Below are 56,852 nucleotides of genomic sequence, written 5' to 3'. Positions count from 1 at the left end.
CTGACCGGGCTCGGTCTGGCGGAAACCACGCCGGGACCGCTGATCCTCGTGCTGGTTTTTGTCGGCTTTGTGGGGGCTGCGAACCTGTCGGGCCTGCCGCCACTTCTGGGTGGCCTTTTCGGCGGACTGATCGCGCTCTGGTTTACCTTCGTGCCCTGCTTTCTATGGATATTGGCGGGCGCGCCATTCGTGGAGCGGCTGCGTCAGGTGCGCTGGCTGTCGGCCATGCTGGGCGGGATTACGGCTGCAGTCGTCGGCGTGATTGCCAATCTGGCGCTGTGGTTCTCGCTGCATGTCCTGTTTTCGCAGGTTGTCGAGAAGGCTATAGGTCCCTTCACATTGCCGCTGCCGGTCTGGAGCACAATAGACAATGCCGCCGTCCTGATTGCAGGCGCGGCGGCATTCTTGCTTGTTGTTCTGAGGCTCAACATGCCGCTCGTGCTGTTGCTGGCGGCATGTCTCGGAATTGTAATCCGGCTGGTGTTTTAGTCGAACAGGCTCGAAACGGACTCTTCCGCTGCCGTGCGGGCGATGGCTTCGCCAATCAGGTCCGAGATCGAGAGGACGCGGATATTTGGCGCATCGTTGATGGCGGTGGTCGGCTGGATGGAATCGGTAATGACCAGTTCCTTCAGCTTGGACGAGGCGATACGGGCAACCGCGCCGCCGGACAGAACGCCGTGCGTGATGTAAGCGGTGACGCTCTTGGCGCCCTTGTTCAACAGGGCCTCAGCTGCGTTGCAGAGCGTGCCGCCGGAATCGACGATGTCATCGAACAGCAGGCAGTCCTTGCCGGAAACGTCGCCGATGACGTTCATGACTTCCGATTCACCTGGACGTTCGCGGCGCTTGTCAACGATGGCGAGCTGCGCATCGATGCGCTTTGCGAGCGAACGGGCGCGAACCACGCCGCCAACGTCAGGCGAAACGACCATGCAATTGCCGGTCGCGTAATTGGCCTTCACATCGCGGGCGATGACCGGAACGGCGTAGAGGTTGTCGGTCGGGATATCGAAGAAGCCCTGAATCTGACCGGCATGAAGGTCAAGCGTCAGGACGCGGTTCGCACCGGCTTCGGTGATGAGATTGGCGACCAGCTTGGCAGAGATCGGCGTGCGCGGGCCGGGCTTGCGGTCCTGACGGGCATAGCCGAAATAGGGCAGGACGGCGGTGATGCGACGTGCCGACGAGCGGCGGAAGGCGTCGATCATGATGAGCAGTTCCATCAGGTGATCGTTTGCCGGGTAGGAAGTCGATTGCAGTACGAATACGTCTTCGCCGCGCACGTTTTCCTGAATCTCTACGAAGATTTCCTGATCGGCGAAGCGACGGACGCTGGCCTTACCGAGTGGAATGTTGAGATACTGAGCAACGGATTCGGCAAGAACCCGGTTGGAGTTGCCTGCGAAAAGTTTCATTCTTTTGCCTCTGACGCCGATGCGGTCGCGGTTTGCAGTTTGGTTCTGTCGCAACAGTCCGCCGGAACGGACTTAATCTCTTAAAAACTTTAAAGCTGCGTACGGTCTGACCGGCCAAGTACTGCAGCTAGAAAGGTTTTCTTTCGGATGTGGGGCCTATTGCAAAGAGTCATCGCCATTGCAAGGCCCTCGGGAACACAATTGCTGTAAAAAGCCCGGTTTTCCGGCTTTCCCACAGTAGGCAAAACAGATTCAGCAAAAGATTTCAGTCTTTTGCTGCCAAAGCAAGTTTCTATGCGCGATTTGCCGCAAGCCAGGTCGAATATTCCTGCATGGTTCGGTCGGCGATTGTCTGCATTGCGGAAGCCGGAACGACACTCCATGAGTCTGCGGCAGCACCTGGAACTTTCTCCTGCCCCTGTATCCGGTGAAGGCGGTTGCCGGAAGCATCCAGCACGTCCCAGACGTAGAGCACGGTGGTCTGATTATCTTCCGAAAGAACGGAGAAATATCCCTTCATGACGTAGGCAGCACTCGGGTCGTTATTGCCTGCAAGCTCAATGCCCTTCGTCTTGGCATCGTCATTCATGCGATGGGTCAGTGGCGTCACCACATTGACCGGTGCGCCGACAATCGGGGCGATATGCAACTTGCCCGGCTTGAGCGCTGCACTGCGCTGCGGTGCCACTGGCGTGGTTGTCGCAGGTGCTGTGCCGGTCGTGGCCGGAGTTGTTCCCGTGGGCTGCACGGGAGCGGTGCCCGTCGCCGGGGTGCCCGGTGTCGCGGCTGGCGTAGTAGTTTGCCCGGAATTTTGCCCGGAATTTTGATTGCTACCCTGTACGTTCAGAGCGGACTCAGTGCTGTTGCAGGCGGCCAGGACGCTTGTAAGCACTCCGGCCAGCAACAACATCGTTGAAAGACGTGCCTTGTTCATGTTCGGCTTCATGCTCCTGAAGGCGCAGGTTCTCTGCGGTCGGGCATTTTCAGTTCAAAATAATCTATCGATTTTATCGACGTGCATCTTGCCCGAAAGCCGCTTTGCAGTTTCCGGGTTGCGCTTGTGGCAGTTTTATCGCCGATTGCGCCTCATTTTACAATCATATCAAGAGAATGGCGGGATAATGGCTGAGCTGCGCCATTTGTTGTGAGATATGTCTGCCCCAGCGTCGTGGCGGTTTGGGTGTCGGAATCCATGATGATCATATGTGCGAAAAGCGTCATGTCCGGCTGGATGCTTTCCGGGTTTCCGGCATAGAATATCTGCGGGTCCATCCATGATGGCGTGAAACGTGCTCCCACTGAATAGCCACAAGTATTGAGGCGATGGCGGGTAAGGCCGTGTGCCTCCATGGTCCGCGCATGGGCGTCAAAGACGTCGCCGAATGTCGAGGCGGGTGTCATGGCTGCTTCCACGGCTTCCAGCGCCTCGCGTGCAGCCGCATAGAGCTCTTGATGATGTGTGATCGGCTTGCCGACGACGATCGTGCGCATCATCGGCGCGTGGTAGTGCCGGAAGACGCCCGACCATTCGAGCGTGAGCTGATCGTTCTTGTTCAGCTTGCGCCGACCGGATTTGTAGCGGCAGAGCAGGGCATCGTCGCCCGAGCCGATGATATATTCGTTGGCGGGAAAATCGCCGTCGCCGGCAAAATTGGTGCTCATCATCGCAGCCAGAATATCGGCTTCGCTCGCCCCGCCTTTGGTGAGCTTTATCGCAGCGTCGAGTATGTCGTCACTGAGTTCGGCGGCGCGTTTCGCATAGGCAATTTCCGCAGGGCTTTTGAGCAGCCGCAGGCGATCCACCATGCCGGAAGCATCGTAAAGCTTGGCAAAGCTCTGCAGCTGTTCGTCCAGCTTGCGCGCATTGGCGCCGGTAAGGCCATGTGTCTGGTACTCGATCCCGATCCGGGTGCCGAGAAGGTCGAGTTCCGTCAGGATATTGCGCAGGTCGGAAGCCGGATTGGCATTGTCGCGATCGGTCCAGACGACGACGTTCTCGATGTTCGACGTATGACGCGCCTGCCGCAAATCGGCGGAGCGTGTCATCAGCACCATCGACCCGTCGGCCTTCACGACAAGGCATTGGAAGAAGCAGAAGCCGAACGTGTCATAGCCCGTCAGCCAGTACATGCTCTCCTGCGCGAACAGCAGAAGCGCATCCAGCTTTTCCTCCTCCATCTTCAAGATCAGACGGTCGCGACGTGCTGCGAATTCTTCCGGCTCGAAGTGAAGGGCCATGCGGTTCTCCTAATCTTCTATGATGGCGATCGCTGCAATCTGACGCCCGTAGTCGGGTTCGTTGCGATGGGTGGTGCGCCGGTAGGAATAGAATTGTTCCTCATCGGCATAGGTGCACTGGCGAAGGGATTCTGCCCGCACACCAGCCTTCGTCAGCCGGTCGGTGATGAATGTCCACAGATCGAACAGTTTGTGTTCCGGCTTGTCGGAAGGCCGGAAATAGGTGGTGTAGGCAGCATCTCTGCCGATGAATTCTGCATAGAATTCCGGCCCGACTTCGTAATTTTCCGGCCCGATGGTCGGCCCGAGAACAGCAACGATGTTCTCGCGTTTCGCACCGAGGCCGATCATGGCTTCAATCGTGTTTTCAAGGACACCGCCGAAAGCGCCACGCCATCCGGCATGGGCGGAGCCGATGATTCCCGCTTCGTGATCTGCAAAAAGCACAGGCCCGCAATCGGCAGACAAAGCACCAATGGCGATGCCCGGCACATTTGTGACCATTGCGTCGGCCTTCGGGCGTGGAGCGCCGAACGGCTCGGTGACGTGGAGGACATCGGGCGAATGAACCTGATGCACGGTCATGAGATGATCGGGTGCAACGCCAAGGTTCTCGGCGACGCGGCGGCGATTCTCGGCAACTTTTTCCGGCACATCGTTTGACCCGCTTCCAACGTTCAGGCCCGTATAGATGCCATCGGAAACACCGCCCTTGCGGGTGAAAAAGCCATGCGCGATCCGCTTCCCGTTCTGTCCGACGGGCTTTTCAAGGAGAGGCGAGCGGAGTGGTTGCGGCATATCGGTCATCTTGCTGGCTTTCGTAAACGGCGGGATGGTGGGGGAGGTCCGCTGGCTTGTCAATTGAAGCTTTTTGAAGGGAAGGGCATCACCTCGTTTCGAAAGGATAGAGGCGTGTCAGCCCGTCACTCAATGCGAGAACCTTGAACAAGGTTCCCATTTGATCGGGTGCGGCCAGTCTTTCGACGTCCTGTCGGATTTTTTCCTGAAACGCTGCGTCCTTGCCCGTACCGAGCCGTCCGGCGCGATCAAGCAGGCCCATTGCGAGCAGAAATTCGCCCTGCGTCATTGTTCCGGTCTTGCAGCCGCTGGCCCGCGCGGTCTTGTCCAGAATGTCGAAATCGACATGGCTGGTGAGGTCCGCAAGGCCCGGATTGGCAAATACATCGTCAAAGCCGTGTTTCAACATGGCTTGCAGCGTGTCGCCGAAACCGGCTTTCAGATGGCCATAGTCGACGTTGAGCGCTGCGCCGCGTGTGGTCGCGATACGGCTGGCAATTTCCTGCATTAAGGCCGTGCGTGCAGGGGCTGCTTCAAAGATCGCGCCTTCGGGTGCTTCCGCATGGCCTACAGGTAACAGCGCCGGATCTATACCACCCAGACCGCTGACGAAATGGAACTCATCCTTGTCATCGAGCGCAATCATCCGTTCGACAAAGCGGCCATCGACCTTGACGAACTGCCGGAACGGGATCGCATCGAACAGCTCATTGGTGACGAGGATCAGCGGCCCGTTGGCAGTATCGGCGGGAATATCGGAAAAGCGTTCGAACCAGTCGATCTTCGCGCCTGCGTCGGACAGTTTTTCCTTTTGCTTTTCGGCAAGGCGCGGGCTTGTTTCGACCATGGCGACACGCACATGGTCCAGCATTTGCGGGGCGAGCCTGCCAATAGTGCGCAGCATATCGCTCATCAGCGTGCCGCGACCGGGGCCGATTTCACAAAGCACGATATTGTCCGGTCGTCCCAGCGCGTCCCATTCGCTGACACACCAGATGCCGATCAGTTCACCGAACATTTGACTTACTTCCGGCGCGGTGATGAAGTCACCGTCGCGTCCGAAAGGTTCACGCGTCGTATAATAGCCCGCCTCGCGGTCGCCGAGGCAGGCTGCCATGTAATCGGCAACGCTGATCGGCCCGGAGGTGGCGATCAGGCGTTTCAGCCGGTCTTTCAGCGAAAGATCAGGCATCCTTGGCTGCGGTCCGGTTTGCGCGCCACATGGCCCAAAGCCCGATCAGTACCATCGGCACCGAGAGGACCATACCCATGGTGAGCCATCCGCCGAAGAGATAGCCGAGCTGCGCATCCGGCTCGCGGAAGAATTCGACCACGATGCGGCTGAGGCCGTAGCCCGTGACGAAAGCGCCTGCAATGAAGCCGGGCTTCTTCAGTTTGCGTCCGACCCAGACGAGCAGGAACAGCACGAGGAAGAGGACTACACCCTCAAGGAACGCTTCGTAAAGCTGGCTTGGATGACGCGGCAGCGGGCCTCCATTGGGGAAGTAGACTGCCCACGGCACATCACTGACACGACCCCAGAGTTCCGAATTGATGAAATTGGCGACGCGCACGACACCAAGTCCGACCGGAACACCAGCGGCAATCGTGTCGAACATGCTCCAGACCTTGATGCCGCGCGAGCGGGCAAACAGGATCATGGCGAGCGTTGTGCCCAAAATGCCGCCGTGAAACGACATGCCGCCATCCCATACCGCCGGAATGGCAAGCGGGTTGGAGATATAATAGGAGAAATTATAGAAGAGCACGTAGCCGATGCGACCGCCGAGCACGACGCCAAGCGCTGCCCAGATGACGAAATCATCGAGGGCTTCCGGCGCCATGGGCGGCTGGTTGTTGGCCCACAGGCGGTGGCTTCGCAAGAGCTTCTTGCCGTACCACCAGGCGAACATGATGCCGACGACATAGCCGAGGCCGTACCAGTGCACTGCCAGCGGTCCGACCCGGAAAATCACCGGATCGATATTTGGGAAGGCGAGCGCCGATGCGGGCAGCAACGTCTCAATCATGAAATCACTCCGTTTTGTGACGGAACATGCTGGACCGACCCGTTATGGTCAAGCTGTTCCCGTCGGCTGCAAATCGCGTTTGCAAATCGCGTTTTCTGGGCTTCCGGTGCTGATCTACCCTTAAGGTAGCCTTAAGTACATTCGCTAGTGGCGCTTCCGGTTTCCGGTCGCCGTCATTTTCGCGTGGCCCGTGGTTTTGATTCAAGTGCGCCGAACCTGATCACTTTCTATAGCTGCGCTTGCATCGGAACTGAGACGGCCCTATTTCAAATTTATGTTTTCAACAGGTCTCACTTGGAAATAAGGAATGATTGCCATGACCAGCGGACAGAACCGGGTTCTTGATGAACTCGCCAAGCTTGTGACGGATGCGGCAGGCGCTGCCCAGGGCGTGCGCCGTGAAGTGGAAACGGCGTTGCGTTCGCAAGGAGAACGCGTGCTGAACACACTCGATGTCGTGCAGCGCGAAGACTTCGAAGCCGTTCGTGAAATGGCAATCAAGGCGCGTGCGGAAAACAGCGCGTTGCTGGCAAGAATCGAAGCTCTCGAAGCACGTCTTGCGAAATTCGAAGTTGATTCTGAAGCCAAATCGGCAAAATCAGCTTCATCTTCGGCAAAATCCAAAAATAATCCCTGAATATTTATTAACAGGCCGCAAGTGGCAAAAACCCTTGTCTTAGAGTCGGTTAAGGCAAGGGTCGCGGTCGGTCCCTCGTATATTTCCACATGCTTTCACGGCTCTTTGTTCAAAAGGGGCTGGCGTTCAGATTCAGCATCAATAGACTGAAAACACTACATGATTCGTAACGCGGTCATGTAGGCGGCGGCGAGGGGCTGAGTGTCAGGTTTCGCGTCTTTCAGGCTGCTTTCCAGTATCAGTTGCGTATGTGCGTGTGCCATTGAGGCGCTTGCATGCCGTCGTGCATGCCGGTTCCTCAACCGATCAATTCGTGCCTGTTTTCCTGCGCTTGTTCTTGCGCGGTGGCCGGCACGGGCGAGCAATGACTTGCGCGCCGGGAATTAGGAAGCATCTGGGGGCAGATGGTTCCCAGAACAGGAAACGGACATGAGCCTTCTTGAGCTTGAATTCGCACGTGAGGCACATCCGGTGGATGTGATCGAACAGGTCGCGCATTCAAACGACTGGACGTTCGAGCGGACTGGCGACGACGAAATCGCAATTTCGGTTGCGGGCAACTGGACTGACTATCACATCTCGTTTTCCTGGATGGAGGATTTCGAGGCACTGCATCTGGCCTGCGCATTCGACATCAAGGTGGCCGAGCCACGTGTGAACGAAGTGATGCGCCTGCTGTCGCTCATCAATGAAAAGCTTCTGATGGGCCATTTCGATCTCTGGCAGCAGGAAGGCGCGATCATGTATCGCCAGTCGCTGCTGCTGGCAGGTGGTGCGGAACCGACGAGTCGTCAGGTTGAAGTGCTGCTTTCGGCGGCGCTGGAAGCTTGCGAAGCCTATTTCCAGGCCTTCCAGTTTGTGGTCTGGTCGGGTGTTACGGCGCGTGAAGCGCTTGAATGCGTGGTGTTCGAGACCGTCGGTCGCGCCTGACTATAAATCAGTTGAATTTTGGCCCGGCGCTCGCGCCGGGTTTTCTGCGAGGCCGGGAGCGCGGGCCGGGGAGTGAAAAATGAGCGAAGCAACCACCATCACCTGGGCAGATTTCGAACAGGTCGATATCCGCAGTGGAACCATCGTGGAAGCTGTGCCATTTCCCGAAGCCCGCAAGCCTGCCTTCAAGCTGAAGATCGATTTTGGTGAAAAGATTGGCATCAAGAAGTCATCAGCCCAGATCACCAGGCACTACACGCCGGAAGAGCTGGTCGGCAAACAGATTATGGCAGTCGTGAACTTCCCGCCACGACAGATCGGGCCCTTCATGTCGGAAGTGCTGACACTCGGCATGCCGGACGAAGATGGCGAAGTGGTTCTCGCTGCCATCGACAAGCCCGTGCCGAATGGTGGCAAGCTTTATTAAGAGCGGATGATTTCGCGTTAAGCAAGCGCTTTTCTCCCTCATCCTGAGGAGGCTCCCGAGCTTGCGAAAGAGCCATCTCGAAGGACGAGGGCAAGCACCGTGCGTTTTCCCTCGCCCTTCGAGATGCCGTTTTCAACGGCTCCTCAGGATGAGGGAAAAGAATAGCGTTGGAAGTATGGAACTCCGTTGTCGGATCGCTCTGCCGACGTGCAGCCGCGCATTTGATGGGGCCAGAACGCTTTAAGCCGGAATATGGATGGTCGCGCGCAGGCCGCCGGTCGGGGCGTCTTCCAGCGTAATGTCGCCACCGTGGCTGCGTGCAATATCGCGTGCAATAGCAAGACCCAGCCCGCCCGTGCCGCCGGAATCCTGCGTTCGCGCTTCATCCAGCCGGACGAAAGGCTTGAAAACGTCTTCGCGGCGGTCTTCCGGAATGCCCGGCCCGTCATCGTCCACAACGACTTTCAGCCAGCCTTCAACATGCGAAATCGACAGCTCGACATTCTGCGCATGACGGAAGGCGTTTGATACGAGATTGCTGACCAGCCGCGAGAAGGCGTTCGGACGCACATGGACCTCGCTGTCGCCTTCAATATGATACTTGAAGCCGCGCTCGCGCAGGCGTGCTTCATGCTCCAGTTTTTCGCAAAGCCTCGTGACATCGTAGCTTGCGGTTTCCTCCGAACCTTCGCCACGCGCAAAGGCGAGATAGCCTTCGAGCATCGTCTGCATGTCGGCAATATCCTGATTGAGCGGCTCGGTGTCGATCGAGTGGCCAGCCAGCGCAAGCTGCAGCTTGAAGCGGGTCAGAATGGTGCGCAGATCGTGGCTGACGCCGGAAAGCATGGCAGTGCGCTGCTCAATCTGGCGTTCGATGCGCGAGCGCATCTGAATAAAGGCGATGCCTGCACGGCGCACTTCCTCGGCTCCGCGCGGATGGAACCCTTCCGGCATGGGTCGCCCCTTGCCGAAACTCTCTGCGGCTTCCGCAAGTTGCTGGATCGGCTTGATCTGGTTGCGCAGGAAGGCGATGGCGATAATCAGCAGAACAAGTGCGGTGCCCACCATCCACGTCAGGAAGATGCCTGTATTGGATGCATAGGCCTGACTGCGCCGCGCAAAGACGCGCAACACCTTGTCCTCAAGCTTGATCCTGATCTCGATGAGATCGGAATCGCCCACCGTATCGACCCAGAAGGGCCGATTGATCTGGCGGGTGATCTCTTCACTCAGGAAGTAATCGAGAATGGCGAAAAAGGGCTTTGGCCCGGGAGGCGGCAGCGGATCGGGCGGCAGGATCGAAATGTTCAGCGCCAGCCGCTGCTGCGCGATGCGGATGAGATTGTCGTAGCCCGGTTCCTGCGGATAGGTTTCGAGAATGTCGATGATGCCTGCAATATCGCGCACAACGGCGGTCGATAGTCGTTCGGTCACCATCTGCCAGTGACGCTCCATGAACACATAGGCGATCACGGACTGGAGCAGAACCATCGGGGCAATGATGATGATGAGCGACCGCGCATAAAGCCCCTTCGGCATGATGCGCGCCAACCAGCGGGAGAATTTTCTCAAGGGCGATTTCATCGTGTTAAAACGTCCCTCAGTACCCTGTGGTTGCGCTCAAAAGACTTATTTTGTCGCAAAGCCGCTTCACACTTTTTGGCTCGAAAAACGCTTCCGGAAATATTGCTGTCTGCAAATGGCGTTTTCCATGAACAACATTGCGGCTGCACCTTTGGTACATGCCGCCCTGCGTTTTGAGAAAACACCATTTTCTGATCGCGATATTCCTGATTGCCGATGGTTGCTATTCGATGCTGAGCTTGTAGCCGATACCGCGCACGGTCTGGAGCCAGACCGGATTGGCCGGGTCCTGCTCGATCTTGCGGCGAAGGCGATTGATCTGGACGTCGATCGTGCGTTCGCCGACATCGCCATCCTGACCGGTCAGTTCATGGCGGGGGATCGTCTCGCCGGCACGTTCGGCGAAAATCGCCATGATATCCTGCTCACGATCCGTCAGCTTGATTGTTTCCGTACCCTTTTTCAGCTCGCGGCGCGGGATGAAGAAAGTATAGGGGCCGAACACGATCTGCTCGATTTTCGGCTGTGCGGGTGGCGCGCCGCGGCGCAGGATATTGTTGATGCGAAGCGTCAGCTCGCGGGGATCGAACGGCTTGGGCAGATAATCGTCCGCTCCGGCAGCCAGACCGTCGATGCGGCTGTCGGTTTCCGACAATGCCGTCAGCATCAGGATGGGGACGTTCTTCTGCTCGCGCAGCGATCGCGTCAGCGAAACGCCGGTTTCTCCCGGCATCATGACGTCGAGGATCAGCAGATCAAAATCGATGCCTTCCAGTTTGCGGCGCGCTTCGGCAGCGCTTCCAGCCATGGTGACACGGAATCCGCTATTGGTCAGATATTGTGAGAGAAGGCTGCGGATACGCGTATCGTCGTCAACGACGAGGAGATGTGGCGCGTCGTCCGAGAGCGTCTTTTCTTCTTCTGCAGCCATGGCGTCTTTCGATCCCATTCCGATAATTTTACTTCAGCATTCCAGCTTATGCCCGATGCTTTGGTGCACATATTATCGACTGGAATGCGGCACGTCCATTCACTGCCTGCGTGGACCTGTTTTTATACAAGCACTTATTGTCTGATCCAAAAGTCGCCATGCCTTGGCTCGCAAACAGCGTTTTTCTGCGCTTCCGGTGCTCATGTACTTGCTCAGACGCATAATCTTATCCGAAAAGTCTACAACTTTTCGGGATTGTGTTTAGCAGTACACTGCGCTCCGGTTCTCGAAACCCACCATTTTCGCCACGGCCTGGCGGTTTTTATTCAGACACTTTGTGCAACTAGACGTAACACTCAAACCCAGTGTCGCTCGGTTCAGAGGTGTATGGTCGAACTATCTTCGGCAGAAAACTCGTCGATCTGGGCGCGCCGCTCGGGGTTGACCATATTATAGAGGAAGCGCTCGATGACTTCCCGGTCCTGCGGCGCACAGTCCTCCAGTGCACGTGCGATGCGTCGTGACTGTGGAAGGGCGAGGGCAAGCGTGAGCTGGCGGCCGCTCTTGGTCGGATAAAGCTTGCGGTGGCGGCGGTCGTGAAGGCCGGTGGCCTGAACCACATGCCCCGTATCGATCAATTGTTTAAGCACGCGTGACAGGCTCTGCTTGGTGATCCGCAGGACCTCCAGCAGCTCGGCGACTGTCATGCCGGGCTTGCGGTTGATGAAGTAGAGAACACGGTGATGCGCCCGTCCGAATCCGATCTTTTCCAGAATAAGATCAGGGTCGGCGGTAAAGTCGCGATAGGAAAAAAACAGTAGTTCGATCACGTTGAGGTCGGCCGCCTCCTCAGCCGTCAACGGATTGCTTATATAATTCATATCGTTCGTCGAATTCACATCTGTGCTCCGTTCTGTTGCGTTAAATATGTCAGCATTATTGACATAATTCAATCGCCCAGATAATTTTCGATAAGTGTGAGCTGGCTTTTTTGGAATAATGTTTGCGCTGATACGTGCAAGGAGGAGGAATAATTGCGCTAACGGGCTTCCCGCCACCGTCTCAATGGGTTGGTGATGGAATGGTTGTCGCAATATTCGAACCCTGTGGAGGATTTATTTTCTTTCCATGCATGCTCCGCCTGGGATTCGCGCAATATGTTTGCGTGACCTCAAAGCATTTTGAACAAAAAGGCCAGCAATTACGCAGGAAAAGGTGGCCGTCTCACCAGTTATATCGATTTAGCTGGGGAAGACGGGATGCGGAGAAGTTTATCTGGTCTGAAGTCGACCTGAAACCAGATCGAGACAGCGCCGCTGAGGCGCATCCCGAAAAGTATGAGGCGATTTTCGGGATGCGCGTCAAAATGCATAGACAGGGCATTTCCAAGGTTTCATCCTGAAAAAAGAAATGCTCGATGAAATATTTAGGAGCAAGAAAATGGCTGCGATTCCATTCGATCAACGGGACGGATTTATCTGGCTGGACGGAGAATTCGTCGACTGGAAAGATGCAAAAATCCACGTGCTGACCCATGGTCTGCATTATGCGAGCGCCGTGTTTGAAGGCGAACGCGCCTATGGCGGCGAGATCTTCAAGCTCAATGAGCATACCGAACGCCTGCATGAATCTGCACGCATTCTCGGCTTCGAGATTCCTTTCAGCGTTGCAGAAATCAACGATGCCTGCCGCGAGCTTCTGAAGAAGCAGGGTTTTGAAGACGCCTATGTTCGCCCGATTGCCTGGCGCGGTTCGGAGTCACTGGGGGTCTCGGCGCAGAACAACCGCATTCATCTTGCCATCGCCATCTGGCAATGGCCGAGCTATTTCTCTCCCGAAGAAAAGATGAAGGGCATCCGGCTCGATATCGCTGAATATTGCCGCCCGGACCCGCGCACTGCGCCCTCGCGCTCGAAGGCTGCCGGTCTCTATATGATCTGCACGATCTCCAAGCACGCCGCCGAAGCCAAGGGCTATGCCGATGCATTGATGCTCGACTGGCGCGGACAGGTTGCGGAAGCAACCGGTGCAAACGTCTTCTTCGTGAAGGACGGCGCACTGCATACGCCGAAGCCTGACTGCTTCCTTGACGGTATTACGCGTCGCACGGTCATTGATCTTGCCAAGCGTCGCGGCATTGAAGTCATCGAGCGGGCAATCATGCCGGAAGAACTTGCCGGTTTCTCCGAATGCTTCCTGTGCGGAACAGCAGCGGAAGTGACGCCGGTATCCGAGATCGGTCAATACCGTTTCAAACCTTCCGAAATTACAAATGTTCTAATGAATGACTATTCTGCGGAAGTTCAGCCAAAGCGGGCGGCAGCCGAATAGTAGGTGCCGAACCAAGTTTTAAACAGAAAAAGAGCGGTCTTAGGGCCGCTTTTTTGTTATTCCGTCGCTTATTGTTTGACATTGGAAAGTTTCGGCACAAGATTTTTTTACCGGAGTCGCGCTATTCCGGTTTAAAACTCAGATGGGGTGACGATTATGGAATCTCTACTACCTATCATTCTACAGCTTGTGGCTGGCGCGGTTGGTGGCAACATCGCCGGAGCAGTGAAGAATATCAGTCTGGGCACCACGGGTAACACGGTGGCAGGCGGCATCGGTGGTGTCATCCTCGGGCAGCTGCTTCCGATGTTGTCTGGCGGTGGCCTCGATTCCGTTCTCAACGGTGTTGTCGGCCAGCTGGCAGGCGGCGGCATTGGCGGTATCGTGCTCACGGCCGTTGTCGGCCTGATCAAGAACGCGATGGCCGCCAAGGCCTGACGCACTAAGACATCCCGAAAAGTGTGAAGCGCCTACGCAGGGAAATCAGTCCACTGGACTGATTTCTGATCCCGCTTCGATCGGGTAACATGTGCGTGAAAGCAAACAGTTGGAGCGCCGGTCTGATTCAATCAGATCGAAACGCGCTCTGGAGACTGCATGGTTGTGGGGACAACCGGTAAGACGAACTGTCGGGGCCTATCCCGGAAACCGTGAAACGGTTTTCGGAGAAAGCGCCTCGGACAATCCTGGAGAGGGAAAACGGGCGGCTATCAGCCGCCCGTATCTATTTAAAGCTTCACCTGGCGGGCACAGGACACTATCTCTGTGTCAGAAGCACCTTCCGGACCGCTATTTATTCAAGTGGAGTAAGACTATGGGGCAATTGCAGGCCATCATCGTTCCCGTCACGCCTTTCCAGCAGAATTGCACCATTCTGTTCGATGGCGAGACCAAGAAGGGTGTCGTGATCGATCCGGGCGGTGACCTGGATCGCATCCGCGAGGCGATTGATTCCCAAGGGATCGATGTCGAGGCCATCTGGATCACGCATGGCCATATCGATCATGCTGCGGCAGCCCTTGATCTCAAGGAAGCCCTGAATGTGGACATTATCGGCCCGCACAGGGATGATAAGTTCCTGCTCGATAATCTGGAAGCGACCGGCCTAAAATATGGCATCACTGAAGGCGTGCGCAATGTTACGCCGGACCGCTGGCTGGACGAAGGTGACAAGGTTTCCGTCGCCGGGCATGAATTCGACGTCTTCCACACGCCGGGCCATGCGCCGGGGCACGTCGTGTTCTTCAACCCCGAAGCGCGGTTTGCGATAGTCGGTGATGTGCTTTTCAACGGCTCGGTCGGGCGCACTGATCTGCCAGGCGGTGATCACGCGGCGCTGATTCGCTCCATCAAGGAAAAGCTGCTGCCGCTCGGGGACGATATCGGTTTCATTTGCGGGCATGGTCCCGGTGGTCGGTTCGGTGATGAACGGCGCTCCAATCCATTTTTGAACGACATCGGATATGCATAAAAAAAGCCGCCTTTAAAGGCGGCTTTTCCTCGGGATGGTTTGCTTTGGAGCACCGATCTGGTTGAAGCAGATCGGTGCTCTAATTACTTGTTTTGACGCGCATCTTATCCGAAAACCGTTTCACACTTTTCGGGATGTGCTTTAATTTGCGGAGCAGAAGTGATCACGTCCGTCATAACCGCGATAGGTGCCGGTATTCGGATTGAATGACCGGTAACGGTCGGCGCAATACTGGTACCAGCCACGGCTCCATGGCTCATAGCTTGAGCGATAATAAGTCGCCTGACGAGCCGGGGCTGCCGGGTAATAAGCTGGCGGCGGCGGAGGCGGTGCATAGACCGGGGCAGGCTGCACGTAGGTCGGTTGCGGCTGGCTCAGCGCGCTGCCGATGAGGGCACCTGCTGCAAGACCGATCACACCTGCGGCAACGGCGTCGCCATGGTTGCGATGCCGGTCGCGGTAGTAGGGACGATCCCAGCCGCCACGATCCCAGCCATGGCGGCCCCAGGAATCTGCCGATGCTGTTGCAAGCGGTGCGGCAACAGCCGCAAGGGATGCCGCTGCCAGAATGGCTGTTTTCGCAAATCGGTTCATTGTTCGCTCCTTCAGAAGCTCGACTGTAATTTCTCCGATACGCTCGCCGAACGGGCACACACGTATCGTTTATGAATAACTAATTAACTGTTTCGACATGAATGGAGGCTGAACAATGGTGAAGGGCGATGGAAAGCTGTCAGTTTCCGGTCAATTACTTGCAGCATCTGTAATATTTCGCGCCTGAATGATGATCCGTTCAGGGTTGCATACCGGCAATAAAAAACCCCGGCAAAAGCCGGGGCAAGTGGTAGGTTCTTTTATGAACGATCAGCCGGTAACGGTGATGTTCACGGCCTTCGGGCCTTTGCCGCGACGATCCGGTTCCGTCTCGTAGGAAACCTTCTGATTGTCTGCGAGGCCAGTGAGGCCAGAAGCCTGTACAGCAGAAATGTGTACGAAGATGTCAGCGCCACCGTCGTCCGGCTTGATGAAACCGAAACCTTTTTCGGTATTGAAGAATTTGACCAGTCCGGTCTGTGCCATGGGATCCGTTCCTTTTCCTTGGCGCCACTGCTCTTGTGGAGACAGTGGTATTACAAATTCTGCCAAGCGCACCACACACCCGGCAGAGGGTTATGCAGGCAGTTCTCGACATTGGGAAGGAACCGATCATTGCCGAAGGGGAGCCTTCGACCCGGAACTTATAGCGGCCCCGGCGCGCCGTTCTTCCAGTCTTCCATTTGTTCGCTAAATGCCCGAACAGGTGGAGACTGATCTATGAAGCGGTATTTGGCAAGCAAATTCTTTGGGGGGAACATGATTGGTTATCTTTGAACCGGTATCGTCAGAATTTTTTACGATTGTTTCAAGAAAATCATCGACTCAATCCCAAAATAGAACAGGCTAACCCTAATATATCGCGAATTTAAACGGATATGTCCTGGTATTTTCATCGATTGCGCGAAACTATGCATGCGCCACCGGCGGCGCGCAGCTTCGCACAGATGCTGTCGGCTTCTCCGCGGCTGTTAGCGCCGATGCGTACTGCATAGATGCCACGGCGTCCCATCGGCGTCCGTATCCGGCTGATGACGGGATCGTGGCCTGCCAGCACGGCGCTGAACTGCTTGCGCAGGCGCACCCATTGATTGGCAGCGGCGCTGCGGCGGAAATTACCCGCGACCTGAATGCCCCATGGCTTGGGTTTCACGCGCGACATCGGAATTGTGGCGCTGCGGATGATCGGCAGGCGCTTGCAGGCATCGACGAAGGCGAGCTTGGGATCGAGCGGGCGGTTCACGACCTCCTTGCCTGCCGCGAAGTCATCGGCAGGCGCGCCGGTAATGTCCAGCACGTAATTTTCAGTTTCGAGCGGCAGAAATCCGCCGGACCGCATCCAGCTGGAAACACGCCCGGCCCCTGCATTATAGGCGGCGGCTGCAAGGCCCCAATTGCCGAAAGCGCCTTTAAGGTCGCGCAGGAAACTCGCCGATGCGGGGATGGCCTGTTCTATGTCGAAAGGGTCGGCAAGCCCACGCTCCTTAGCAGTATAAGGCATGAACTGCGCAATGCCTTCAGCGCCGACAGGGCTGACCGCGTTGTGATCGAACCGGCTTTCTTTCCAGATCAGCCGGGCGAAGAAGTCGCGCGGGATGCCGTGGATGTCGGCATTGGCACCGATGAGCTGGCAGATGCGGCCGACGGTCGGGACTTTCTTCTCCGGCGGTAAAGGCGGCGCATAAACCGGCGGGTTCGGCTCGCTCGCTGCATAGGATGCAGCCACGCCGGAAGGCAGGCTGAAAAGCTGCGAAGCCAGGATAAATGCTATGCCGTGCCGATAACGATTCATGCTGCCTGTTCCGCCCCTCAACTTCGGCCAAAGTAACCTATATGGGCGGGTTGTCGATATGGTCTGCAAGGTTTTGCACTTTTGCGAAAAGACTTGCTCTTATCGTAGGTTGCGCCATTTTAGTGTCCGGGACAGATCGGATTTATCCGGACAAGGGAGAGGAAAATGCAGTTTCATCGATTCAGACAATTGGCTGTGCTTGCGGGCGCTCTGCTTCTCGCCGGTTGTGTTGCCGAAGGCGGCCCGGATTATCGTCCGCCGATTCGCCCCGGACCGTCGCAGCCGCAGATGTGCCCGATGATCTACGCTCCCGTCTGCGCCACGCGCGGTTCTTCGCGCAAGACCTTCGGCAATTCCTGTCAGGCAAGAGCTGAGGGCTATCGCGTCATCGCAAATGGCCAGTGCTCATCAAGACCGGGTCCGGGATGGGGCGGCGAAGGCGGCATGCGTCCGCCGCATCAGGGCAACAGACCGGGCAGGCCGGGCGCGGGTGCTTGTACGCGGGAATATATGCCTGTTTGCGCACGACGTGGTAATGACAGGCGCACTTTCCCCAATCGTTGCGAAGCCGACCGTGCAGGCTATCGCATTATGAATGGCGGGCAGTGCCGCTGAATATAGAAAATCGAATGGCCGTTCGTGATGTGTTGGAAGACCGGTAAGTCTTCCAACACATAATCAACGATCTCGGTCACCGTCCCGGTCGGCCTGTCTTGCCGGGGCGGCGTTTCTTGCGCGCTGTTTCGGCAGGGTCCTCGTAAGACCCGATGCCTGCGCGCTCACGGCGGATCGCCGCATCGTCGCCGCCACTTGGCACTTCGGTCCGCTTGACCGTCATCTCATCAAGCGTGTTCTTGCGGAAGAGCGGTTTTGCCATGTCGGTGCCCGGTCCCATATCGTCAAGCGATGGCTTCTGGAACAAAGACGACTTGCCGAGCGGGCGCGTGGTATCAGCGCCCATTTCATCCAGCGCCGGCTTGCGGAAACGTGAATTGCCGGTGGGCTTGCCCTTGTTGCGGCTTGCACCTGCATCGCCCGCCTCAAACTCGCGCGCCAGCGGGTCGTCGGCAATAGCCAGTTCCGTCTCACGCAGTCGCTTGATTTCGTCGCGCAGGCGCGCGGCCTTTTCGAAGTCGAGATCGGCAGCGGCGTCGCGCATCTGCTTTTCCAGATGCTCCAGATGGGCGGCAAGATTGTTGCCCATCATCGCGCCTTCTTCCGCAAAGCCCGAAATATCCGCGCGGACATGATCGCGCTCGTAAACTGAGCCGAGGATGTCCGAGATATTCTTCTTCACCGAGGCAGGCGTGATGCCGTGTTCTTCATTATAGGCAACCTGCTTCTCACGGCGGCGGCTGGTTTCATCCATGGCGCGCTGCATCGAGCCGGTAATATTGTCGGCGTAGAGAATGACCTTGCCGTCAACGTTACGCGCTGCACGGCCAATGGTCTGAACCAGTGAGGTTTCCGAGCGCAGGAAGCCTTCCTTGTCGGCATCGAGAATGGCGACGAAGCCGCATTCCGGAATGTCGAGACCTTCGCGCAGGAGGTTGATGCCAACCAGCACATCGAAGGCGCCGAGACGCAGATCGCGAATGATCTCGATACGCTCCAGCGTGTCGATGTCGGAGTGCATGTAGCGAACGCGCACGCCCTGTTCGTGCAGATATTCCGTCAGGTCCTCGGCCATGCGCTTGGTCAGCACCGTGACCAGTGTACGGTAACCCTTCTGTGCCGTTTCACGAATTTCGCCAAGCACGTCATCAACCTGCGACTTGGCAGGGCGGATTTCGACCGGCGGATCGATCAGCCCGGTCGGGCGAATGACCTGTTCTGCGAACACGCCGCCAGCTTCTTCCATTTCCCAGCCGCCCGGTGTTGCCGAAACAGCAATGGTCTGCGGGCGCATGGCGTCCCATTCCTCGAAACGGAGCGGGCGATTGTCCATGCAGGATGGCAGGCGGAAACCATATTCGGCAAGCGTTGCCTTACGGCGGAAGTCGCCGCGATACATGCCGCCGATCTGCGGAACCGTGACGTGGCTTTCGTCGATGAAAACCAGCGCATTGTCCGGAATATATTCGAACAGTGTCGGAGGCGGCTCGCCGGGGTTGCGGCCTGTCAGATAGCGTGAATAGTTTTCGATACCCGCACAGGAACCGGTTGCTTCCAGCATTTCGAGATCGAATGTCGTGCGCTGGTCGAGGCGCTGGGCTTCCAGCAGACGCCCGGCATTGTTCAGTTCGACAAGGCGATGCTTCAGCTCTTCCTTGATCGACTTTATCGCCTGATTGAGGGTCGGACGCGGCGTCACATAGTGCGAATTTGCATAAATCTTCACCGATTTCAGATCGCCCGTCTTCTGGCCCGTCAGCGGATCAAATTCGGTTATGGTCTCGATCTCATCGCCGAAAAGCGAAATGCGCCAGGCGCGATCTTCCAAGTGAGCCGGGAACAATTCGATCGTGTCGCCGCGCACGCGAAACGAGCCGCGCACGAAATTGATGTCTTGCCGCTTGTATTGCTGGGCCACGAGATCGGCGAGCAGCTGGCGCTGGTCGAGCCGGTCCCCGATCTTCATTTCGAAGGTCATGGCCGTATAGGTTTCGACCGATCCGATACCGTAGATGCACGATACGGAAGCGACGATAATCACATCGTCGCGTTCGAGCAGCGCGCGGGTGGCCGAGTGGCGCATCCGGTCGATCTGTTCGTTGATGGACGATTCCTTCTCGATATAAGTGTCCGAGCGCGGCACATAGGCTTCCGGCTGGTAATAATCGTAGTAGGAAACGAAATATTCGACGGCGTTGTTCGGAAAGAAGCTCTTGAACTCGCCATAAAGCTGCGCGGCCAAAGTCTTGTTCGGCGCCAGGATCAGGGCAGGGCGCTGCGTCCGCTGGATGACCTGCGCCATGGTGAAGGTCTTGCCCGAACCGGTGACACCGAGCAGGACCTGCGTGCGGTCGTCGTTGTCCAGCCCTTCCAGCAAATCGCGAATAGCCGTCGGCTGGTCACCGGACGGTTCGAAACTGGTTTCCATCTCGATGGCGATGCCGCCTTCGGATTTATCCGGACGTGCCGGGCGGTGAGGCGTCCAGAGTTCGCCGTTCTTGAACAGCGGATTGCCGGAGGCAATCAGGTCCGACAGGGCCTGAACTGTCGCGGTCGCACCGGTCGGGTTCAGTCCGGCAGCGTCTTCCAGACTGATGTCGAGACCGGCAACCGGATTGAGGCCAGCCGCTGCACGCTCCTTGGCGGATGCAGCGCCACCCATGGATGTGCCGCGCCCGCTGCGCGACGCTTCCTTGCTGCGCTCAGGAATTTTCTTGGGTTGTTTTGGGTTTTTCGCGCGTGGTTTCGCAGCCTCGTCGCCGATCTCCTTCGCCCAATCGGCGATGGGGCCGGCGATGGGGCCGGAAAGGGGCGCACCGGAAAGTTCGGCCTGAGGCATTTCGCCGAAACCACCTGAATGTGGTGCTTCACCGAAGCCGCCAGCCTTGTCGTGCGAATCCTGGGAGTGTTTGTCTTTTGAGGAAGCCATGTCCCCAATATGGATTTTCAGCGTCCAAATGAAAAGAGTGCGAAGGTGAAATCCTCCGCACCCTTACCCTATCCGGCGATGCTCCTGACAGAAGGTTGTCAGGAGGTGTGGTTCCAGAGGCGGCTTTACAGCCTGCCGCCGAGACGCATGCGAGGGCCGGGGCCAAAACCATGCCCGAAGCCGGGGCCAAAACCGGGATGATCGTTCCAGCCGGGACGGTCCGTCCAGTGTGGGCGTGCTGGTCCCCTGTTCGACTGACAATTACGCCCGATGCAGCCATTATAGACATTGCCGCCACCGTTCCAACCGCGATAAGGGCCTGGACCCCAGCCGGGTCCCCAATAGGGACCCCTGTTGGCCGCCAGTGCCGAACCGATGGCGATGCCTGCGATGAGCGGTATGCCAACCGCTGCGGCGGTCGATCCGAAATTGTCGTTCGTCGTGTAGCCGTTGCCTGTCTGAATGGCGATGTAGCTCGATGCAGCCCAGCCGGTCATGCCGCCATAGGTCACCTGACACCAGCCATAACCGCTGGTGCAGCCAGCCACTGTAATGCCAACGCCATTCGGGATCGCCCCGATGGTTCCGTACTGGGTGCCCGGGCCGACGCGAAGATTAATTGTCGATGTTACAATTGCCGATGATGCATAAGCATTCGTTGAAACAAGAAGTGCTAATGTAACTATGGAGGACTTAACCGATAGTTTCATATATCATTCCTCTAATATACTTTCTTTAATTACTTATAACATGAAGATTATTATTTACGTGCATCACGATTTTTCGATTTCAATTCATGATTAATGAATATCGACCTCTTGAAATCGGCTTTCACACTAACGGTTTAAGCGCTTCATGCGGTACTTTTCTTCGTGGCGGGCTTGTCTCATATTAAAGGGCGACTCTCTCAAGCACTTAAGGACTGACTTCGATGAATACTGACAATGCGCCGAAGGGCATGCTGACATTGCGCGTTCCGGCCATGCCCAAGGATGCGAATGCGGCGTTCGATATTTTCGGCGGCTGGGTGATGGCGCAGATGGACTCCGCATCCGGCATTCGTGCTGCAGAACGCGCCAAGGGCCGCGTGGTGACAGCAGCGGTTCGTGAAATGTCCTTTGCCAAGCCGGTGAAGATCGGTGACGCGCTCTGCGTCTATACCGAGATTACGCGGGTTGGACGCAGCTCGATCACGCTGCGGGTGGAAGCCTGGGCACAACGTTACCTGACCCAGCAGATGGATCTCGTGACCCATGGCGAATTCGTCATGGTTTCTCTGGATGAAAACGGCAAGCCGACGCCGGTGCCGCCGGAGGAATAAAGCATCGTCAAGCCCGGCATTGTGCCGGGCTTATTTAGAGCGGTTCCGGTTAAAACCGGTGGTTGGAACCGCTCTATCTATTTGTTTTCACGCATTATCCTACACAAAACCGCTTCGCACTTTTACTGGAAATGCTCTATTTGCAAGCGCGATAGCCGCTGCGGCGCTGCATCAGGTCGAAATGGAAGTGATCGGCATGTTCCGGGTTATAGCCGGGGCCGAGAACTGTCGAGAAATAGCCGCATGCATCGGAGCGAACGCTGTTGAGCAGGCCCTTTTCGCGGAAGGCGAAGAAGCCCGGCTTGCGCACCATGATGTTCTTGCCGTTGTTCAGCACGATCTTGGTGACATCGATGGCGTTGCCGCGCGAATGTTCCGACATTTTCGCGCCGCGACGGCTGTTCATGGTGCGGCAGGAATAGCCCCCGGCATTATAGATCGTGCTCACGCCGGACAGATAGCGCATCCGCGAGGCAGGTTGCAGGTCGCCCTTGATCCAGCGGGCAAAGGCCTCGGTCACCTGACAGTTCAGCGTTGCCGCCGGTTTGAACGCGATGGAGCCGCTGTTGAAGCCGGACACCTCGATGGGATTTGCGATCTGGCAGGCACTGCTGCGATAGATCGGCGGCTTTTCCTTGAAGACGACGCCGAGCCGTTTCAGGCGCGTGCGGCAGGCGGTTTCCGCATTGGACATCGTATAGATGTTTTCGGCAGCTGTTACCGGATTTTGAATCGGGGCTGAGAAGCCATAGTCGCCGGAATATTGCGGCTGGCTCTGCTGCGTGGATTGCGTGACGTGGTTCTCTTCCTCCTCGGCAAGCCCGACGATGCGTTCTTGCTGTGGCTCCTGCATGACGGGTGCGTCTACAACCGGGGCAGCATTTGCAATCGGTGCATCGGGAACCATCACGTCGGAATTGCCGACACTGGCCTGCGGGCGCGGGGCGCTTTCACCGGAACAACCGGCGATGATAGCCAGCAAGGCGAGGGATATTGTTGGGGCCAGACTTCGCAACCGGGAGCGCTGGCGGCTGACTGGAGCGGTGGCGGACAACGCAGAACTCATGTCCATACCTTTTCTTCAGGAGACCAGACCGATGGCGTTCCACGAATATTAGCTTGGAAGCGTAAAGGAAGAGTCAGCGCTCGCGTTAAGTGCTGTGGCGTAATCAGGGCAGCGGCCAGAGCATAAACCGGCTGGAGTGAAACGCGCTCCAGCGCGCAGGATTGGCAAAATGCCGCCTTTGTTCTATCACCATGCAGCGGTTTCGGGCCATGCCGCCGACAACATCCTCCCGGTCCCTGAAGTCATTTCCATGTCAGCACTGATTTCGCCAAGCGTCCTGCCGATCCTGCTTCTCATCGGCTCGAACGTTTTCATGACATTCGCCTGGTACGGGCATCTGAAATTCACCAGCACGCCACTCGTCACCGTCATTTTCATCAGCTGGGGCATCGCTCTGATCGAATACTGCCTCGCGGTTCCGGCCAACCGCATCGGGCACGAGGTCTATTCGGCGGCGCAGCTGAAGACCATTCAGGAAGTGATCACGCTGGTGATCTTCAGCCTGTTCTCGGTGTTCTATCTCAAGGAAGCCTTTACCTGGCACCATCTACTGGGCTTTGCGTTCATAGCAGGTGGGGCAGCTCTTATCTTCAAGGGGTAGAGCCTGTTCCAAAAGTCGACCTGTGTGGCTGCAAATGGCAATTATCTGCGTGCCGGTGCTCATGTACCCAAAAGTACACTCCGCTCCGGTACTCGAAAATCACCATTTTGGTTCAGGCTCTGACGCACTTTACTCGGCAGGTTCAGGAACAAGAGCCGACTTGCGTTTCCAGAACATGGGAATGAGTTCCACCGCCATCATGGCGGCGAAGATCAGTCCGCAGCCGATAAAGCCGATGAAGGTCACCCGCTCGCCGAGGAAGAGCGCACCGAAAAGGGCCGCAAAAAGCGCTTCCGACGACAGGAAGATCGCGGCCTGTGCGGAAGTCGTATAGCGCTGTCCTATGGCCTGCAAGGTGAAGGCAATGCCGGACGAGAAGACGCCGGTGAAAAGAATTTCCTTCCAGGTGAGTGCGATGGCCGTCCAGTTGAAGTCTTCGATCATGGAGGCGATAGCAAGGCCTGCGAAGGCGCTGGTTGCGAACTGGATGCAGCTCAGTGTTATCGGCCGTCCTGCACGGTTTGCCCTGCTGATCAAGACCACCTGCAAGGCCCAGAAGACCGCGCCGCAAATGACCAGCCAGTCACCTTGCTTGAGCGCAGTCAACGTTCCGCCGGAAAGCAGGAATATGCCTGCCAGACATGCCGCCGCACTCGGCCAGACGACGGGATGCGGCCAAGTGCGAAACAGGACGACGCCAAGCACTGGCACCATGACGACATAGAGCCCGGTCAGAAAACCGGCATTGGTGACGGATGTGGTGATGAGCCCGATCTGCTGGAGAACAAGCCCGGTAAACAGGCTCAGTCCGATGAACATGAAGAAGAGATAGTTCGAGCGGCTCAGGCTGGTCTTCGCCCGACGGCCCTCGGCTACGGCCCATGGCAGGACAGTAAGGGCGGCGATTGCCGAGCGGATACCGATGAACAGAAACGGGCCGATACTGGCCATTGCCGTCGATTGGGCGACGAAACCCATGCCCCAGATGACGCCTGCCAGAAGCAGCAGCATATTGGCCTGTACGCGCGTCATCATTACCTCGGTTCGGGATATGTCATTGCAGAAAGAGAAACCGGACGCTTTTCAGCCTTTCCCGGTCGTCATGCTATAGGCAATATTATGGGCAGGCGGCAAGGGAACTTCCGATTCTGCGACATTCATGCATAGTCTGATTATAATTAGAGCGATTTCTTACTGACGGAGTGTTTTATGCTCTCTTTGAAACGTCAACCCGCTGTTGTGGCATTGATTGCCACAACGCTGCTGTTTCTGGCGGGTGGGGAATCGCAGGCTGCTTTCAAGAAGGTTCGCGACACGCTGGTTCTGTGCGATTTCGCGCAAAACTGCACTTTGACTCTTACGCCGGTCGCAAGCGATGGCGCGCCGGGGCTTGGCATCTTTCGCAGCAGCCAGTCAGGCTCGAAGCCGCTACTCCGGCTTTCCTATGTCGATCCATCGCAGAAAACTGGCAAGTTGGAGATTTCCATCGACGGTCAAACACTGCTCGATGTCGATGTCTCGGCTTTGAAGGCGCAGGACGATCAGCTGGATTATACGGGCGATGTGGTCAAGGCGCTCGACGGGATGAAGAACGGTCAGAAACTGCAGCTGAAATTTGCCGGAAAGACCTCGACCTATTCGCTTTCGGGCCTTGTCGGCGGGCTGATCTATGTGGACGAACAGCAATCGCGCGACGGAACTGTCGAGGCATTGCAGGTCAAGGGCAGCAAACCGGCGCCTGTTCCGCCACAGCTCAAGCTGATCGAAACGGTCGAGCAGATACCGGCTGACATCCGCAAGGATTTTTCCGACGAGGCGGCGGTCTGTGGCGGGGCAAGCCCCGGCACGTTCCGCAATGCAGGCGGTTTCGAGACGAAGATTGCCGATGGCCTCGATCTTATTGGCCTGCCATGCGGATCGCCGGGCGCCTACAATCAGCCTTATGCCTTCTACAGCCGCTACGAAAACAAGACTGTGCCGATCTCGCTACCGACCATTTCCGACGATGGCCCGACTGTGACCGACACGGCATGGAACATCGACTGGGCCCAGAAAACCTTGACGCTGACGGCCTTCTTCAAGGGGAGAGGGCTTGGAGATTGCGGCATTTACGATGTCTGGAAAGCTACTGACAGCGGCGAGGGCCGGTTGCGTTTCGTTCTGGTGCAGGAACGTTCAAAAGGCGATTGCGATGGCAATTATGCCGGAGGCCCAGAGAAGTGGCCCGCGAGCTGGCCGGTTAACGCGCAATAGGTGCCGCTTAAGGGCACAGTTGACAGAGACATATTTTTCCGCGTGAAATGGTTGATGGAAATGCTATAGTTCTGTGAACGGTTATTCGAACGGTTCCGAGGCAGATGTTTCGGTGACCGTTTTCTTTTTGTGTGTCGGAGGCTGGTTGGCCTTCGAAAAGCGCCTCGCACTATCCAAGCATTGCGCGAGGTGAGGCGGGCAAATCAAGATGCCGGTGCGTGCAGGACCTCGGGGAGAGGTGAGTACCGGACGAAGGAAAGGACTGGGTATGGAAAAGTTCCCTATGACCCCTGGCGGTTTCGAAAAGCTCAAGGAAGAGCTGCGCTGGCGTCAGCAATCGGAGCGCCCTCGGATTATTGAGGCGATCGCCGAAGCACGTGCGCATGGCGATCTGTCGGAAAATGCCGAATATCATGCTGCGAAAGAAGCCCAGAGCCTGAATGAAGGTCGTATCAACGAACTGGAAGATCTGGTCGCGCGCGCCGAGATTATCGATGTCTCGAAGCTGTCGGGTGATCGCATCAAGTTCGGTGCCACCGTCACCATGATCGACGAGGATACGGAAGAAGAGAAGGTCTACCAGATCGTCGGCGATCAGGAAGCCGATGTGAAGGAAGGCCGCATCTCCATTTCATCGCCGATTGCGCGTGCGCTGATCGGCAAGGGCGAAGGCGATACGATTGAAGTCAACGCACCGGGCGGTTCGCGTTCCTACGAAATCGTCGGTTTGAAGTTCGTCTGATTTCCGTGTCCGTGCATAAGCCAGATTCCGGACCGGTTCGGGTTCAGGACGTTGAGGTGGTGGCGCCGAATTTCAAGCGCCGCCTCTCCGGTGTCACATCGACAATCGTTCAGCTGATCCCCTTGCAGCGCGCAAAGGGGTTGAACATTGCGACGATGGGGCCGGGCCTGCCGGATACGCTTCCGCATCTGGGATGGAGCGCTCTTTGGTCCTTCTGGTCAAAGCCTGCTACGAAACCGTTCCGTATCTGGCACGCGCGGCGCAATATTGAAATGCTCGCCGGTATTTTCATGCGTGATGTGCTGCGCATGAAACTGAGGCTGATCTTTACCTCAGCTGCACAGCGAGACCACAAGCCGTTTACCAAATGGCTCATCCGCCGCATGAATGCGGTGATTGCAACGAGTGGTCGCTCGGGAAGCTTTCTCGAAGTCCCGCATCAGGTCATCATGCATGGGGTGGATCTGCAGCGTTTCCATCCGCCTGTCGGCGATGAGGACAGTTTCGCGGCGTCGGGCCTGCCCGGAAAATATGCTGTCGGTTGCTTCGGTCGCGTGCGTTCCTCCAAGGGAACGGACCTTTTCGTCGATGCGATGATTGCGCTGTTGCCGCAATATCCGGGCTGGACGGCCATTATCACCGGACGCACGACTGCAGAACACCAGTCTTTCGAGGATGCGCTGAAGGCGAAGATCGCCGCTGCCGGTTTGCAGGACCGTATCCTCATTCTGGGGGAAGTGCCGGATATCCGCGTCTGGTATCGCCGCCTGACGCTTTATGTTGCGCCTTCGCGCAATGAAGGTTTCGGGCTGACACCGCTTGAAGCCATGGCGTCGCAAACGGCAGTCGTTGCCAGCGATGCGGGTGCCTATGCGGAAATGATCGTGGAAGGCACCGGAACATCGGTTGCGGCCGGTGACGGAGATGCCCTGCGCAAGGCTATCGAACCTTATCTGGCAGATCCGGCTCTGGCGGAACGCGATGGCGAGAATGCTCTCAGGCATGTTCGCGCGACTTTTCCGCTCGAAAAGGAAGCAGCTGCCATCAGCGCTGTCTACGAACGCGTATTCGCCGGGAAGTAACAAGTAATGACAGGGCGCTGCAATGCTGACGCATCACGCCCTGAAAATGCTCAATCACCGCACGGGCTTAACCAGGTCTTGATGAGGCAAGCTCATCCAGACCTGGTATAATTCCCGGCGCAAACCGTCGAAATATCAGAGAATCATCAGCGGTTCGTCCTTGACCGGACGAATGGTCAGCGCGGTGCGCACGGAATCCACATTGGGAGCGGCGGTCAGTTCCTCGATCACGAAGGTCTGGAACGTGTTGAGATCGCGCGCGACGCAATGGAGCAGGAAATCGGACTCGCCCGAAACCATCCAGGCGCGGCGTACCAGAGGCCACTGCTTGGATTTCTCGGCAAAAGCCTTGAGGTCGGCATCTGCCTGGCGATGGAGGCCAACCGAACAGAAAGCGACCAAATCCTGTCCAAGGGAATTGCCATTCAGAATGGCCCGATAGCCCCGGATAACGCCGCTTTCTTCCAGCTTGCGCACACGGCGCAGGCAGGGCGGAGCCGAAATACCGACGCGTTCGGCCAGCTCGACATTGGTGATGCGCCCGTTATTCTGGAGCTCCCGAAGGATTTTCCAATCGATTTCATCCAGATCGGCCTTGATCGGCATGCGTAACTCCGCGCGCAAGGAAATTTCATTCCGGGGTAATTATAGAACATTCGTCGCCATCGTGGCGCAATCTAATCCTGCTCATATCAAATGAAACGGGCGGATGTAAACTGCCTAACGTTCTGTCAACGCACCCAAAAAGTGCGAGTGAACAGGATATACACGGTAACGAGCTCCAGACGCCCTGCCAGCATCAGGAAGGAAAGGACCCACAATGCCGGGTCGTGAATGGTGGAAAAGTTGCCGACGGGGCCAATGGTGTCGCCAAAGCCGGGGCCGATATTGGAGAGGGCAGTCAGCGCGCCAGTGAAGGCCGACACGAAGTCGAGGCCCAGTGAAGCAAGCAGCACCGCGCCTATAATCAGCGAGGCGCAGTAGAGGAACAGGTAGAGAAGCACGTTCTGTGCGATTTCGCCGGAAACTTCCGAGCTGCCGTAGCGGATCTTGATGACAGCATGTGGCATGATGAGCCGGGCAAGATTGGCGCGCGTCAAGCTCCAAAGGATGATGAGGCGGTTCATCTTGATGCCGCCTGATGTAGACCCGGCGCAGCCACCCAGAAATGAAGCGAGAAAGAAAATTCCAATCGCCGGTGGTCCCCACAGGAAATAGTCTTCCGTGGCATAGCCTGTTGTCGTCATGACCGAGACAAAATGAAACGAAGCCGAGATCAGCGCGTCGCCGAAAGGCACATCGGACCCAAGTCGCAGAACCACCGCGAGTGCAAAGCTGAAGCTGATTGCGATCGTGAAGAACAGTTTCACCTGCGGGTCGACAAGCGATTCCATGCGGCGTGGCATGAAGGCCTTGATATAGAGCACGAAGGGCAGGGCCGAGAGGGCCATGAAGATCGTGGACACGACCAGGAGCGGGCGGTTTCCCTGATAAAAGCCGATGGAGCTGTCGTGAGTGGAAAAGCCTGCTGTCGCAATCGTCGTAAAGCCGTGGTTGATGGCGTCGAACATGCTCATGCCGACGGCAAAATAAGCAATGATGCAGGCGGCGGTCAGGCTGAGATAGGCCAGCACGATGCCGAGCGCGATCTGGTTCATGCGCGGGAGAATTTTTTCCGACTTGTCGGAATTCTCCATATGGAAGAGCGCCAACCCGCCCGCCCGCAGGGACGGCAGCATCAACAGAGCCAAACCGATGAAGCCGATACCCCCGATCCAGCAGAGAAGCGAGCGCCACAGGAGAATGCCGCGCTGCATGTTGTCGAGCCCGGTCAGCGCGGTCGCGCCGGTTGACGTGACGCCCGACATGGCCTCGAAGAAGGCCGTCGCATAGCTGATCGGCAAATGCGAGAAATAAAGCGGTATCGAACCCAGAAAACTCGCTGTCAGCCAGAGGCACGCCGTCAGCAGAAAGCCAAGGCGCGGGGTGAAGCGCATCGTCTGGTTCTGGGTGGCCAGCAGAATCAGGGCGGAGAGCGCGCCGGTTGCCGCAGCTGAACGCACGAAGATCAGCCAGTCGTCACTTCCGTCGCGCAGGTCGATTGCTGCAGGCAGAAGCATGGCTACCGCCATGAGGAGGCCGAAACGCGCACAGATATTGGCGACTGTCTTATAAATGGCGGACGGCTCCGAGGTTAGGCAAATTTTCCATTGTTTAGCGTGAGATCGATCCACCCGCAATGCGCTGGCTGTCAAAGGCTTTGCTTAAAGGTCACAAGCTGTGGCTAAAGCACAGCAAATCCCTGTGGAACCTTGCAAACATTGAGGGGCAGACCTACCTTGGCCATAATGTCGGGGCATTGGCCAAACAGGCGCGAAAGCGATTCTGGTGAGCCGGAACCCGCCGCTTTAAATCGATTTTAGAGTACCCCCAAAGTGTGGAACATTTTGGACAAGGTACATGTGAAAACAAACATGTGGAGCGCTGATCTGGATCAATCAGATCAAGACGTTCCGGGACCGGAGAGAACTTCATGTCACAGCGTCACGCGCCAGTCATAGTCATCGGCTCAGGTCCTGCTGGTTATACCGCTGCGATTTATGCTGCTCGCGCCATGCTGAAACCACTCATCATTGCCGGTCTCCAGCAGGGTGGTCAGCTGATGATCACCACCGATGTGGAAAATTATCCGGGCTACGCCGATCCGGTGCAGGGGCCATGGATGATGGAACAGATGGCAAAGCAAGCGGAAAATGTCGGCTCCGAAATCGTCCATGACATTATTACCGAGGTTGAAACCACGGTGCGTCCTTTCCGCCTGAAGGGTGATTCCGGCACGATCTATACCTGCGATGCCCTGATTATCGCCACCGGTGCACAGGCCAAGTGGCTTGGCCTCGACAGCGAGCAGACCTTCATGGGCGGTGGCGTTTCTGCTTGCGCGACCTGTGACGGTTTCTTCTATCGCGGCAAGGATGTGGTCGTTGTCGGCGGTGGCAATACCGCTGTTGAGGAAGCGCTTTATCTTTCCCATATCGCCAAGAGCGTGACGGTCGTGCATCGCCGCGATGGCTTCCGTGCAGAGAAGATCATGCAGGATCGTCTGCTTTCGCGCCAGAACGTCTCGGTGGTCTGGAACAGCGTGATCGATGAAATCCTTGGCACCGAGGCAAAGCCGCCGATGGGCGCAACTGTGACCGGCGTACGCCTCAAGAATGTCGTGACGGGCGAGACGCAGGAACTCGACACGCACGGTGTTTTTGTCGCTATCGGCCACGCACCTGCGGTTTCTTTGTTCGAGGGCAAGCTCAAGCAGAAGCCGAACGGCTATCTGTGGACTGCACCCGATTCGACGGCTACCGACGTTCCGGGCATTTTTGCTGCGGGCGACGTCACGGACGATATTTATCGGCAGGCTGTGACTGCCGCCGGTTTGGGTTGCATGGCTGCTCTGGAAGCCGAGCGCTGGCTTGCCGCACAGGAACCGCTGCACGAAGCTGCGGAGTAAAGCATTTCCAAGCCAAAAGTGTGAGGCGGTTTTGCGTAAGGTGAATGCGGTGAAAACAATGAGAGGGGATAATCGTGGTCGCTCCGCTCGACTGGGATAAACTGCGCATTTTTCATGCTGCGGCTGAGGCTGGGTCGTTCACCCACGCAGCCCAGACATTGCATCTGTCGCAATCGGCTATCTCGCGTCAGGTGAGCGCGCTGGAGCAGGATGTCGGCGTCCCGCTGTTTCATCGTCATGCCCGCGGGCTCATTTTGACGGAGCAGGGCGAAACGCTTTATCGCACGGCGCATGACGTGCTGATGAAGCTTGAGAATGTTCGTTCGAAGCTTGCCGAGAGCAAGGAAAAGCCGACAGGCCGTCTCCGCGTGACGACGACTGTTGGTCTTGGCTCCGGCTGGCTGATCGAGCGGATTCAGGAATTTGTCGAGCTTTATCCCGATATCCAGCTGCAGCTGATCCTCGACAATGAGGAACTGGACCTGACGATGCGTCATGCGGATTGTGCCATCCGGTTGCGGCAGCCGCAGCAGCCAGACCTGATCCAGCGCCGGCTGTTCACGGTGCATATGCATGTCTATGCGTCGGCAGGTTATGTTTCAAAATATGGCAAGCTGAATTCGATCGATGAGATCGATCAGCATCGTGTCGTGACTTTCGGTGAACCGGCGCCAAGCTATCTGACAGGCCTAAACTGGCTGGAGATTGCCGGGCGTGCCGATGGTAGCACGCGCATTCCCGCGTTGCAGGTGAACAATCTGCTGTCGATCCGTCGCGCTGTGCAGCGTGGCGTCGGCATCGCCGTTCTGCCCGATTATATGGCCGACAAGGAATCCGGGCTGGTGCAGCTTCTGCCGGAACTGGAAGAAATACCGTCCTTCGATACGTTCTTCTGCTATCCGGAAGCCTTGAAGAACTCTGCGAAACTGCACGCTTTCCGCGACTTCCTGTTCTCGAAGGCCCGCAACTGGACCTATTGATCGTATCTTACTGTTCATAAAAAAGGCCGCGCTGATCGCCAGCGCGGCCTTTTTGCTTATGGCGATGGCTGGTTATTTGCGTGGCAGCAGGCGCTGCACTTCCTTGGATGCATCGGCAAGGGCGTCTTCCGGCGTGGCGGATTGCTCAACGACGCGCGAAAGATTGTCCACGATGGTTTGCGTCACCTTCACGCCGTTCGAACCTGGGAAGGCATACCACGGGATCATCAGTGACATCTGGCTGAGACCGGCTTTGAACAACGGATTTTCCGCGTAGAATTTGCCGAGATATTCGTCGGACTTTGCAGCCAGTTCGTTGTTCGGCACATAGCCGGTGCCGGGAACGACGACGGAAGCGCCGTAAGGTCCAGCAGCGAACTTGGCGAATTTCCATGCCGCATCCTGCTTGGCCTGATCTTCTGTCAGGATAACAACGGCATTGCCGCCGGTTGGCAGGCGACCCTTTTCAGCATTGATAAGAGGAATTTTCGCGGTACGAAGATCGAACTTGTCGCCGACATTCTTGATCGTGTTGCGCAGCGCGCCAGTCGTCTGGAACGAGAAGCCGACTTTGCCAGCCGCGAAAGCCTGCTCACCCGCTGCCTTGGTCAGAACCGGCATGCCGCCTTCCTTGACCATGCGATCAACCAGCTTGAAGGCTTCAAGCCCTTCCGGTCCGTCGAAAGCAACCTTCTTCTCGTCTTCGGTCAGCATGGTGCCGCCTGCGCCGAACAGAAGGGCTGAGAACATCCAGTCGTCGCCCTGCCAGCGGAAGTCGATACCCTGATTGCCGTTGCCGAGTGCCTTGATCTTGCCGCCGAGCTCGATCACTTCATCCCAGGTGGTTGGAGGCGTGTCGGGATTGCCGCCTGCAGCCTTAACCAGATCGGCATTGTAATACATGATCGGGTTGGAGGTCGCGAAAGCAAGACCAACCTGACGGTCGCCGACACGGGCGAGGCTCAACAGGTGATCAGTGAAGCCTTGTGCTTTCATGTCGGTTTCTTTTTCGACCAGCGGCTTCATGTCGACGCCGATGTTGCGCTCGGCCAATACGCGCAGGCGGTTCAAACCGGTGAAGGTGATATCGGGCATTTCCGACGTTCCGGCCTGACGCATGATCGTCTGGATGCCTTCTTCGTAGGTTGCCGAGGGGCTGACGAAGTTGATCTTGATGTCCGGATTTTCTGCCATGAACTTTCCAGAGATGTCAGCCATGACATCCTTGAAAAAGCCTGGCATCGGATAGTGCACATTCAGCGTCGTTTCGGCAAAGGCGGGCGAGCCGAGGCCTGTTGCCATAGCCAGAGCGGCGAGTGCACCGGAAAAGCGTTTCATGTTTGAACTCCTGTGGAGGATGGGAGGGAAGAATTCAGCCCTTGAGGCCGGTGAGGGTGATGCCTTCGATGAAGCGGCGCTGGGCGGCAAGAAACGCAAGCAGCAGCGGCAGCGTGATGATGAGGGTTGCCGCCATCAATGCCCCATAATCGTCGCCTGCTTCCGCAGCGCGGAAATAGAGGAGGCCTAATGGTGGTGTGGCGCGCTCCATGCCGTTGATGACGATCAGCGGCCAGAACAGATCGTTCCAGTGCGCAACCACCGAGAAGATCGAGAAGGCGGTGATGGCGGGCCAGGCATTGGGCACGATCACCCGCATGACGATGCCCGCCTCTGACATGCCGTCGAGACGCGCGGCGCTGATGAGATCATCCGGCATGGCGCGGAAGAACTGCAGAAACAGGAATATGCCGAAGACAGAGATGAAGAACGGAGCACTGAGAGCAAAATAGCTGTTGAGCACGCCGAGCTGATTGAAGCCGACATAGAAGGGCAATGCGGTGGCATGGATCGGCACGAGCAGGCCGAGCATGACCATCATCATCATGGTGCGCTGGCCGCGGAAATTGAGCTTTGCCATGGCATAGGCGCAGGGAATGGCGACCACGACCTGAATGACCAGAATGAGCGCGCAGACGACTACGCCGTTGAACAGCAAGAGCCCCATCGGCACATGGCTGAATGCCTTGGCAAGATTATCCAGGAGTGCCCAGTTGTGCGGGATCAGCGACAGGGAGGACGAGAAAATATCCTGCTGCGACTTTGCCGCCGTCGACAGCATGAAGATATAGGGCGCGAGAAAAAGCAGGGCACCCAGTGAAAGAATGCCAAGACGGAAAGAACGAGCCAATGTCATCCGGGTTTCCTCAGTAATGGGTGCGGCGGTCCAGCACGCGGAACTGCAACATCATCAGGATCACGAGAACTGCGAGAAAGATCACCGTCATTGCCGAGGCATAGCCGACCCGTAGATAGACGAAGCCTTCCTGATAGATGGTCCAGAGCAGGACTTCTGATGCCTTGTTCGGGCCGCCTTCGGTCAGCGTCTTGACCGTCTCGAACACCTTCACGGCATTGATGATGCTGATCGTCGTGACGAAAAGCGTGGTGGGTCCGAGCAGGGGCCATGTGACCAGCCGGAAGCGTTCCCAGCTGTTTTTCACGCCGTCCACTTCGGCTGCGGAATAGAGTTCTCGCGGAATGGCGGTGAGCCCGGCTAGAAACAGCACCATGTTGAAGCCGACGCTCTGCCATACGCCGATCATCGCAAGGCTGGTCAGAACCGTGTCACTGGAACCAAGCCAATTGGGACCGGCAATACCGATCATGCCCAGCATGGCATTGACGGGGCCGAGTGTCGGATGCAGCAGATATTGCCAGACGGTTGCCATGGCGACGAGGAGCGAAGCGACCGGCAGGAAATAGACCGTGCGGAAGAAGGATTTGCCGCGAACTTCACCTTCGATGAGGAGGGCCACGCCGAGGCCGAGAAAGACGGAGGCCGGTGCCACGATCGCGGTATAGATGGCAGTGTTCTTCAGAGAGACCAGAAACGTCCGGTCGCTGAAGAGTTCGGCGTAGTTTTCCAGTCCGATGAATTCGAAACCGTCATAGCCAAGCTCGAAATTGGTCAGGCTCCAGAAAATGACGGCGGCTGTCGGCAGGAGAATCAGCAGAACCGTCAGAATGATGGCTGGAGCTGCCAGTTTCCAGGCCAGCCTTTCTTCGCGACGACGGGCTTCATCAGCCGCCGTGCGCGCGCTGGTGGCTGCAGGGCCGGATAGCGTAAAATCAGACATGAGCGGCAGCCTTTGCCGGCGATGCAGGTTCGACGATGTTCCCGGCGGGCTGGCGCAGGCGCAAACCATCTTCTCCGAAGAGGTGGGCGTGGCTGGCATCGAAATGCAGGCCCACCGGCAGGCCGACGACAATGTCACGGGCTTGTTCGGGTGTGAGCTTCACAGTGAGATCTTGTGAGGCGCCGGGAGCCGTGAGATAGACCAGTACTTCCGAGCCGAGAAATTCGATCCGCGATACCGTGCCCGCAATGCCTGTCTTGTCATGCGGCTTGAGCTGAAAATGCTCAGGACGAATGCCGATGCGGATATTGGTGCCGGAATGGGCGGCGACGTCCTGCAGGATGGGGCGACCGGCAAAATGCACCACGCCGTTATCGCTGACCAATGCTTCCAGAATATTGATGCGTGGTGTGCCGATGAACTGTGCGACCTCGATATGGCGCGGATCGTTATAGATTGCGGTTGGCGTGTCGATCTGCAGCAGTTTTCCGCCCATCATCACTGCAACGCGGTCGGCCATGCTGAGCGCTTCGGCCTGGTCGTGGGTCACATAGATGGTCGGGACACCGGCGCGGCGATGCAATTCGACGATTTCCGCACGGGTGTGAACACGCAGATTGGCATCGAGGTTCGACAATGGTTCATCCATCAGGAATGCACCGGGCTGGCGGACGAGCGCGCGGGCAAGGGCCACGCGCTGGCGCTGGCCGCCGGACATCTGGCCCGGCTTGCGGTCGAGCAGATGGTCGATCTTGAGGCTTGTTGCGGTTGCCCTGACCTGCTTCTGGATGGCGGCGCGCTTCCTGCGCTGGCCGGGAATGAAAGCGCCGATCATTGGCAGGCGTTCCACGGCGGTCAGATCACGCATTGCAAGCGGCACCGCGATGTTCTGCGCCGTCGTCAGGTGAGGGTAGAGCGCGTAGGACTGGAACACCATGGCGATGTTGCGGTCGGCAGGGTGGGCGCCGGTTATGTTACGCCCTGCAAGCTCCACGCTTCCTTCATCCGCATGGTCGAGACCGGCGAGAATACGCAGCAATGTGCTCTTGCCGCAGCCCGACGGGCCGACGAGGGCGATGAATTCGCCTTCTGCTGCTTCGATGGAAATGCCATCGAGAATGCGATTGCCCCCGTAGGATTTGCCGATGTCGCGAAGGACGAGCGTGCTCACTGGCTTGCCTCCTCAGCGACTTTCTCGCCCTCACCAGCGTGGTGCGGATAGACTTCATGCACCACGTCATCGATGACATAGGGCGTCAACTCATCAATGCGGACAATGCTGCTTGTGGCAACTTCATCGAGATCGTGAATGGCGGCTCCGAGGATACGTTCGCCGGGGAGATCGCGTTCCATCGGCCCGACGATGAAGGCTGCGGCAGGCGCCCAGACATACTTCGTTCCGAAGGCGTCGCCCGACCAGGCCCGGTGCAGGTGGCCGCTGGCATGAAGCTGCACATTATACTGAGCGAAGAGATCATAGAGACGTTGGCGCGGGGCAGGGCGAATGCCCCAGTAGCCGCTGTCGCCTTCATCGGGATCGTCCACGAAGAGCGGCTTGTGGGCGAAGACGGCGACGGGCTTGCCATCGCTGTTCTTCAATTCGTCTTCGAGCCACTGGAACTGTTCCGCTTCTTCGGCTTCACCGGAGCCGATGACGAGACTGTTGAGGCCGATGATGCGCCAGTTGCCGAAATTTTCCGCCCAGCGGTCCGGACCGATATGACGACGCCAGCGCATCAGGCGCTGCGGATTGACCGGCTGGTGGCTTTCGGGAAGATGGCCGATATCGTGATTGCCCGGAAGACTGAGAACACGCGCCGGAAGCTCGTTCAGGCAGGCGCGGCAGAACAGAAGGTCAGCCTCTACGTCTGCGCCATCGACGGTCAGGTCACCAGTGTGAATGACGAGATCGGGCTTTTGCTGATCGATCCAGGCAACGAGCGGTTCCCAGTTGCGATTGAAGTGCGGCTTGATGGGGCTGAGGTGGGTATCTGTAATCTGAACGATCCGCACGGCTACGATCCTTCTCGGGTCTGTCTATTGTCGCAGCACTTTTCGCGCGCTGCACATCCGCCGGGCGCGTCATGCGCGGCGTCTTGCGGGGGCTTTTAGGCGCGTTGTGTGACAGGCCCGCTGCATAGCCGTGACAGTTGCGTGACATCTGCTTTGGGCGACTCAGAAAGGGCGATTTGCCAAATTTGGAGGCATCGTTGTTTTGCCGATGCTCATGCTTTAGGCGGCTAATTTGCACATTATAATATTACGAAGTAATTCAATTCGCTGTAAGCTTTTGTTTTTAAAATAGTTTCTTATTCAATCTAGTCATGCGTAAAATGCATAGCTGCATTGCGCTAAAGTCGCATTGCAAAAACAATGGGCAACAGGCATATAAAGATCATCTCAGCGTTGCGTTTCCTCCTCCCATTTGCGCAGGCTGAGTGTTCCCCTCTGGAGGTTTGCCTCAAAGGCACCTTCAAAACTCAAAGCCAGACATTTGTCTGGCTTTTTTTTTGACTTTTTGCCAAGCCGCCTCTTTTTGTCAGAAATACAGAAACGAAAAAGGGGCCTTTCGGCCCCTTCGTCATTCCATTTTGTTTTGTTTAGCGCAGGCTGGCACAGAAGCGCTGGATGCGCGTGCAGGCTTCTTCGAGAAGCGCGTCCGACGTTGCATAGGAAATGCGGAAGTTTGGTCCAAGACCGAAAGCCGAACCGTGAACGACGGCGACGCCTTCAGCTTCCAGCAGTTCGGTGACGAAGTCTTCGTCGCTCTCGATGACCTTGCCGGCTTCCGTCTTCTTGCCGATGAGGTCAGCACAGGACGGATAGACGTAGAACGCACCTTCCGGTGTCGGGCACTTGATGCCTTTGGCCTGATTGAGCATCGACACGACCAGATCGCGACGGGCCTGGAAGATTTTCTTGTTTTCCGGAATGAAATCCTGGGTGCCGTTGAGTGCTTCGACTGCGGCCCACTGTGCGATGGAGCAGGCGCCCGAGGTCTGCTGACCCTGCACCATATCCATGGCCTTGATGAGCTGCAGCGGTCCTGCCGCATAGCCGATACGCCAGCCGGTCATGGCATAGGCCTTCGACACGCCGTTCATGGTGAGCGTGCGGTCGTAAAGCGAAGGCTCGACCTGAGCAGGCGTCGTGAAGACGAAATCGCCATAGACCAGATGCTCATACATGTCGTCAGTCAGGATCCAGACATGCGGGTGACGAACCAGAACGTCGGTCAAGGCCTTGAGCTCTGTTTCCGTATAAGCCGCGCCGGTCGGGTTCGATGGCGAGTTGAAGATCAGCCACTTGGTCTTGGGCGTGATGGCCTTTTCCAGATCGGCGGCGGTCAGCTTGAAATTGTCTTCGATCTTCGTGTTAATGAAAACCGGGTTGCCGCCGTTGATCGCTACCATTTCAGGATAGCTGACCCAGTAAGGGGCAGGGACGATGACTTCATCACCGGGGTTCAGCGTCGCCATGAAGGCGTTGAACAGAATCTGCTTGCCGCCAGTGCCGACGATGACCTGTTCCGGCTTGTAGTCGAGACCGTTTTCACGCTTGAACTTGGCAACGATGGCCTGACGCAGTTCAGGAATACCCGCAACGGGCGTGTACTTCGTTTCACCGCGATTGATCGCGTCGATGGCAGCCTGCTTGATATTCGTGGGCGTGTCGAAGTCGGGCTCGCCCGCACCGAGACCAATCACGTCCTTGCCCTTGGCTTTCAGCTCACGTGCTTTCTGGCTGACCGCGATGGTCGCAGATGGCTTTACACGAGAAAGGGCGTCGGCGAGAAATGCCATGATAGATCTCCATAGATGGCAGGCTCTGTTAACCGGCACCGGGCGCGTCCGGTTTTGCGGATTTTCTATGTCCCATCGGCGCAGGAAGCGCAACAGAAGGATTGTGATTTCATCGGCAATTGCTGGATTTCGCAAAAATGTGTTGCCGAAACGAACAGATCCATCAGCAATGCTGACATATTAACGCAACGAAACTGATCGGACCGGGCGATATTGCGCGTCATCCTGCCAAGAGGCCTCGCAAGCTGCGCGTGGCCATTACTTTATAGGCCTCTATCAGCGTCTTGCTTTCCTCTTCTGAAACGTCGACGGCGACGCGCATGGTGGATTCGCCAAAATGCATCAGGAGGAAAGCAGTCTCGTCCAGTTGCGCGGACACCTTGCCGGGGGCAATCCGGCGGATCGTATCAGCAAGAAACTGACCATTCTGCCTGCTTTCGGCAATTTCCAGTTTTGACAGGGACTTGTCGGTCTGCGTGGCCGACCAGATGTCGCACATTGCCGGTTCCTGACGCATCAGTGCCAGATATTCATCGATCAATGCATTGAACGCGACAATCAGCTCGTCGGCAGAATGGGCCGCTGCAAGACCTTCCTCGATGCACTGGCGCGATTGTGCATTGCAGCTTTCAAACAGGTAGCGGATCAGGGCGCTTTTATCAGGAAAATACTGATAGAGCGCGCCAATTGAGATGCTGGCCTGCTGGGCGATCTCACTCATCTTGAGACTGTCGCTGCCTTTGGCGGCGATCAGCGCCGTGGCGCATTCAGCAATGCGACGAATCTTTTCCTGCGCCCGGCTCTGGCTGGGGGTGCGGCGCAGGATCGGTGCACTGGTTGTTTCTGTTTCCGTGGCGGAATTCTGCTTCATGGCGGACTCACATTTTTCGCTCTTGACAGAATATGAGAGTTGCTCACATATTGCAAATATGAGGATTGCTCATATTTTGGGAGACGGAAGATGAATACACATCGTAATGATCGTTATCTGGTTATTGGCGCCAACGGCAAAACCGGCAGGCGTGTCGCTGAGAGGTTGCGGGAGAAGGGAGTGTCCTTGCGTTCTGTGTCGCGGAGTACCGAGGTTTCCTTTGACTGGGCCAACCAATCCACCTGGGCTGCCGCGCTTGACGGCATCGACTCCGCCTATGTGTCATACCAGCCGGATCTGGCCTTGCCGGGGGCCGTTGATGCCATTCGCGCATTTCTTTTGGCGGCAAAGAAGGCGGATGTGAAGCATGTCGTGCTTCTGTCCGGGCGAGGTGAGGAGGAGGCGGAAATTGCGGAAAAGGTTCTGCAGGATTCCGGGCTGGACTGGACCGTGTTGCGCGCCAGCTGGTTCATGCAGAATTTCAGCGAAAACTACATGCGGGACGAACTGCTTTCAGGCTCGCTGACCTTACCCGTCGGGCCGATGAAAGAACCCTTCATCGATGTTGACGATATTGCCGATGTCGCCGTTGCTGCCCTCACCGAAACGAGGCATCGCAACAAGCTCTATGAACTCACCGGCCCGGAACTGTTCAGCTTCAGCGATGCAATAAGCGAGATTGCCAGAGCGACTGACAAAGACTTGTCGTTCAATCCGGTCTCATACGCCGATTATGAGGCGGCGCTGCGTGAGCAGGCATTGCCGGAAGATGTCATTACGCTTTTGCGCTATCTTTTCGTCGAGCTTTTCGATGGCCGCAATGCCACTGTGGCGCATGGTGTGGAGGAAGCTCTCGGGCGTAAGCCGCGCCGGTTTGCAGATTTTGCGCGCAAGGCTGCCATTGAAGGCACATGGGAGGGACAATCATGACGATGAGTTTTCAACTACTTGTTCTGCTGACGGCATGGGGGAGCGCGATTACAGGCGGCATCTTCTATGCGTTCTCAAGTTTCGTGATGGCCGCGCTGGCACGCATTCCGGCCAATGCGGGCATAACGGCGATGCAGTCGATCAATATCACCGTCATCAACGGGACGTTCTTTGCCGCCTTTTTCGGCACGGCATTGCTGTGTCTGGTGATTATCGTACTGGGATTGATGGGCTTTGGAAGTTTGTCGAAATGGGCGGTGATCGGCGCTGCCGTCTATCTTGTCGGCACGATCGGCGTCACGATGGCTTTGAATGTGCCGCTGAACAACCAGCTCGCGGCGATGGATGCCAGTGCCGCCGCGTCGGCCGATGTCTGGCTTACTTATGTGCGCGACTGGACCCTATGGAATCACGTCCGCACCATTGCTGCGCTGATTGCGGCCTTGATTCTGGGCGCGAGCGCGCTGGCAAGGGTGTGAGCAGAAAAGCGGACAAACAAAAAAGGCGGGTCCGAGGACCCGCCTTTTCTCTGCCTTACGGCAAAACTTATGCTGCGACGAGGTTGTCGGCAGACGAACGGCCCGAACGACGGTCCTGTACGATTTCGTACGAAACCTTCTGACCTTCATCGAGCGTGGCCAGACCAGCGCGCTGAACGGCGGAAATGTGGACGAATACGTCCGTGCCGCCCTGATCAGGCTGAATGAAGCCGAAGCCCTTGGTCGTGTTGAACCACTTAACTGTTCCCGTAGCCATGGGAAATTCCTTTGTAACATTAGTAGTAGAGTAGTCCGTATGCTTCGCACACGTCCCTGTGAATCGAATTTATGGACAGGAGATCGTCAGGAAGCACGGCGGGCCGCACGGGTCGCAAAGTCACTTGACCGAAAAATCGATGCGCTAACTATATGCGACAAATTTGACCAATACAAGACAGCTAAAATTGTCAGCTAAAAACTGATTTTACTGAGGCTTTTTGCCATTCCGAGCCCGAGCCGGTTTTGCGCACTCAATCGGTCGAGCCAGAACAGCCGGAACAGAATCGGGGCGCTTCCGTCGCAGGGCGACATTTCGTAGTGATCCCAGGTTTCAGGTACGGCGTTTCTCAATCGCAGATGAAAGCAGTGGCGGCGGTGACGCTCTGTCTGCCCCTGTTCGGGATAGTCATAATCGACGGTTTCGAGATGGATCATGCCATCGTCATAGAGGAGGCCGGTTTCCTCGGCGGATTCGCGATAGGCGGCGGCGAGAATGTCTTCTCCCGCATCGACCGTGCCGCCTGGCACCTGAAGCGGCGTTTCAGGAAAATCAGGTTCTTCAAAAACCAGAAGCCGGTCGTTCCATGTCGCGTAAATAAGTACTTTGTCGATGGGTTGGATTGTAACGGTCATGGACTTTTCCGGCAGGGTTAGCGTTCAGACCATAATTGCGACGAATGATTTGCGGTAGAACCCGCATATTGTTGTGGGTCATCGCGGCTGGCGCGCGCGAAAAGCGTGTGCTCTCCTATCTTTGACTTCCACGCGACGTAGATATTCAGCATGTTGCAAACATATCTGCAATATTGAGCGGGCGGATGGGCAGCGAGGCAGGACATGACGTCTGAACCAGACAAGGACAAGACGAAGCGGAGTGCGCCCAAGAAAGAGCACCGCCGCAAAAAGCCCAGGCGCAGTGTCTCGGAGCGTCTGCGCAAGAGTTCGGCCAAGCTGATTGGTGGTTCTCCGTCACGCGACGGAACCGATCTTTTTTCCCAAGTTTCGATGATGGTGGGAGCCTTTATGGTCTCGCCGGTGCGCAACACGCTGATTGCGCTCGGGACCGGCATTTTCGTTCTCATCGTGCTGATCGCCATCGGACAGGTTGCCATCAATCGCTGGAACGAACCCTTCTACGATGCGCTTGCGCGCAAGGATTTGCAGGCTTTTTTCCATCAGCTGATGGTTTTCTTCGGGATTGCAGGTAGCCTGCTTGTGCTCAACGTATCGCAAACCTGGCTCAACCAGATGTTCAAGCTCAAGATGCGCGAAGGACTGGCGCGCGATCTCGTGGGGCAATGGCTGGTGCCGGGGCGGGCATTTCGTCTCGCCAATGCAGGCGAGATCGGCATCAATCCCGATCAACGCCTGCATGAAGATGCACGTCACTTTGCGGAAATGTCGTGCGATCTTGGGATCAATCTCCTCCAGTCCACCGTCATTCTGGTGAGCTTCGTCGGTGTCCTGTGGTCGCTCTCAAGTGGCTTTGTTTTTCATGTCGCGGGCTACAGTTTCTCCATTCCCGGCTACATGGTCTGGGCTGTCATCATCTACGCGGCCTCTGCCTCATGGCTGACATGGATCGTCGGGCGCAGTCTGGTCAATATCAACGCCAATCGCTATGCGCGTGAGGCGGATTTCCGCGCATCGCTGATGCGGGTCAACGAACATCTGGATGCCATCACCCTGTCGCGCGGCGAAGGGGATGAAAGACGTCGTCTCGATCTGGATATCGATGCGGTTCTGGCCGCAATCCGCAAGATCGTCTATGCGACCACGCGATTGACCTGGGTAACGGCCGGTTACGGCTGGCTGACAATCGTGGCGCCGATCCTCGTGGCGGCTCCGGTCTATTTCGGCGGCGGTCTGACATTCGGCGGGCTGATGATGGCCGTCGGCGCATTCTCACAGGTGCACAATGCGCTGCGCTGGTTCGTCGACAATTTCGGGGCGATTGCGGACTGGCGGGCGACGCTGCTGCGTGTCGCGAGTTTCCGTCAGGCGGTGCTGCGCATGGACGAGCTTGGTCATCTGGACCGGCAGATCGATCTTGAGACGAATGACGATGACAGGCTGACGCTGGACGGTGTTTCCATCGCCGCCCCCGATCAGTGCCTGAAGCTCTCCCGCAAGGCTTTTTCGGTAAAACCCGGCGAGCGGGTGCTTGTGACGGGCGGGACCGAAACGCAAAGAACGCTGCTGTTCCGCGCATTGGGCGGGCTTTGGCCATGGGGCGAGGGGCGGATCGGCATGCCGGTTGGCGATGGTGTCGCCTTCATGCCGCGCGCGCCTTATTTCCCGCCGGGCAACCTCAAGGGCGTGATCGTTTATCCGCTTGATATCAAGAAATTTTCTGAACAGGATCTGGAAAATGTCCTGCGGCGTGCCGGGCTTGAACGGCTTTCCACGAGCATGGATCGTGTTGCGCGCTGGGATCGCGTGCTGACGGACGATGAGCGCCAATGTATCGCCTTCGCCCGCCTCATATTGCAGAAACCGCAGTGGATCGTGATCGACGGTGCGCTCGATGGTCTCGACGCTGAAGCCTATGACCGGATTCGCGACATACTGAACACCGAATTGAAGGATGCAGCCGTGATCCATCTCGGCAAGCCACATTTGCATGACGGTCTTTTCACGCAGCAGATCAATCTGGAGGACGATCCGTCAGGAAAGCCTCTGGAGCTGCCAGCCCTGAAAACAGCATGAAAAAAGCCGCCGGGATGACCGGCGGCTTTTCTGTTTCGGGATGCCTTCAGGCTATCAGCGGAAGTAGTCTTGCAAAGGGCGCACTTCGAGCGATCCGGCCTTGAGCGCGGCGATTGCTTCGGCAGCAGCTTCTGCTCCGGCCATGGTCGTGTAGTAAGGCAGCTTCTGCATCAGCGTTGCGCGGCGGATCGACTTGGAGTCGGAAACAGCACTCGCGCTGTCCGTCGTGTTGAAGACCAGATGAATCTGGCGATTGCGGATCGCGTCTTCCACGTGCGGACGGCCTTCGATGACCTTGTTGATCTTGGTCGATTCGACGCCGTTGGCTTCGAGGAACTTCTGCGTTCCGCCGGTTGCCATGACCTTGAAGCCGATGCTTGCAAGCTTGCGGACCGCACCGAGCACGCGTTCCTTGTCCTCGTCGCGAACAGATACGAAGACCGTGCCTTCACGCGGCAGTTCAACGCCTGCGCCAAGCTGTGCCTTTGCGAAGGCCAGAGCGTAGTCGTAATCAAGGCCCATGACTTCGCCGGTCGAGCGCATTTCCGGTCCGAGCAACGTATCGACGCCAGGGAAACGCGCAAACGGGAACACAGCTTCCTTGACCGCGATATGCGGGCGGGAAGGTGTTTTCGGCTTGCCGCCATAGGCGCCGAGTGCTGCTTCCAGGTTCTCACCGGCCATGACGCGGGCTGCAACCTTGGCGATCGGGGTGCCGACCGTCTTGGCCACGAACGGAACCGTACGCGATGCACGCGGATTGACTTCGAGAATGAAGATTTCGCCGTCCTTGATGGCGAACTGCACATTCATCAGGCCGCCGACATGAAGCGCCTTGGCAAGCGCTGCCGTCTGGCGTTCCAGTTCGGCAACGGTTTCAGGCGAAAGTGTATGCACCGGCAGCGAGCAGGCCGAGTCGCCCGAATGGATACCGGCTTCCTCGATATGCTCCATGATACCGGCGACAAAGCTGTCCTTGCCGTCACACAGGCAGTCGACGTCCACTTCAATGGCTTCCGTCAGATAGGTATCGAACAGAAGCGGGTTCTTGCCGAGCAGCGTGTTGATCTGGCCGGTCTTGTCGTTCGGATACTTGGCCTTGATGTCTTCCGGCACCAGCTCCGGCACGGTGTCGAGCAGATAGTTCTGCAGCGAGCGTTCATCATGGATGATCTGCATGGCGCGGCCACCGAGAACATAAGATGGGCGCACGACAAGCGGGAAGCCGAGGTCGGCTGCGACGAGGCGTGCCTGCTCCACCGAATAGGCAATGCCGTTCTTCGGCTGGTTGAGATCAAGCTTGATCAACAGCTTCTGGAAACGGTCACGATCTTCCGCAAGGTCGATGGCGTCTGGCGAGGTGCCGAGGATCGGGATGCCGGCCTTTTCAAGCGCATTGGCGAGCTTGAGCGGGGTCTGGCCGCCAAACTGTACGATGACACCGTGAAGCGTGCCCTTCTCCTGTTCAATGCGCAGGATTTCCAGCACGTCTTCCGCCGTCAGCGGTTCGAAATAGAGACGATCCGACGTGTCGTAGTCGGTCGAAACCGTTTCCGGATTGCAGTTGATCATAATGGCTTCATAGTCAGCATCATTGAGCGCAAAAGCCGCATGGCAGCAGCAATAGTCGAACTCGATGCCCTGACCGATGCGGTTCGGACCGCCGCCGAGAATGACGACCTTCTTGCGATCCGAGACTTCGGCTTCCGAGCGCGGCTGGCCGACGAAAGGCGTTTCATAGGTCGAGTACATGTAGGCAGTCGGCGAAGCGAATTCGGCAGCGCAGGTGTCGATGCGCTTGTAGACCGGATGCACGTCGAGTTCGCCGCGCAGCTTGGCCACGTCTTCCGCGTCCTGATCCGTCAGGCTTGCAAGGCGCGCATCGGAGAAGCCCATGGCTTTCAGCATACGCAGGTTTTCAGCGTCCTGCGGCAGGCCGTGTTCGCGGATGCGCTCTTCGGTCTTTACGATGGCTTCGATCTGTTCGAGGAACCACGGATCGATCTTCGATGCGTCGTGCACCTGCTCGGTGGTCAGGCCGAGACGCATTGCCTGCGCGACCATGCGCAGACGATCCGGCGTCGGCGTGCCGATGGCGGCGCGGATGGCGTTCTTCTCGTCGCCTTCCTCGATATTCGGGATGGCAATTTCATCGAGGCCGGTCAGGCCGGTTTCAAGACCGCGCAGCGCCTTCTGCAAGCTTTCCTGGAAGGTACGGCCAATGGCCATCACTTCACCGACCGATTTCATGGCAGTGGTCAGGATTGGCGAGGAGCCGGGGAACTTTTCAAAGGCAAAGCGTGGGATTTTGGTGACGACATAGTCGATCGATGGTTCGAACGAGGCAGGCGTTGCACCGCCGGTGATGTCGTTGTCGAGTTCGTCGAGCGTGTAGCCGACGGCGAGCTTGGCCGCGACCTTGGCAATCGGGAAGCCGGTGGCCTTGGAAGCGAGCGCCGAGGAACGCGACACGCGCGGGTTCATTTCGATGACGATCATGCGGCCATTGGCCGGGTTGATCGCGAACTGCACGTTGGAGCCGCCGGTTTCGACGCCGATCTCGCGCAACACCGCAATCGAGGCGTTACGCATGATCTGGTATTCTTTGTCGGTCAGCGTCAGCGCCGGTGCAACGGTGATCGAGTCGCCGGTGTGCACGCCCATCGGATCGAGGTTTTCGATCGAGCAGATGATGATGCAGTTATCCGCCTTGTCGCGGACGACTTCCATTTCATATTCTTTCCAGCCCAGAACCGACTCTTCGATCAGAACTTCGGTCGTCGGCGACGCATCCAGACCGCGCTCGATGATTTCGAAGAACTCCTGACGGTTATAGGCAATGCCGCCGCCAGTGCCGCCGAGCGTGAAGCTTGGGCGGATGATGGCAGGCAGGCCAACAACGTCGAGCGCCTGCGCAGCCTTTGCAAGCGCGTGCGTCATGTAACGTTGCTTGCGTTCGACTTCGCCGAGCTGCCATTCGGTTTCAAGCTTGTCGAGCGCCTTGTCGAGATCGTCACCCGAAAACTGCGCCTTGACTTCGGCGCGCTTGGTTTCGTGGCGCTTGCGGTCTTCGTCCTTGATTTCGGTGGCGTTGGCGAGTCTGGATTCCGGTGTATCGAGGCCAATCTTTTCCATGGCTTCGCGGAAAAGCGCGCGATCTTCTGCCTTGTCGATGGCTTCCGCATTGGCGCCGATCATCTCGACATTGTAGCGCTCAAGAACGCCCATGCGGCGGAGCGACAATGCGGTGTTCAGCGCGGTCTGGCCGCCCATGGTCGGCAGCAACGCGTCCGGGCGTTCCTTGGCGATGATCTTGGCGACCACTTCCGGCGTGATCGGTTCGATATAGGTTGCATCCGCCAGATCGGGATCGGTCATGATCGTGGCCGGATTGGAGTTGACGAGGATGATGCGGTAGCCTTCCTCTTTCAACGCCTTACAGGCCTGCGTGCCCGAATAGTCGAATTCACAAGCCTGGCCGATGACAATGGGGCCCGCGCCGATAATCAGGATCGATTTGATATCTGTACGTTTCGGCATGGGCGCTCGTCCTATCTTCTTCGCGCGCATGATCTTGTCCGAAAACCGGTTCCCATTTTTCGGGATCATGCTCTTGTTTTACGCATGTCTTTGTCTCGAAACCGCTTCCCACTTTCGAGAGACATGCTGCTTAGCCTGCCAGAAAAGCCCGCACGGTTTTCCGGCGGGTTGGCAGCGTATGAATTCTGTGGGCTAAGCGGGCCTTATAGGCAATCGATTCCGAAAGCGGAACCCCACAAATCGTTTTATTTCAAAGAAAGTGCGGGCATTCACGAAAATTCTTGCCCGCCTCATACTTTCTCTGTCGATGTTATGACCGAAACACAGTGCTCGCGGGCCGTTCAGGCTTCTGCCTGAGCGACCTTCAGCGATGGTTTGTTGCGCTTTGTGAGCATATGGCCGAGCCTGTTCGACGGTAGTTCGATCAAGCGATAGGAAATCTTTGCTGCGATGATCGCACCAATCACGATGGCAGCCATGCCGGCGATCTCAAGTGTGGGGCCGACGTTCAGCTTCCGCATCACCGCCCAGCCAAAACCGACCACGAACATATGTGTCAGGTAGAGCGAATAGGAAGTCGCCCCGAGATCGACAAAGAAATTGTCTCGCAGGTCGCCGAGCCAGCGCTCGATGCCCAATGCACCGGTAACCAGTAAAACAGCCGCACCGCACATGATGAGATAAGTGAAGAAGTTGTTGAATGCGACCAGTGGGGTGGAGAAGGTGCCGTAAAGCGCCGCTATGGCGAGGATGCCAATTCCGGCCAGCGCGACCGGGGACAATTTTTCCCACAGACGATGCTTTTCCGCTTCGGCCAGCCACATGCCGCACATGAATGTCAGCAGGTTCTTGTGAAGATAGAATGCAGCGATGCTCGCCGATGGTTCGACGAAGAAGCTTCCGATGACACATGCGCCGAAGATACCGGTCAGCAAGATCGTGCGCTGTAAGGCATTTTTGCACCACCAGAACAAGGCGAACACAAGATAGAAGAACAATTCGTAGTTCAGCGACCAGCCGAGTTTGAAGATCGGGCGCCAATCGCTTGGGTCACCCGGTGTGGCGGCGGGTATGAAGAACAGCGATTTGATGAAATAGCCCACATCCGGAACCGTCGTCTTGAACAGTGACGGCAGATAGAGAGCGCAGATGAAAACCGTGATCGTGCAGAGCCAGTAAAGCGGCACGATGCGGAAAACGCGGCGCAGCAGAAAGTCACCGGGCCTGAACGGGCCATCGGCATTGACATAGGCGATGATGAAACCGCTGATGACGAAGAACAGTTGAACGCCGAAAACACCCAGCATTGTGATGGCATTGTTTGTTTCTGCGCGCGGATGCTCGATCGTATGGGCGATCAGCACGGCCGTTGCCGCAAGACCGCGCAATATCTGGATCGAATAAAGCTGTTTTCGATTCTGCATCGTCTATGCCCCCATTGACAGAGCATGCTTTAGCGAATGCCGCGCATTTCCGCAATTACTAGCGTATAGATTGTGGGGGCTTCGCCTTCAATTTGTGACATTGTGAAGGAAGCCGTCAATTTTTCTAGGATCCCTTCCATTGATGCTTGTTTTGACAGGTTTTGTCTATCGAAGCAGAAAGGGATTTCTATTGTCCAAGCTATTGCGAAAGAGTCTTCGTTTGTGATTGACACTGCCATTTACTTTTTATGTTGCCGTGCCAACTCTTTATGCGACAATTACATGTATAGTTTGGTGCTGCTTCGTCGAGAGCGGCACGGTGTAGGGGAGTTGGTCAATGCGCTGGCAAGGCCGTAGGCAAAGTGACAATGTGGAAGATCAGCGCGGGGCGCAGGGCGGTGGCATAGGTGGCGGCTTCGGTCGCGGCGGGGGCCTTGGCGGTCCCGGCTTTCGAATCGTTCGCGGCGGCGGCATTTCCGGTATTCTCATTCTGGTGGTGATGTTCTTCGTGCTGCGTGCGGTTGGTATCGATCCGCTGCCGATCCTGTTCGGCGATGGCAGCATGGGGCCGAGCGTAACTCAGCAGGCCGGTCAATCCGGACGGACCGCTGCCGAGGGGGGCGCGGTTGCCAATGATGAGACAACGCAGTTCGCCCGCACCGTGCTGGCTGAGACGGAAGACGTCTGGAGCGGCATTTTCAAGTCACGCGGCCAGACCTACACGCCGCCGACCATGGTGCTCTTTTCCGGACAGGTTCGTTCGGCCTGCGGCTTTGCTTCCGCAGCATCTGGACCGTTTTATTGCCCAGGTGATCGCAAGCTCTACATCGATCTGAGTTTCTATAAGGAACTGGCAAATCGTTTTGGCGCTTCCGGCGATTTCGCACAGGCCTATGTCCTTGCGCATGAGGTCGGGCACCATATCCAGAACCTGCTTGGCATTCTGCCCAAGTTCAACCAGATGCGTCAGCAGATGAGCGAAGCGCAGGCCAACCAGATGTCGGTTCGTGTTGAGCTTCAGGCCGATTGCTTCGCCGGTGTATGGGGTTACTACACGGAGCAGAAGGGTATTCTGGAAGCAGGTGACCTTGAAGAAGCTCTGAATGCGGCACACCAGATCGGTGATGACACGCTACAGCGCCGTAGTCAGGGTTATGTTGTTCCGGAAAGCTTCAATCATGGCACATCCGCCCAGCGCGCCAAGTGGTTCCAGCGCGGCTTCGATAGCGGCAAGCTGGAATCCTGCGATACATTCAGCGGTGATGTTTAAAGTCGTTCTGATACTTTAGAAAAAGGCGGTTTCGACCGCCTTTTTCTTTGTGGAGGAAAAACGCCGGTTCTTTTTGTCGAAAGCCTGCAATATTCGCCTTGTCGTGAAATAATTTTCCGGATAAATGCATTCGCACCGGCGCGGCCTTTTTCCGATTTGCAAGCGTGACGCTCAATTTTGAGCGGCGATGGCGCGCGAGTTCTCCAATCAACACAATTTATGAATGTTCCACCTTTTCCGTCGTGGAGCATATTTCAGGTGTCCCATGCATGATCCCCAGTTTGTACGGCGGGGCTTGTTACTCGTCTTTATGACACTGTTCCTCGACATTATCGGCATTGCGATCATCATGCCGGTTCTGCCGACTTTTCTCGAAGAGCTGACCGGCGCGGATATCAGCACTGCAGCCGTCGATGGTGGCTGGCTTTTGCTGGTCTATGCCGGAATGCAGTTCCTGTTCGCGCCGATGATCGGCAATCTGAGCGACCGTTTCGGGCGCCGCCCGGTGTTGCTCGCCTCGATTTTCACCTTCGCGCTCGACAATCTGATCTGTGCGCTCGCAACCACCTATTGGATGCTGTTTATCGGTCGTGTGCTGGCAGGCATCAGCGGAGCAAGCTTCGCGACGGCATCCGCCTACATTGCCGATGTCAGCGATGACAGCAATCGTGCGCGCAATTTCGGCCTGATCGGCATTGCTTTCGGTGTCGGTTTTGCACTCGGTCCGGTGCTGGGCGGTTTGCTGGGGGAGTTCGGTCCGCGCGTTCCGTTCTACGGAGCGGCGTTCCTGTCTTTCATCAACTTCATCCTCGCCTATTTCCTGTTACCGGAGACGTTGACGCGTGAAAACCGGCGCACCTTCCAGATCGCCCGCGCCAATCCGCTGGGTGCGCTCAAGCAGATGCGAAACTATCCCGGCATCGGCTGGGTGGTGCTGGTCTTCTTCCTGTTCTGGCTGGCTCATGCCGTCTATCCGTCCGTCTGGGCCTTCGTCGGTGCTTATCGCTATAACTGGAGCGAAGCTCAGATAGGTCTGTCGCTGGGGCTTTTCGGTATCGGCGCGGCGTTCGTGATGGCGCTTGTCCTGCCAAGGGTCTTGCCGGTGCTTGGCGAGCGGCGCACGGCGATCACGGGCGTGCTGTTTTCCTGTCTTGGCATGATCGGATACGCCATCGCATGGGAAGGCTGGATGGTTTATGCCGTCATCTTCCTGACGGCGCTGGAAGGTCTGGCCGATCCGCCGCTGCGCAGTATTGCGGCAGGCAAGGTTCCGCCTTCCGCGCAAGGAGAATTGCAGGGTGCACTGACAAGCGTGTCGAGCATTACGACCATCATCGGCCCGCTCATCTTCACGCAGCTTTTCGCCGTGTTCACCGGCATGAATGCGCCGTTCGTCTTCGCTGGAATGCCCTATGCCATTGGAGCCGGACTGGTTTTTCTGGCGCTGGTCATCGTGGTGGCGCGGGTGCGTCCAACGCCCTCGGCCAAGCCCTCAGAGGTTTGATCGATACGGAAAATGAAAAGGCCGGAGTTTTCACTCCGACCTTTTACTTTGATAACTCATGCGGAAGGCTTAAGCCGCCTGTTCGCGTTCCGGAAGCGGCGTTTCGCCCTTCTTTTCGCGGATCAGGTTGATGAAGCGGCGGAACAGATAGTGCGAATCCTGCGGGCCGGGCGATGCTTCCGGATGGTGCTGCACCGAGAATACCGGCTTGCCGACGACGCGCAGGCCGCAATTGGTGCCGTCGAAGAGCGACACATGGGTTTCCTCGACATTTTCCGGCAGCGAGTCTGAATCGACCGCGAAGCCGTGGTTCATCGATACGATCTCGACCTTGCCGGTCGTGTAGTCCTTCACCGGATGGTTGGCGCCGTGATGGCCCTGATGCATTTTCTCGGTGCGTCCGCCAAGTGCGAGCGCCAGCATCTGGTGACCGAGGCAGATGCCGAAGACCGGAAGGTCGGTTTCGACAAGCTTCTTAATGGTTGGAACGGCATACGCGCCGGTCGCTGCCGGATCGCCAGGACCGTTGGACAGGAAGACACCATCCGGGTTGTGGGCCAGAACGTCCTCAGCCGTTGCCGTTGCAGGCAGCACGGTGACCTTTGCGCCGAGGCCGGTGAGCAGGCGCAGAATGTTACGCTTCACGCCGAAATCGAGCGCCACCACGTGATATTCCGGGGCGTCCTGTTCGCCATAGCCGTCTGCGAGCGTCCATGGAGTTTCTTTCCATGTGAGGCTCTGGCCAACCGTGACGTCCTTGGCGAGATCGAGATTTTCAAGACCGCTCCATGCGGCGGCGCGTGCTTTGAGTGCTTCGAGGTCGAACTTGCCGCTCGGATCATGAGCAATGACTGCGTTCTGTGCGCCGCGCTCGCGGATGAGCGAGGTCAACGCGCGCGTATCGATACCGGCCAGCGCAATGACGCCGCGGTGCTTCAGCCACGCATCCAGATCTTCCGTTGCGCGGAAATTCGATGGTGACGTGATGTCAGCCTTGAAGATCGCGCCGACTGCGCCGTGGCGATTGGCCGGCGTCAGGTCTTCAACGTCTTCGGCATTGGTGCCGACATTACCGATGTGCGGGAAGGTGAAGGTTACGATCTGACCGGCATAAGACGGGTCGGTCAGGATTTCTTCGTAACCGGTCAGCGCCGTGTTGAACACGACCTCGGCTTCAATCGCACCGATTGCACCGAGGCCTTTGCCTTCGATCACGGTTCCGTCCGCAAGTACGAGGATGGCGGTTCGCTTCTCAACAGTCCAGGGTGCTGTTTTCGGTGTGGTTTCTGTCATGGTCTGCACTCCTGATTGTTAGCCGCGCGCCAGCGTGTGCTGTTATTTCGTTGCCAGCTAGAGCGTCGAACTGATGGAATCAAATCGACGCTCTAACTGTTTGTTTCCATGCATGCCGTTGTCCCAAAACCGGTTCCCACTTTTGGGCGGTATGCTTTATGCGGCACGCGTTCGTGTTCCAACGGCCACCGGAAGGGTGGCTTGAAAGATGAAGCGTCAAGGGTCATATATGCGTCAAAAGGCAGCGGGGATTTTAAACCTCCCGCCGCGAGCACGTGCCGATGTCCTGCTAAGCCTTGAGCAATAGAGAAACTTGGACGCCGGGTCAATCGTCCGAGGCCATGCTTTCCTGAAATAATGACGATAATCGTCGTATTATTATTTCTCGGGAAGGTGGTTCGGACAGCTCGGCGATTCTATTCGCTTGCTGTATAGATGCAGGAAACGAACAACAAAGAACTTACACCGTCAGGAGAGACGTTATGCTTCGCCAGGAGATTTCCCAGGCCCTCACGACCGCGCTGAAAGCACAGGAGAAGCGTCGCATGTCGACGCTGCGCTTGATCCTGGCTGCGGTAAAGGACCGAGATATCGCCAACCGTACTGCTGGCAAGGACCCGGTCGGGGATGAAGAATTGCTGGGTATTCTCGGCAAGATGGTCAAGCAGCGCGAAGAATCCGCCCGGATCTATGAAGAAGGCAGCCGTCTTGAGCTCGCTGAAGCCGAGCGCGAGGAAATCACGATCATTTCCGAGTTTCTGCCGCAGCAGATGAGCGAGGATGAGGTCAAGCAGGCCTGTGCGGATGTGATTGCCGAAATCGGTGCTCAAGGTCTGCGCGACATGGGCAAGTGCATGGCTGTTCTTAAAGAGCGCTATGCAGGCAAGATGGATTTCACCAAGGCCAGCGCCATCGTGAAATCGCTTCTGCAGTGAAAGCGTGAGGCATAAGCGCCTTTTGCTTTGTGCCTCAGCCCCCGCTCTGGCGGGGGCTTTTTCTTGTGCTATGCATAGCAAAGGTCAATCGATACCGGGTGTGAACCGATGAAAACAGCTTTGCTTGTCATAGACGTTCAAAACGACATCGTGGCCGGAACGGGCACGCTGGAACGGCAGCCCATTATCGACCGTGCCCTTGATGAGGTTGTCATCAGACTGCGTCATCTGCGGGAGAAAGCGCATCAGGCTGGAATTCCGGTCATCATGGTGCAGCACGATGGCGGTCCGGGCGACGAGCTTGAAAAAGGCATAGCCGGTTGGGAAATCCGCGAGGAACTTGCTTTAAATCCGAGAGATATCCTCGTTGAGAAGCGCAGCTGCGACTCTTTCCATGAGACGGGTCTTCAGGCCCTTTTGCGAAGGCAGGATGTCTCGCATCTTGTTATTGGCGGTTGCCAGACGCAATATTGCATCGACACGACCGTCCGGCGCGCTGTTTCTCTTGGCTATGACGTCACACTGATCGGGGACGCACACACGACGGGCGACACTGCCAGCCTGCAATTTGCGGATATCATTGCCCACCACAATGAGACGCTGAATGGTTTCAAGGCTGGAAGTGCCCGTGTGCGGGTTCGCCCTGCTGCGGATATTTCCTTTTGATATTCAATGTCTTGCGGCTGCAGGTGTGTGCCCGCTGCCACATGGTCTGATTTCAGCCCTGCTTGACGGCTTTCAGGCGCGTATCGCTGAGGAGGCCCTGTTCTTCGAGGACGGGATAGGCCATTGAGGCGAGAAGCGAGTTGATCTGCTTGAGGTCGCGGATCGTGTCGAGATGGATGCTGCTGGTCTCGATGCTGCGGGTGGCGCCTTCGCGCAGTCGGCTGAAATGGCGCATGCTGGTCTGCTTTTCCAGTTCACGCAGCTGGTCCTTTTCCTGCACTAGCTGACGGGCCGTACGGCCATCGCGTGAGACGATCACATTGAACGCCATGTGCGCATTGGCCAGAACCATGGCGTGGAAATGGCTGAGTTCCTTCCAGCCTTCTTCGGTGAATTCCAGCTTGTGATCCATCTTCTTTTGAACATGCGCCAGCATGTTGCGCACGATGATGTCGCCGACCTGCTCAAGCTTCACACATGCGCCCAGCAATTCCTGCATGCGCAGCGACTCGAAATCACTCAGCTCATGGGTTGCAAGCCTGGTCAGATAGAGCTTGATGGCGGCATGGCGCTTGTCCACGCGGTCATCAAGGGCTTCAAGTTCATCGATCCGCACCTGATCGGGCTTCTCATATAGCTCCATGACCCGCCGCAGCATGACTTCGATCGTGTCGCAGACGCCGACCACTTCCCGGGTCGCATTGGCAAGCGCCTGCGAGGGCCGGTCGAGCACGGCAGTGTCGAGCGCGCTATATTGCTCGATCTCGATGGGTTGCTGCGAAGCCGGGCTGCCCTTGTCCGCATTGAGATTGACCAGAGCCTCGGTTGCGCGCAGCACGAGGCCGGAAAGCGGAATACCGGCAATCATCACGATGACATTGAACAGGATATGCGCATTGACCACCTGCGAAACCGGATCGGTGCCGAGAAAGGCGACCGACGGTTTGAAGGTCTGGTAAAGCACGAGCATGATGAGTGACCCGGCGCCGCGCATCAAAAGATTGCCGAGTGGAACGACGCGGGTTTCAGGTGGCGCATGCCGGGTCAGGATCGGGGCGATGATCGAAGACCCCAGATTGACGCCGAGAACCATCACCACAGCGAGCTCTGGATGGATCAGCCCGCGCGAGGCAAAGGTGGTCAGCAGGATGACGGCGGCAACGCTGGAATGAAACAGCCATGTCATGAGGGCTGCGAGCAGATAGGCCGTGATCGGGTCGCCCGACAGATAGTCGACGATGACCGGCAGAAGCTCGCTTTGCCGCAGCGGCTCGGTAGCTTGCCCAGTCATTTCCAGCGACATGATGAGAAGGCCGATACCGACCAGAATGCGTCCGATCTGCCGCCAGTCACGACGCTCGGTGGTCATGAAGATGCCGGTGCCGATGACAAGGCAGAGCGGTACCAGAAGCGTGAGATCGTAGCTCAGGATCTTGACGACGAGGGCGGAGCCAAGCTCACCGCCGCGCACGGCCATGAGGCCTGCGATGCCGCTGACAAAACCTGAACCGACAAATGAACCGACGAGAAGCGTAACCGCTGTCGAGCTTTGCAAGGCGACAGCAAGGGCAAGGCCGAAGGCGACGGAAAGCAGCGGGTTCTGCATCTGGTTGCGCAAGCGTCTGCGCAGCCGGTCGCCATAGGCACGCTCCACCCCGGTCCGAACCATGCGTGTCGCCCAAAGCAGGAGCGCAACTGCACCGGCCAGATGCAAAAGGACCAAAGAACCATTCA

The 56,852-nt window shown here is 57.1% G+C and carries 54 protein-coding genes and 1 pseudogene (1 of these 55 running past the window's edge); 23 read left to right on the top strand and 32 right to left on the bottom strand.

The window, feature by feature from the left end:
• Positions 1–489 carry the 3' portion of a chromate transporter gene (locus AAE521_RS20305; protein ID WP_342062250.1) on the top strand. The gene continues 612 nt to the left of window position 1, outside the view, so only the last 489 of its 1,101 coding nucleotides appear in the window; its start codon lies off the left edge, out of view; it ends in the stop codon at positions 487–489.
• Here AAE521_RS20305 and AAE521_RS20300 read toward each other — a convergent pair.
• From AAE521_RS20300 to lgt, 6 genes are all read right to left on the bottom strand, one after another.
• Positions 486–1,418: a ribose-phosphate pyrophosphokinase gene (locus tag AAE521_RS20300; protein WP_010659620.1), complete on the bottom strand. Its 933-nt coding sequence runs from the start codon at positions 1,416–1,418 to the stop codon at positions 486–488. The two genes, AAE521_RS20305 and AAE521_RS20300, sit on opposite strands and share 4 nt — an antisense overlap.
• Positions 1,419–1,710: 292 nt before the next feature.
• Entirely contained in the window at positions 1,711–2,364 is a 654-nt protein-coding gene (locus tag AAE521_RS20295) for a hypothetical protein (protein WP_094513982.1), read from the bottom strand.
• Positions 2,365–2,504: 140 nt separating this feature from the next.
• On the bottom strand, positions 2,505–3,656 hold the full coding sequence (locus AAE521_RS20290) for a M24 family metallopeptidase (RefSeq protein ID WP_342062249.1): 1,152 nt from the start codon (positions 3,654–3,656) through the stop codon (positions 2,505–2,507).
• A gap of 9 nt (positions 3,657–3,665) precedes the next feature.
• The gene (gene pgeF, locus AAE521_RS20285; protein WP_036563639.1) at positions 3,666–4,463 is read right to left on the bottom strand and encodes a peptidoglycan editing factor PgeF; all 798 of its coding nucleotides are present in this window, start codon (positions 4,461–4,463) and stop codon (positions 3,666–3,668) included.
• A gap of 79 nt (positions 4,464–4,542) precedes the next feature.
• Positions 4,543–5,646, bottom strand: a complete 1,104-nt coding sequence (locus AAE521_RS20280) for a class I SAM-dependent methyltransferase (protein ID WP_342062248.1) — start codon at positions 5,644–5,646, stop codon at positions 4,543–4,545.
• Positions 5,639–6,484 carry a prolipoprotein diacylglyceryl transferase gene (gene lgt / locus AAE521_RS20275; RefSeq protein ID WP_010659625.1) on the bottom strand — a complete coding sequence of 282 codons (846 nt, stop codon included), beginning with the start codon at positions 6,482–6,484 and terminating at the stop codon, positions 5,639–5,641. The genes AAE521_RS20280 and lgt overlap by 8 nt, the downstream gene beginning before the upstream one ends.
• Before the next feature lie 316 nt (positions 6,485–6,800).
• On the opposite strand from lgt, the gene AAE521_RS20270 reads away from it, so the two are divergent.
• From AAE521_RS20270 to AAE521_RS20260, 3 genes are all read left to right on the top strand, one after another.
• Complete coding sequence (locus tag AAE521_RS20270; protein ID WP_010659626.1) at positions 6,801–7,121, top strand: accessory factor UbiK family protein; 321 nt, start codon at positions 6,801–6,803, stop codon at positions 7,119–7,121.
• A 429-nt stretch (positions 7,122–7,550) separates the two neighbouring features.
• A complete protein-coding gene (locus tag AAE521_RS20265; RefSeq protein WP_010659627.1) occupies positions 7,551–8,051 on the top strand; it encodes a type III secretion system chaperone family protein in 501 nt (166 codons plus the stop codon).
• A gap of 79 nt (positions 8,052–8,130) precedes the next feature.
• Positions 8,131–8,478 (top strand): tRNA-binding protein, encoded by a 348-nt coding sequence (locus AAE521_RS20260; RefSeq protein WP_010659628.1) that lies wholly within the window; start codon positions 8,131–8,133, stop codon positions 8,476–8,478.
• 240 nt (positions 8,479–8,718) lie between these two features.
• Here the strand turns inward: AAE521_RS20260 and AAE521_RS20255 are convergent, their stop codons facing one another.
• The 3 genes from AAE521_RS20255 to AAE521_RS20245 form a co-directional block, all read right to left on the bottom strand.
• The gene (locus AAE521_RS20255) at positions 8,719–10,062 is read right to left on the bottom strand and encodes an ATP-binding protein (RefSeq protein ID WP_010659629.1); all 1,344 of its coding nucleotides are present in this window, start codon (positions 10,060–10,062) and stop codon (positions 8,719–8,721) included.
• Between the two features lie 223 nt (positions 10,063–10,285).
• Positions 10,286–10,993 carry a response regulator gene (locus AAE521_RS20250; RefSeq protein WP_002971389.1) on the bottom strand — a complete coding sequence of 236 codons (708 nt, stop codon included), beginning with the start codon at positions 10,991–10,993 and terminating at the stop codon, positions 10,286–10,288.
• A 377-nt stretch (positions 10,994–11,370) separates the two neighbouring features.
• The gene (locus AAE521_RS20245) at positions 11,371–11,892 is read right to left on the bottom strand and encodes a MarR family winged helix-turn-helix transcriptional regulator (RefSeq protein ID WP_342062247.1); all 522 of its coding nucleotides are present in this window, start codon (positions 11,890–11,892) and stop codon (positions 11,371–11,373) included.
• Positions 11,893–12,074: 182 nt separating this feature from the next.
• On the opposite strand from AAE521_RS20245, the gene AAE521_RS20240 reads away from it, so the two are divergent.
• The 4 genes from AAE521_RS20240 (at position 12,075) to AAE521_RS20225 (ending at position 14,795) form a co-directional block, all read left to right on the top strand.
• Positions 12,075–12,395 (top strand): hypothetical protein, encoded by a 321-nt coding sequence (locus AAE521_RS20240; protein WP_162998230.1) that lies wholly within the window; start codon positions 12,075–12,077, stop codon positions 12,393–12,395.
• A 38-nt stretch (positions 12,396–12,433) separates the two neighbouring features.
• Positions 12,434–13,324, top strand: coding sequence for a branched-chain amino acid aminotransferase (locus AAE521_RS20235; protein ID WP_010659633.1), 891 nt, complete (start codon positions 12,434–12,436; stop codon positions 13,322–13,324).
• Positions 13,325–13,480: 156 nt separating this feature from the next.
• On the top strand, positions 13,481–13,762 hold the full coding sequence (locus tag AAE521_RS20230; protein WP_010659634.1) for a hypothetical protein: 282 nt from the start codon (positions 13,481–13,483) through the stop codon (positions 13,760–13,762).
• A gap of 376 nt (positions 13,763–14,138) precedes the next feature.
• On the top strand, positions 14,139–14,795 hold the full coding sequence (locus tag AAE521_RS20225; RefSeq protein ID WP_029929127.1) for an MBL fold metallo-hydrolase: 657 nt from the start codon (positions 14,139–14,141) through the stop codon (positions 14,793–14,795).
• A 141-nt stretch (positions 14,796–14,936) separates the two neighbouring features.
• Here AAE521_RS20225 and AAE521_RS20220 read toward each other — a convergent pair whose 3' ends face one another.
• The 3 genes from AAE521_RS20220 to AAE521_RS20210 form a co-directional block, all read right to left on the bottom strand.
• Positions 14,937–15,389: a BA14K family protein gene (locus tag AAE521_RS20220; protein WP_010659636.1), complete on the bottom strand. Its 453-nt coding sequence runs from the start codon at positions 15,387–15,389 to the stop codon at positions 14,937–14,939.
• 270 nt (positions 15,390–15,659) lie between these two features.
• A complete protein-coding gene (locus tag AAE521_RS20215) occupies positions 15,660–15,875 on the bottom strand; it encodes a cold-shock protein (protein WP_010659637.1) in 216 nt (71 codons plus the stop codon).
• A gap of 406 nt (positions 15,876–16,281) precedes the next feature.
• Positions 16,282–17,181: an SPOR domain-containing protein gene (locus AAE521_RS20210; protein ID WP_010659638.1), complete on the bottom strand. Its 900-nt coding sequence runs from the start codon at positions 17,179–17,181 to the stop codon at positions 16,282–16,284.
• Between the two features lie 165 nt (positions 17,182–17,346).
• Between AAE521_RS20210 and AAE521_RS20205 the strand changes: the two genes are divergently transcribed.
• A complete protein-coding gene (locus AAE521_RS20205; RefSeq protein WP_010659639.1) occupies positions 17,347–17,796 on the top strand; it encodes a Kazal-type serine protease inhibitor family protein in 450 nt (149 codons plus the stop codon).
• Positions 17,797–17,872: 76 nt separating this feature from the next.
• On the opposite strand, the gene uvrB is transcribed toward AAE521_RS20205, so the two are convergent.
• Both uvrB and AAE521_RS20195 read right to left on the bottom strand, forming a co-directional pair.
• The gene (gene uvrB, locus AAE521_RS20200) at positions 17,873–20,635 is read right to left on the bottom strand and encodes an excinuclease ABC subunit UvrB (protein ID WP_374864807.1); all 2,763 of its coding nucleotides are present in this window, start codon (positions 20,633–20,635) and stop codon (positions 17,873–17,875) included.
• Between the two features lie 215 nt (positions 20,636–20,850).
• Positions 20,851–21,435 carry an SH3 domain-containing protein gene (locus tag AAE521_RS20195; RefSeq protein WP_342062245.1) on the bottom strand — a complete coding sequence of 195 codons (585 nt, stop codon included), beginning with the start codon at positions 21,433–21,435 and terminating at the stop codon, positions 20,851–20,853.
• Positions 21,436–21,656: 221 nt separating this feature from the next.
• Between AAE521_RS20195 and AAE521_RS20190 the strand changes: the two genes are divergently transcribed.
• Positions 21,657–22,046 carry an acyl-CoA thioesterase gene (locus tag AAE521_RS20190; RefSeq protein WP_010659642.1) on the top strand — a complete coding sequence of 130 codons (390 nt, stop codon included), beginning with the start codon at positions 21,657–21,659 and terminating at the stop codon, positions 22,044–22,046.
• A gap of 136 nt (positions 22,047–22,182) precedes the next feature.
• Here the strand turns inward: AAE521_RS20190 and AAE521_RS20185 are convergent, their stop codons facing one another.
• Positions 22,183–23,112 (bottom strand): extensin-like domain-containing protein, encoded by a 930-nt coding sequence (locus AAE521_RS20185; protein WP_342062244.1) that lies wholly within the window; start codon positions 23,110–23,112, stop codon positions 22,183–22,185.
• A 250-nt stretch (positions 23,113–23,362) separates the two neighbouring features.
• Here AAE521_RS20185 and AAE521_RS20180 point away from each other — a divergent pair, with 250 nt between their 5' ends.
• Positions 23,363–23,713, top strand: a complete 351-nt coding sequence (locus AAE521_RS20180) for a DMT family protein (protein WP_010659644.1) — start codon at positions 23,363–23,365, stop codon at positions 23,711–23,713.
• Between the two features lie 129 nt (positions 23,714–23,842).
• On the opposite strand, the gene AAE521_RS20175 is transcribed toward AAE521_RS20180, so the two are convergent.
• Positions 23,843–24,745, bottom strand: a complete 903-nt coding sequence (locus AAE521_RS20175; RefSeq protein WP_151615506.1) for a DMT family transporter — start codon at positions 24,743–24,745, stop codon at positions 23,843–23,845.
• Between the two features lie 177 nt (positions 24,746–24,922).
• Here AAE521_RS20175 and AAE521_RS20170 point away from each other — a divergent pair, with 177 nt between their 5' ends.
• The 3 genes from AAE521_RS20170 (at position 24,923) to AAE521_RS20160 (ending at position 27,790) form a co-directional block, all read left to right on the top strand.
• Positions 24,923–25,966, top strand: coding sequence for a DUF1176 domain-containing protein (locus AAE521_RS20170; protein ID WP_342062243.1), 1,044 nt, complete (start codon positions 24,923–24,925; stop codon positions 25,964–25,966).
• 268 nt (positions 25,967–26,234) lie between these two features.
• A complete protein-coding gene (gene greA / locus AAE521_RS20165) occupies positions 26,235–26,708 on the top strand; it encodes a transcription elongation factor GreA (protein ID WP_010659647.1) in 474 nt (157 codons plus the stop codon).
• 11 nt (positions 26,709–26,719) lie between these two features.
• On the top strand, positions 26,720–27,790 hold the full coding sequence (locus AAE521_RS20160) for a glycosyltransferase family 4 protein (RefSeq protein WP_342062242.1): 1,071 nt from the start codon (positions 26,720–26,722) through the stop codon (positions 27,788–27,790).
• A 135-nt stretch (positions 27,791–27,925) separates the two neighbouring features.
• On the opposite strand, the gene AAE521_RS20155 is transcribed toward AAE521_RS20160, so the two are convergent.
• Both AAE521_RS20155 and AAE521_RS20150 read right to left on the bottom strand, forming a co-directional pair.
• Positions 27,926–28,396: an Lrp/AsnC family transcriptional regulator gene (locus tag AAE521_RS20155; protein WP_010659649.1), complete on the bottom strand. Its 471-nt coding sequence runs from the start codon at positions 28,394–28,396 to the stop codon at positions 27,926–27,928.
• A 125-nt stretch (positions 28,397–28,521) separates the two neighbouring features.
• Complete coding sequence (locus AAE521_RS20150) at positions 28,522–29,922, bottom strand: TrkH family potassium uptake protein (RefSeq protein WP_029376059.1); 1,401 nt, start codon at positions 29,920–29,922, stop codon at positions 28,522–28,524.
• A gap of 401 nt (positions 29,923–30,323) precedes the next feature.
• Between AAE521_RS20150 and trxB the strand changes: the two genes are divergently transcribed.
• Entirely contained in the window at positions 30,324–31,298 is a 975-nt protein-coding gene (gene trxB, locus AAE521_RS20145) for a thioredoxin-disulfide reductase (protein WP_010659651.1), read from the top strand.
• A gap of 74 nt (positions 31,299–31,372) precedes the next feature.
• Positions 31,373–32,278: a LysR family transcriptional regulator gene (locus tag AAE521_RS20140; protein WP_010659652.1), complete on the top strand. Its 906-nt coding sequence runs from the start codon at positions 31,373–31,375 to the stop codon at positions 32,276–32,278.
• Between the two features lie 72 nt (positions 32,279–32,350).
• On the opposite strand, the gene AAE521_RS20135 is transcribed toward AAE521_RS20140, so the two are convergent.
• The 8 genes and pseudogenes from AAE521_RS20135 to AAE521_RS20100 form a co-directional block, all read right to left on the bottom strand.
• A complete protein-coding gene (locus AAE521_RS20135; RefSeq protein ID WP_342062241.1) occupies positions 32,351–33,616 on the bottom strand; it encodes an ABC transporter substrate-binding protein in 1,266 nt (421 codons plus the stop codon).
• A gap of 34 nt (positions 33,617–33,650) precedes the next feature.
• Entirely contained in the window at positions 33,651–34,472 is an 822-nt protein-coding gene (locus AAE521_RS20130; protein ID WP_342062240.1) for a carbohydrate ABC transporter permease, read from the bottom strand.
• A 10-nt stretch (positions 34,473–34,482) separates the two neighbouring features.
• Positions 34,483–35,415, bottom strand: a complete 933-nt coding sequence (locus AAE521_RS20125; protein ID WP_071633477.1) for a carbohydrate ABC transporter permease — start codon at positions 35,413–35,415, stop codon at positions 34,483–34,485.
• A complete protein-coding gene (locus AAE521_RS20120) occupies positions 35,408–36,586 on the bottom strand; it encodes an ABC transporter ATP-binding protein (RefSeq protein WP_342062239.1) in 1,179 nt (392 codons plus the stop codon). The genes AAE521_RS20125 and AAE521_RS20120 overlap by 8 nt, the downstream gene beginning before the upstream one ends.
• Positions 36,583–37,428, bottom strand: coding sequence for a metallophosphoesterase family protein (locus AAE521_RS20115; protein WP_342062238.1), 846 nt, complete (start codon positions 37,426–37,428; stop codon positions 36,583–36,585). The genes AAE521_RS20120 and AAE521_RS20115 overlap by 4 nt, the downstream gene beginning before the upstream one ends.
• 382 nt (positions 37,429–37,810) lie before the next feature.
• A pseudogene (locus AAE521_RS20110) lies at positions 37,811–38,000 on the bottom strand (hypothetical protein).
• A gap of 15 nt (positions 38,001–38,015) precedes the next feature.
• Complete coding sequence (locus AAE521_RS20105; RefSeq protein ID WP_342062237.1) at positions 38,016–39,218, bottom strand: pyridoxal phosphate-dependent aminotransferase; 1,203 nt, start codon at positions 39,216–39,218, stop codon at positions 38,016–38,018.
• A 220-nt stretch (positions 39,219–39,438) separates the two neighbouring features.
• Positions 39,439–40,089 carry a TetR/AcrR family transcriptional regulator gene (locus AAE521_RS20100; protein ID WP_342062236.1) on the bottom strand — a complete coding sequence of 217 codons (651 nt, stop codon included), beginning with the start codon at positions 40,087–40,089 and terminating at the stop codon, positions 39,439–39,441.
• Between the two features lie 90 nt (positions 40,090–40,179).
• On the opposite strand from AAE521_RS20100, the gene AAE521_RS20095 reads away from it, so the two are divergent.
• Together AAE521_RS20095 and AAE521_RS20090 are read left to right on the top strand one after the other, a co-directional pair.
• A complete protein-coding gene (locus tag AAE521_RS20095; protein ID WP_342062235.1) occupies positions 40,180–41,019 on the top strand; it encodes an NAD(P)H-binding protein in 840 nt (279 codons plus the stop codon).
• A complete protein-coding gene (locus AAE521_RS20090; protein ID WP_010659662.1) occupies positions 41,016–41,498 on the top strand; it encodes an anthrone oxygenase family protein in 483 nt (160 codons plus the stop codon). The genes AAE521_RS20095 and AAE521_RS20090 overlap by 4 nt, the downstream gene beginning before the upstream one ends.
• A 67-nt stretch (positions 41,499–41,565) precedes the next feature.
• Here the strand turns inward: AAE521_RS20090 and AAE521_RS20085 are convergent, their stop codons facing one another.
• Both AAE521_RS20085 and AAE521_RS20080 read right to left on the bottom strand, forming a co-directional pair.
• Positions 41,566–41,775: a cold-shock protein gene (locus tag AAE521_RS20085; protein WP_006471898.1), complete on the bottom strand. Its 210-nt coding sequence runs from the start codon at positions 41,773–41,775 to the stop codon at positions 41,566–41,568.
• A gap of 194 nt (positions 41,776–41,969) precedes the next feature.
• The gene (locus AAE521_RS20080) at positions 41,970–42,410 is read right to left on the bottom strand and encodes an NUDIX hydrolase (RefSeq protein ID WP_342062234.1); all 441 of its coding nucleotides are present in this window, start codon (positions 42,408–42,410) and stop codon (positions 41,970–41,972) included.
• Positions 42,411–42,614: 204 nt separating this feature from the next.
• Here AAE521_RS20080 and AAE521_RS20075 point away from each other — a divergent pair, with 204 nt between their 5' ends.
• A complete protein-coding gene (locus AAE521_RS20075; protein WP_342062233.1) occupies positions 42,615–44,486 on the top strand; it encodes an ABC transporter ATP-binding protein/permease in 1,872 nt (623 codons plus the stop codon).
• 54 nt (positions 44,487–44,540) lie between these two features.
• Here AAE521_RS20075 and carB read toward each other — a convergent pair whose 3' ends face one another.
• On the bottom strand, positions 44,541–48,026 hold the full coding sequence (gene carB, locus AAE521_RS20070; RefSeq protein WP_342062232.1) for a carbamoyl-phosphate synthase large subunit: 3,486 nt from the start codon (positions 48,024–48,026) through the stop codon (positions 44,541–44,543).
• A 341-nt stretch (positions 48,027–48,367) separates the two neighbouring features.
• Positions 48,368–49,450 carry an acyltransferase family protein gene (locus AAE521_RS20065; protein WP_342062231.1) on the bottom strand — a complete coding sequence of 361 codons (1,083 nt, stop codon included), beginning with the start codon at positions 49,448–49,450 and terminating at the stop codon, positions 48,368–48,370.
• Between the two features lie 337 nt (positions 49,451–49,787).
• Between AAE521_RS20065 and ypfJ the strand changes: the two genes are divergently transcribed.
• Together ypfJ and AAE521_RS20055 are read left to right on the top strand one after the other, a co-directional pair.
• Positions 49,788–50,720, top strand: a complete 933-nt coding sequence (gene ypfJ / locus AAE521_RS20060; protein WP_010659667.1) for a KPN_02809 family neutral zinc metallopeptidase — start codon at positions 49,788–49,790, stop codon at positions 50,718–50,720.
• A 265-nt stretch (positions 50,721–50,985) separates the two neighbouring features.
• Complete coding sequence (locus AAE521_RS20055) at positions 50,986–52,224, top strand: TCR/Tet family MFS transporter (protein WP_342062230.1); 1,239 nt, start codon at positions 50,986–50,988, stop codon at positions 52,222–52,224.
• A 69-nt stretch (positions 52,225–52,293) separates the two neighbouring features.
• Here AAE521_RS20055 and carA read toward each other — a convergent pair whose 3' ends face one another.
• Positions 52,294–53,517 carry a glutamine-hydrolyzing carbamoyl-phosphate synthase small subunit gene (gene carA / locus AAE521_RS20050; protein ID WP_151615328.1) on the bottom strand — a complete coding sequence of 408 codons (1,224 nt, stop codon included), beginning with the start codon at positions 53,515–53,517 and terminating at the stop codon, positions 52,294–52,296.
• Between the two features lie 482 nt (positions 53,518–53,999).
• Between carA and AAE521_RS20045 the strand changes: the two genes are divergently transcribed.
• A complete protein-coding gene (locus AAE521_RS20045; protein WP_010659670.1) occupies positions 54,000–54,452 on the top strand; it encodes a GatB/YqeY domain-containing protein in 453 nt (150 codons plus the stop codon).
• Between the two features lie 108 nt (positions 54,453–54,560).
• Complete coding sequence (locus AAE521_RS20040; RefSeq protein WP_342062229.1) at positions 54,561–55,118, top strand: cysteine hydrolase family protein; 558 nt, start codon at positions 54,561–54,563, stop codon at positions 55,116–55,118.
• A 52-nt stretch (positions 55,119–55,170) separates the two neighbouring features.
• On the opposite strand, the gene AAE521_RS20035 is transcribed toward AAE521_RS20040, so the two are convergent.
• Positions 55,171–56,852 (bottom strand): Na/Pi cotransporter family protein (locus AAE521_RS20035; RefSeq protein ID WP_342061118.1); only part of this gene is annotated, 1,682 nt, incomplete at its 5' end.

It is taken from the genome of Brucella cytisi (assembly GCF_038433355.1).
In the GTDB taxonomy this organism is placed as follows: Bacteria; Pseudomonadota; Alphaproteobacteria; order Rhizobiales; family Rhizobiaceae; genus Brucella; species Brucella cytisi.
The sequence above is the reverse complement of the archived record's forward strand: the minus strand, read 5'-3'. Positions and strand labels throughout refer to the sequence as shown.

Coding starts and splice junctions, on each gene's coding strand:
- AAE521_RS20045 (WP_010659670.1), top strand. CDS start 54,000: ATGCTTCGCCAGGAGATTTCCCAGGCCCTCACGACCGCGCTGAAAGCA.
- AAE521_RS20230 (WP_010659634.1), top strand. CDS start 13,481: ATGGAATCTCTACTACCTATCATTCTACAGCTTGTGGCTGGCGCGGTT.
- ypfJ (WP_010659667.1), top strand. CDS start 49,788: ATGCGCTGGCAAGGCCGTAGGCAAAGTGACAATGTGGAAGATCAGCGC.
- AAE521_RS20290 (WP_342062249.1), bottom strand. CDS start 3,656: ATGGCCCTTCACTTCGAGCCGGAAGAATTCGCAGCACGTCGCGACCGT.
- AAE521_RS20265 (WP_010659627.1), top strand. CDS start 7,551: ATGAGCCTTCTTGAGCTTGAATTCGCACGTGAGGCACATCCGGTGGAT.
- AAE521_RS20225 (WP_029929127.1), top strand. CDS start 14,139: ATGGGGCAATTGCAGGCCATCATCGTTCCCGTCACGCCTTTCCAGCAG.
- carA (WP_151615328.1), bottom strand. CDS start 53,517: ATGACAGAAACCACACCGAAAACAGCACCCTGGACTGTTGAGAAGCGA.
- AAE521_RS20130 (WP_342062240.1), bottom strand. CDS start 34,472: ATGACATTGGCTCGTTCTTTCCGTCTTGGCATTCTTTCACTGGGTGCC.
- AAE521_RS20075 (WP_342062233.1), top strand. CDS start 42,615: ATGACGTCTGAACCAGACAAGGACAAGACGAAGCGGAGTGCGCCCAAG.
- AAE521_RS20240 (WP_162998230.1), top strand. CDS start 12,075: ATGGTTGTCGCAATATTCGAACCCTGTGGAGGATTTATTTTCTTTCCA.
- AAE521_RS20205 (WP_010659639.1), top strand. CDS start 17,347: ATGCAGTTTCATCGATTCAGACAATTGGCTGTGCTTGCGGGCGCTCTG.
- AAE521_RS20255 (WP_010659629.1), bottom strand. CDS start 10,062: ATGAAATCGCCCTTGAGAAAATTCTCCCGCTGGTTGGCGCGCATCATG.
- pgeF (WP_036563639.1), bottom strand. CDS start 4,463: ATGACCGATATGCCGCAACCACTCCGCTCGCCTCTCCTTGAAAAGCCC.
- AAE521_RS20280 (WP_342062248.1), bottom strand. CDS start 5,646: ATGCCTGATCTTTCGCTGAAAGACCGGCTGAAACGCCTGATCGCCACC.
- AAE521_RS20090 (WP_010659662.1), top strand. CDS start 41,016: ATGACGATGAGTTTTCAACTACTTGTTCTGCTGACGGCATGGGGGAGC.
- AAE521_RS20190 (WP_010659642.1), top strand. CDS start 21,657: ATGAATACTGACAATGCGCCGAAGGGCATGCTGACATTGCGCGTTCCG.
- AAE521_RS20085 (WP_006471898.1), bottom strand. CDS start 41,775: ATGGCTACGGGAACAGTTAAGTGGTTCAACACGACCAAGGGCTTCGGC.
- AAE521_RS20295 (WP_094513982.1), bottom strand. CDS start 2,364: ATGAAGCCGAACATGAACAAGGCACGTCTTTCAACGATGTTGTTGCTG.
- AAE521_RS20155 (WP_010659649.1), bottom strand. CDS start 28,396: ATGCCGATCAAGGCCGATCTGGATGAAATCGATTGGAAAATCCTTCGG.
- AAE521_RS20150 (WP_029376059.1), bottom strand. CDS start 29,922: ATGGCGGTAGCCATGCTTCTGCCTGCAGCAATCGACCTGCGCGACGGA.
- greA (WP_010659647.1), top strand. CDS start 26,235: ATGGAAAAGTTCCCTATGACCCCTGGCGGTTTCGAAAAGCTCAAGGAA.
- carB (WP_342062232.1), bottom strand. CDS start 48,026: ATGCCGAAACGTACAGATATCAAATCGATCCTGATTATCGGCGCGGGC.
- AAE521_RS20055 (WP_342062230.1), top strand. CDS start 50,986: ATGCATGATCCCCAGTTTGTACGGCGGGGCTTGTTACTCGTCTTTATG.
- AAE521_RS20300 (WP_010659620.1), bottom strand. CDS start 1,418: ATGAAACTTTTCGCAGGCAACTCCAACCGGGTTCTTGCCGAATCCGTT.
- AAE521_RS20065 (WP_342062231.1), bottom strand. CDS start 49,450: ATGCAGAATCGAAAACAGCTTTATTCGATCCAGATATTGCGCGGTCTT.
- AAE521_RS20270 (WP_010659626.1), top strand. CDS start 6,801: ATGACCAGCGGACAGAACCGGGTTCTTGATGAACTCGCCAAGCTTGTG.
- AAE521_RS20185 (WP_342062244.1), bottom strand. CDS start 23,112: ATGAGTTCTGCGTTGTCCGCCACCGCTCCAGTCAGCCGCCAGCGCTCC.
- AAE521_RS20180 (WP_010659644.1), top strand. CDS start 23,363: ATGTCAGCACTGATTTCGCCAAGCGTCCTGCCGATCCTGCTTCTCATC.
- AAE521_RS20135 (WP_342062241.1), bottom strand. CDS start 33,616: ATGAAACGCTTTTCCGGTGCACTCGCCGCTCTGGCTATGGCAACAGGC.
- AAE521_RS20235 (WP_010659633.1), top strand. CDS start 12,434: ATGGCTGCGATTCCATTCGATCAACGGGACGGATTTATCTGGCTGGAC.
- AAE521_RS20080 (WP_342062234.1), bottom strand. CDS start 42,410: ATGACCGTTACAATCCAACCCATCGACAAAGTACTTATTTACGCGACA.
- AAE521_RS20220 (WP_010659636.1), bottom strand. CDS start 15,389: ATGAACCGATTTGCGAAAACAGCCATTCTGGCAGCGGCATCCCTTGCG.
- AAE521_RS20125 (WP_071633477.1), bottom strand. CDS start 35,415: ATGTCTGATTTTACGCTATCCGGCCCTGCAGCCACCAGCGCGCGCACG.
- AAE521_RS20260 (WP_010659628.1), top strand. CDS start 8,131: ATGAGCGAAGCAACCACCATCACCTGGGCAGATTTCGAACAGGTCGAT.
- AAE521_RS20210 (WP_010659638.1), bottom strand. CDS start 17,181: ATGAATCGTTATCGGCACGGCATAGCATTTATCCTGGCTTCGCAGCTT.
- trxB (WP_010659651.1), top strand. CDS start 30,324: ATGTCACAGCGTCACGCGCCAGTCATAGTCATCGGCTCAGGTCCTGCT.
- AAE521_RS20170 (WP_342062243.1), top strand. CDS start 24,923: ATGCTCTCTTTGAAACGTCAACCCGCTGTTGTGGCATTGATTGCCACA.
- AAE521_RS20100 (WP_342062236.1), bottom strand. CDS start 40,089: ATGAAGCAGAATTCCGCCACGGAAACAGAAACAACCAGTGCACCGATC.
- AAE521_RS20105 (WP_342062237.1), bottom strand. CDS start 39,218: ATGGCATTTCTCGCCGACGCCCTTTCTCGTGTAAAGCCATCTGCGACC.
- AAE521_RS20175 (WP_151615506.1), bottom strand. CDS start 24,745: ATGACGCGCGTACAGGCCAATATGCTGCTGCTTCTGGCAGGCGTCATC.
- lgt (WP_010659625.1), bottom strand. CDS start 6,484: ATGATTGAGACGTTGCTGCCCGCATCGGCGCTCGCCTTCCCAAATATC.
- AAE521_RS20215 (WP_010659637.1), bottom strand. CDS start 15,875: ATGGCACAGACCGGACTGGTCAAATTCTTCAATACCGAAAAAGGTTTC.
- AAE521_RS20250 (WP_002971389.1), bottom strand. CDS start 10,993: ATGGCTGCAGAAGAAGAAAAGACGCTCTCGGACGACGCGCCACATCTC.
- AAE521_RS20195 (WP_342062245.1), bottom strand. CDS start 21,435: ATGAAACTATCGGTTAAGTCCTCCATAGTTACATTAGCACTTCTTGTT.
- AAE521_RS20040 (WP_342062229.1), top strand. CDS start 54,561: ATGAAAACAGCTTTGCTTGTCATAGACGTTCAAAACGACATCGTGGCC.
- uvrB (WP_374864807.1), bottom strand. CDS start 20,635: ATGCCTCAGGCCGAACTTTCCGGTGCGCCCCTTTCCGGCCCCATCGCC.
- AAE521_RS20095 (WP_342062235.1), top strand. CDS start 40,180: ATGAATACACATCGTAATGATCGTTATCTGGTTATTGGCGCCAACGGC.